Raw genomic sequence first — 57,671 nt, 5'->3', positions numbered from 1 at the left:
GCGCTACCCCGCTGGTTACGATCGACGGGGAGGACGCGCGCGACTTCGACGATGCGGTGTACTGTAAAAAGACGACCAAAGGCTGGAAGCTCCTGGTCGCGATCGCGGACGTCTCGCATTACGTTCAAGTGAATACCGCACTCGATCAGGAAGCGAAAAACCGCAGTACTTCGGTCTATTTTCCGGAAAAGGTCATTCCGATGCTGCCGGAGATCCTGTCCAACGGCCTGTGCTCGCTCAATCCGCATGTCGATCGCTTATGTATGGTCTGCGAGATGCTGATCGATTCCCAGGGGCAGATCGTACGTTCGAGTTTTTTCGAAGGCGTGATGCGTTCGCACGCGCGGCTGACTTATACCGAAGTCGCGAAGATGCTGGTCGACCATGACAAAACGCTTGCCAAAAAGCACAAGGATTTGCTGCCGCATCTGGAAGAATTGTATGCGCTGTACCGGGTGATGCGGCTCAGCCGCGAACAGCGCGGCGCGATGGATTTCGATACGCAGGAAACCCGGATCATTTTCGGCAAGGACCGCAAAATCGACCGGATCGTGCCGTTGGTCCGCAACGATGCGCATAAACTGATCGAAGAATTCATGATCGCGGCGAACATGGCGGCCGCGCGCTTTTTGAACAAGAAGAAAATTCCCAAACTGCTGCGCATCCACGAAGGCCCCAGCGCGGACAAACTGCTGGGGCTGCAGTCGTTTCTCGGCGAACTGGGCCTGAAACTGGGAGGCGGGTTCAAGCCGACGCCGCTCGATTACATGCACCTGATGCAGTCGATCAAGGGAAGGCCCGACGCGCATCTGATCCAGACCGTGCTGCTGCGCTCGATGTCGCAGGCCGTTTACAGTCCGGACCTGAAGGGACATTTCGGTCTGGCGCTCGATGAATACGCGCATTTCACCTCGCCCATCCGCCGCTATCCCGACCTGCTCGTGCATCGGGGTATCCGCCATACGCTGCAGGGCAAGAAGCCGGAAAGCTTTGTCTACAGCCATTCCGACATGGTGCTGCTCGGCGAGCATTGCTCCGCGAACGAAAGGCGTGCCGACGATGCGACCCGCGATGTGGTGCTCTGGCTCAAATGCGAGTACATGATGGACAAGATTGGCGAGGAGTTTGCCGGGCTGATTTCGGCGGTTACTTCCTTCGGTTTTTTCGTCGAGCTCGACGAGATTTATGTCGAAGGGCTGGTGCATATCAGCAATCTGGGCCAGGACTATTTCCATTTCGATCCGGTCAGCCGCCAACTGCGCGGCGAACGCACCAATACCGTCTTCCGGCTGGGCGACAGCGTCAGGGTTCAGGTGGTGCGCGTCGATCTGGACGAGAAGAAGATCGACTTCGAGCTGATCGGCAAACGGGCTGCCGCCGCTGCCAGATCCAGGAAGCGCAGCAGAGCCAAGGCGGATAATGCCTCGAAAAAGAAAAGAAAAAAGTAAGCCCTCAACTGGGTTAGAGGATATCTAAAGCTCGGCTACGCGGGTATCGTTCGGCGTATATTGTTTGAAATAATTGCGGATACCGTTGAAAATCGCCAGTGCGATTTTCGATTGATGTTCGGTATTGTTCAATTTGCGTTCTTCGCCGGGATTCGAGATAAAGGCCGTTTCGACCAGGATCGACGGAATGTCCGGCGACTTCAGGACCAGAAAACCGGCTTTCTGCACGGACGAAAAATGCAGTTCTCCGATGTTCTGAAAACTTTTTAGCACCTGGCCGGCGACATTGTTGCTGGCCTCCAGGGTCGCGGTTTGCGATAAATCCAGCAGCACCGAAGCCAGTACTTCTTCCTTGTCGTCGAGACGAACCCCGCCGACCAGATCGGCCGCGTTTTCGCTGTCGGCGAGCCAGCGCGCCGCTTCGCTCGAAGCGCCGCGGTTCGATAGTGTGAATACCGACGCGCCTTTCACATCGGATTTCTGGTAGGCGTCCGCATGCACCGAGACGAAAAGGTCGGCGTTCGCGGCGCGGGCGATTTCCATGCGTTTTCTGAGATCGACATAATAATCGCCCTTACGAACCAATACCGCCCGCATTCCGCGCTGTCGGTTGATCAGTGCGGCCAGTTTTTTTGCGATGGCCAGCACCACACGCTTTTCTTCTGTGCCGGCCGGACCGTGGGCGCCCGGATCTTCGCCGCCGTGTCCCGCATCGATTGCCACCACGATGTTTCTGCCGATTGGTCCGGCGGAGGTTGCCGCTCCCTTGGCCGATTTGGCCGGATTGTCGTTGCCGGCGGCCCGCTTGGCAAGTTTCTGCGGCGCTTGTGCTTTCGCTTTGGGCTTGGCGGCCTGGGCCGAAAATTTTTCGGACGCGTTAGGGCTGTCCGAAAGCGGTCCCTTGTCCGTCAGATCGACGACCAGGCGATGGCCGTACATCTTGTTCGGGTTCAGTGTGAAGCTTTCATAATCGATCTGCCTTTTCAGGTCGGCGACGATTCTCAACGTCTTCTGCTTCTGGTCCGTGCGGATACGGGAAAAAAAGGGATGCGAGGCAGGCGGCTGAGACAGTTCTCCCTTCAAGCGGGCGTTTTGAATGTCGATCACCAGGCGGCCGGGGTGTTCGGTCAGCGAAATGGAATGGGACGGAATGGCGGACACGTCGATCATCATCCGGCTTTGTTTGGCCGAACTCCAAAAGTGGAGCGAGTTGACGCTCACTTGTGCCGCAAAAGCCACGCTTGAGAAAAGTTGTAACGCCAGCAAAAAGAATGATTTAGCGAAATGTCTCATGGCCGCCGCTCAAAAAAACGATAATTTCGTTTAAATTATAACAATATGTAATTGTTTTTACATCGATGTATGTAAAATTTTTGAGAGATGCGGCAAGCGGAAAGGTATTCGGCGGCAGGTGCTGGAAATTTCGGAAAACGGCACTGGCCGGGAATGCGGTTAACTAAACGGAATTGGTCTGAACGAGGAAGTCTGAGCGCATGAAAAAGGCGCCTGAGGCGCCTTTTTGAACCGTTTCGGAGGAGATTATAAATTCCACCATTTGGATTCGGAACTTTCCATCACGACGACCGATTTCGGTTCGACCGTGTAAAACTTGCGTTTATGCCGTCTCTGCTCTGCGGGGCAGACCGCATCGTAGGGAGACGGTTTCGAGGTATCGACTGCGGTATGCCAGCTCAAGTTTTTTAGCGGCGGCAGTTCCATTTCGACCTTGCTGTCCGACATGTTCAGCATCACATGCAAATGCGTGCCGCCTTCGGTGGCCGCCGCCAGGGTGAACGCCAAAACCCGGGCTTCCGGGTCGTTCCAGTTCGGCTGGTCGATCTGCGCGCCGTGCCAGGAAATGTCGGGCAGGTGGGTGTCGTCGTGCTTCTGGCCGCTCAGGAAGCGGCGGCGCATCAGCGACGGGTTGCGCTTGCGCAACGCGATCATGGACTTTACGAAGCGCAAAATCTCGCGCTTGTCTTCGCTGAAGTTCCAGTCGAACCAGGTCAGTTCGTTGTTTTGGCACCAGGTGTTGTTATTGCCGTGCTGGGTTTTCAAGATTTCGTCCCCGGCCAGAAACATCGGCACGCCCTGGCTCAACAGTAAGATCGCGAACGCATTTTTGACCTGCTTGATCCGGAAAGCCTGAACCGCCGGATTGTCGGTCGGACCTTCGACGCCGCAGTTCCAGCTCAAATTGTGGTTGCAGCCGTCGCGATTGCTTTCGCCGTTGGCCAGGTTGTGCTTTTCGTTGTAGCTGAACAGGTCGATCAGCGTAAAACCGTCGTGGCAGGTGATGAAGTTGATGCTGTTGATCGGCAGGCGGCCCTCCGGATGGTAGAGATCGCTGCTGCCGCACAGGCGCGTCGCCAGATCGCCTATCAGGCCTTTTTCGCCGCGCAGGAAGCGGCGCACCGCATCCCGATAGATGCCGTTCCATTCGGCCCAGCGGTAGCCGGGAAAACAACCGACCTGGTACAGGCCGGCCGCATCCCAGGCCTCGGCGATCAGTTTCGTTCGAGCCAGTTTTTCGGACAGTTCGATCGCCCACAGCACCGGCGGATCGCGCAGCGGCATCCCGCCTTCGCCGCGCGCCATCGCGCTGGCGAGATCGAAGCGGAAGCCGTCGACATGCATGTGTTCGACCCAGTATTCGAGGCAGTCGACGATGAAATTGGATACGAAGGGATGATTGGCATTGACCGTATTGCCGCAGCCGGTATAGTCGCGGAACACGGTTTTGTTGAGCGCATCGATGTGATAATAAATTTCGCTGTCGATGCCTTTAAAATTGATGATCGGCCCGCCCGCGCCGCCTTCCGAGGTGTGATTGAACACTACGTCCAGAATCACGCCGATGCCGGCCTTGTGCAGGGCCTTGATCAGATCCTGGAATTCCTGTATGTGCGTGCCCTGTTCCGGGGTCACGCAATAGCCGGGATGCGGGCTGAAGAAACTGTGCGTGCTGTAGCCCCAGTAGTTTTGCAGGCCCAGGTCGGCGGTGCCGGACGGGACGTCCTGCTCGTCGAACGCCATCACCGGCAGCAGTTCGACATGCGTGATGCCGAGTTCCCGGAGATAAGAAATTTTCTCGATCAGGCCGGAAAACGTGCCGGGATGGCGCACGCCGGAACTGGGATGGCGGGTATAGCCGCCTACGTTCAATTCGTAAATGATCGCATTCTCGCTGCGGATCGCGAGCGGTACATCGCCTTCCCAGTCGTAATGGTCCTCGACCACCATGCTGCGCATCGAATGGCGGACGTTGTCGCCGGGCAGGCATGCCTGTTTTCTGTCCCAAAGCCTCGTGCTGACCGCGCGTGCGCACGGATCGAGCAGGTGTTTGTCCTTATCGAACATCTGGCCCGATTCGGGGGTATTGTTCGGGCCGTCCATGCGCCAAGTGTACCAGGTGCCGGCCGGCAGGTTCTCGACGAACGCATGCCAGGCGTAAAAAGTCCGGTTTACCTGCGACTGCAACTGAATGGTCTGGAACGGCTCCGGACTTTCGGCGGTTTCGAACAGCAGCAGCTCGACCGCGGTCGCATGGCGGCTGAAAATCGAAAAGTTGACGCCGTTCGGGTTCGCCGTCGCCCCGGCCGGGTAAGGATAACCGGTTTTGATACTATAAATTTCGGCCAATGGTTTTTTCCTAAATTGTGCAGTATTGGCGCAGCTTCGACCGGCGAAGGCGCGGCTGAATCAATACGGCTTGAAAATGAAGAAATCGGTTAGGGTATTCTCTTTGCTGACTGCGTCGTCAGGCACCGCGGATTTTACAGATATATAGTATAGGCAAAAATAAACCAGGGACTGAATTTGCTGAAAAGTATGAGTTAAAACCGTCAAATCTACACGGACTGCCAAGGTTTGGCAATGCCGGATTGTTTTGAGGGTTTGCGGCGGGGTGGAACCGCGCGCGGATGACGTGTCGGCGGCAATGCCGTTGAGGGAATTCCGAATAAGCTTTTTACCGGCGTGACAAAGCTCGCTTTGCCAGTCAGCTGCGTCATTGACAAAACCAGCTTTGCGGCGTCGATAGTCCGATATCCTTACCTAAAGGGCACAGGAGCCAGACTGGACTGTGCTCGGCGCCTGCCTAACGGCAAATTCCGAACCAATGGCGTGGCCGGCTTCGCCGCGGGCCGAAGCCGGCGGCGGTTTCGCCTGTCCTGTCTCTGGCTGCGAAGCCGGCTTCAGATTATACTGATCGAAGTCGTTTAGACTGTGGTTCTCGGTTGAAGGTCTTTGGCGTCATGGGCCAAAATCAGAATGCCGGTTTCAATTACACGCCGTTTGCACAAAAAATCATTTGAACTCTCTGAACTGGTCGCTTATGAGGCGCTTTAATGCGTTGCCTTGAGATACGGCATGAGCATGGCCGGCGCCGTAAGACGCCTTTACACGCTGCCTGGATTCTTTTCCTGCTCTTGATGGGAAATCTGCCCCTTCAGGCCCGCGCCGCCGATATGCCGCTGAAACGCGCGGCGTTGATGCCGCTATGGAGTCCCCAGGCCCAGTTTGCCGGCTATTATGTCGCCCTCGAAAAAGGCCTTTATGCCCAGCACGGAATCGACCTCAAAATCCTGAAATCCGGGCCGGGTTGCTCGCCGGTTCAGGCGTTGGCAGAAGGAAAGGCCGATTTTGCGGTCCTTTGGCTTTCGACCGCGCTACTGCATCGGGCGGACGGCAAAAAACTCGTCAATCTGGCGCAAATGAACCAGCGCTCGTCGCTGATGCTGATTTCCAAAAAAACGGCCGGCATTCATACGATCGAAGACATGAACGGCAGAAAAGTCGGGCTGTGGGAAGGCGACGTTTCGATACCGCTGCGCACCCTCTTCGCCAAACACCGGATCACGGTGAGGGAAGTGCGCCAGTCGCATACGGTCAATCTTTTTTTGCGCGGCGGGATCGATGTGTCGTCCGCGATGTGGTTCAACGAGTACCATACGATCCTGAATGCCGGGATCGACCCGGCAGAGCTGAATACCGTTTTCCTCAGCGACGAGGGGGTGAATTTTCTCGAAGACGGTATCTACGCCTTCGAGGAGACGCTCCGCCGCGATCCGGCGCTGGCCGGGGCGTTCGTTGCCGCGTCGCTGGAAGGTTGGCGCTATGCCTTCGATCATCCGGACGAAGCGCTGGACATCGTCATTCGCTCGATGCGCGAGGCGCAATTGCCGGCCAACAGGATGCACCAGAAATGGATGCTCGACCGGATGCGCGATCTGATGTTGCCGGAAGGCGCCAAGACCGTGCTCGGGCAATTACGGGAACAGGACTACGCAGCGGTGGCGCGGGCGATGCAAAAGGACGGTTCGATCAAGGATTATCCCGATTACGCCGCTTTTACCTGGAGCGCCGATGCCGCGAAAAAATAGCATCGTTACCCGGCTCGTGTCGGTGATCGTGTTTTTCAGCGTGGTGATCTTTGCGGCGGCGCTCGGTTACAATTACGAACGATCGCGCGCGATGCTGCAACAGGAACTGGAAAGCAATGCGCGCAGCCTGGCGTTGTCGCTGGTCAACCGGGTCGAGATCCAACTGAAGGCCGTCTCCAAAGTCGCGGAAGGCGTGGCCCGCGCCCTGGAGACAGGGAATTATAGCGAAGAGGCGCTGCATGCCTTGCTCAGAACCACGGTCGAAAACAATCCCGAAGTTTACGGCGCCAGCATCTCTTTCGAGCCTTTTGCCTTCAGCCCGAAAACGCGGCTGTACGCGCCTTATTATTATCGGAAAAACGGGAAAATCGCGTACGACCGTCTGGAAAGATCGTACCAGCAGGTGCCCTACCTGTTTTGGGACTGGTATCAGATTCCGCGCGAGCTGGGCAGTCCCGAATGGAGCGAGCCTTACTATGACGAAGGTGCGGGAAATGTGCTGATGACGACCTATTCGGCGCCTTTCTACCGGGAAGCCAATGGCAGCCAACGGCTCCGGGGAATCGTGAGCGCGGATATCGCTCTCGACGCGCTGACCGACCTGATCGCTTCGGTCAAAATCCTCAAAACCGGCTACACCGCGGTGCTGTCCCGAAATGGGATGATACTGGCCCATCCGCTGAAGGATGCGATCATGAACGAAACGTTTTTCAGCATCGCGGAGGCGCGCAACGATCCGGCCCTCAGGTCGCTCGGCCAGAAAATGATCAGGGGCGAAAGCGGCTTCGTGCATTATACGAGTCTGGTCGGCATTACGAGCTGGATGTATTACGCGCCGATTCCTTCGGCGGGATGGACGCTCGCGGTCGTCTTTCCGGAGGCCGAGCTGCTGGAGAACATCGGCAAGCTGAGCATGACGATGGCCGCCATCGGGCTGGTCGGGATCGTGCTGTTGATGCTGGCCGTGGTCCTGATCGCCCGGGCCATCATCGGCCCGCTGCAGTCCTTGACCGAGGCGACCGGCCGGATCGCTTCCGGCAACTTCGATGCGCTGCTGCCGAAGGTAAACTCGCATGACGAAGTCGGCCAGCTCACGCGCGATTTCCAGGCCATGCAGACATCGCTGAAGGCTTACATCAAGAATCTGACCGAAACGACCGCCGCCAAGGAGCGCATCCAAAGCGAGCTGAAGGTGGCGACCCAGATTCAGGCGAGCCTATTGCCGCGCCTGTTTCCGCCTTTTCCGGATCATTCGGAATTCGACATCTACGCGTCGATGGTACCTGCCAAAGAGGTGGGCGGAGACTTCTACGACTTCTTTTTCGTCGACGAAAAGAATCTCTGCTTCCTGATTGCGGACGTTTCCGACAAAGGGGTGCCGGCCGCGCTGTATATGATGGTCGCCAAGACCCTGCTGAAGACCGAAGGCCAGCGGCTGGGCGAGCCCGATAAAATTCTTTTCTCGGTCAACAATATCCTTGCCGCGGATAACGAAAACTGCATGTTTACCACGGTGTTCTGCGCGATCCTGGACATTACGACCGGCGAGGTGCGTTTCGCCAATGCCGGTCATAATCCTCCGCTGATCGCCGATGCGCGGGGAGTACGCTATCTCGCGCCGAAACCGGGATTGATGCTGGGCGCGCTGGCCGATACCGTGTTTGTGACCGAGCGGCTCACCCTGGATCAGGACGGCGTTCTTTTTCTATACACCGACGGCGTGACCGAGGCAAAGAGTTCCGAAGAGAGGCTGTACGGCGAAGAGCGGCTGCTGAAAGCGTTACAGTCGGCGCCCCGGCAGCCGGTGGCGGACATGATCCGTTACATTAGCGCCGACGTTGCCGGTCATGTCCACGGCGCTTCGCAATCGGACGATATCACCATGCTGGCGGTAAAAATGGCAAAGAAGAAACCCGCCCAGCCTGATCAATGAGAGAGTTATGAAAAAGCTGATTCCGTTTTCGCTGATCTTATTGACCGCCGCCGTTTTGCTGGCCGGCTGCAAAAAAAGCGAAACGCTTATCCGCAGCCTCGAGGATGCCCGGCGCGCAAAAATCGGCGTGATGACCGGCTCGACCGGCGAAGCGATCACGCTTGCCCGCTTTCCGGAGGCACAGGTCAAAAGTTTCGACGACATCATGGACGCGGTCGCCGCCATGAAATCGGGGCAACTGGATGCGATCGTCACCGCTTTTCCGGCGGCGCTGCAGGTCTCCAAAAAAAACCGGGAATTGGACCTGTTGCCGGAGACGTTGGCGTACGAGGACACCGCGATTGCGGTCAGAAAAGGCAATCGGGAATTACGGGAGGCCGTGAACCGGATCATCGCCGGGCTGAAGGGCGACGGAACCCTCGCGGCGATGAAGCAACGCTGGTTCAAGCCGGAGCTGACCCCTTACGAAGAATTGAACCTTACCCTTCCGAAGGAAGGAACGCCGCTGAAAATAGGCGTCAGCGCCACGCGCGAGCCGTTCAGTTTCGTGGACCGGAACGGCCGGGTCACCGGCCATGACGGGGAGCTGGCGCGGATTATCGCCGTCAAACTCCAGCGGCCGGTCGAATTTTTCAACATGAAGTTCATGGCGCTGATTCCGGCGCTGCAATCGGGCAAGGTGGACCTGATCGTGACCGGGATGACCGCGACCGAAGAACGCAAAAAATTCGTCGATTTCACGCAATCCTATTATGCGAATGCCCAGGTGATGCTGGTCAGGAAAAGCGCCGATGCCGCTCCGGCATCGGCCGCAGCGACTGTAGACGGCAACTCTGACGAAATTTCGGCGCTGGCGCATCTCGACGGCAGACGCATCGGCGTCCTCGGCGGTTCCGCCGGCGATCTGGCCGCGCGCAAACACTTTCCGAACGCGGCCTTTCAGGTCTTTACCGCGTCGGCCGATGCCGCCCTGGCGGTGAAGAGCCGCAAGACGGATGCGTTTGTGTACGACAAGAGCGTGCTGCTGAATTTGGCCGAAAGAAATCCGGAGCTGGTCATTCTGGAGCAGCCGGTCGACAAACTGGAAGTGGCTGCCGCGCTCAAAAAAGGCAAGGGCGCCTTGCTGGCCGATATCGACAGCGCGTTGTCCGAGCTGAAGCGGGAAGGCACGCTGCAGCGGCTCAGAGCCAAGTGGATTGATTCGAAATATCAGGTCGCGCCGCCGATCGCGCCAACCGATAGCCCGTCCGACAAAGGCGTTCTGCGCATGGGGACCTGTGCGACGATCGAGCCTTTTTCGTTTTTGGCGAACGGCAAGCCGACCGGTCTGGACATCGAACTCGGCCGGTTGATCGGCGCGCGCCTCGGCAAGAAAATCGAGATTGTCGATATGAACTTCGAAGCCCTGATTCCGGCGCTGCAGGCGGGCAAGATCGATTTCGCGCTGTCCAATTTCAATGTCACCGACGAGCGTAAACAACTGATCGATTTTTCCTTGCCGTATGTCGAAAACGACATTTCGGCGCTGGTCAGGCGCGTTTCGCCCGGCGGGCGTCAAACGGGCGGCTGGCTTGTCTCCGTGGCCGATTTGAAGAATAAACGCATCGGCGTGCTGATGGGGTCGGCTCACGACACTTACGCGACGAAAAATTATCCGGATGCGGAGATTTTTCAGTACAAGTCGCCGGCCGATGTCGCCCTGGCCGTAAAGACGGGCAAGGTCGATGCCGCGCTGTTCGACGCCGAACCTTTGCGCGAGATCCTGCGCCGGGACGGCAGTTTCGGCCTGCTCGGCGATCCTTTGTTTTCGTTTTCGGTCGGCGCCGGTTTCGACAAAAACAATCAGGCCCTGAAGAACCGGTTCACCCCATTCCTGGCCGAGATCCGGAAAAACGGCGTCTATGCCGACATGATCCGGCGCTGGATGGAGCAGGGCGATACCCGGATGCCGGTCATTGCAAACGCCGGAGCGAACGGTACGATGGCGGTCGGGGTCAGCGATGCCGGCCTGCCGTTTACCGCGGTCCAGGATAACCGTCTGGTCGGTTTCGATATTGAACTTGCCGAGAGATTTGCCGCTTATCTCGGCAAAAACGCCCGGTTCGCCAACATGGAATTCGGCAGCCTGATTGCGGCCGTCTCTACCGGCAAGGTCGATATGATTGCCAGCGCCATTTATGTGACCGAAGAAAGGAAAAAACAGATCGATTTTTCCGAGCCCTATTTCGAGATGGACACTCGGGTTTTCGCCCTGAAAAAAAATATCGCGGCTTCCGGCGCCCCGCCGGAGGCCGAAACCCGGCCGCCGTCCTTCCTGAGCCGGGCAGCGGACAGTTTTTACAGCAACATCCTCCAGGAAAACCGTTACCTTTTGATTTGGGACGGATTGAAAACGACCGTGATCATTTCAATTTTTTCGACTTTGTTCGGTACGCTGCTGGGCGCGCTGATCTGCTTCATGCGCATGTCGAGGCGCCCTCTGCTTCGCCTGCCCGCGAAGTTGTACATCACGCTGCTGCGCGGCACGCCGGTGCTGGTGCTGTTGATGCTGATTTTCTATGTCGTATTCGCTTCGGTCGACATCAGCCCGCTGCTGGTCGCGATCATCGCGTTCGGGATGAATTTTGCGGCTTACGTGTCCGAGATTTTCAGAACCGGCATCGAAGGCGTCGATAAAGGCCAGGCCGAGGCCGGAATCGCGATGGGCTTCACCAAACTGGAGACCTTTCTGTTCATCGTGCTGCCGCAGACCGTGCAGCGTATTTTGCCGGTGTACAAGGGCGAATTTCTTTCTCTGGTCAAGATGACTTCGATCGTGGGCTACATCGCGGTGCAGGATCTGACGAAAGCCAGCGACATCATCCGCAGCCGCACCTTCGATGCGTTCTTTCCGCTGATCATGGTCGCGATCCTGTATTTCACGATCGCGTGGATTCTGATGCAGTCGTTGGATTATCTCGAGCGGATCACCGACCCGAAATACAGGCGGCGCCGTCCGGAGGGCAAGGCATGATCAAGGTCGAGCATTTGTCGAAACAGTTCGACGGTGTCGCGGTATTGAAAGACGTGACCACCGAAATCAAAACCGGGGAGGTCGTCTCGATCATCGGCCCTTCCGGCACCGGCAAAAGCACTTTTCTGCGCTGCCTCAATCTGCTCGAAACGCCGAGTGGCGGGTCGATCCTTATCGACGGTGTGGATATTCTGGATAAAAAGACCGACGTGGCGGGGATACGCCAGAAAATGAACATGGTGTTCCAGTCCTTCAATCTCTTTTCCCACCTGTCCGTGCTCGACAACCTGACCATCGGGCCGGTCAGGCTGAAAGGGACGAACAAAGCGGCGGCGCGGCAAAAGGCGATGGACCTGTTGCGGCTGGTCGGGCTGGCCGAGAAGGCCGGCAACTTTCCGGACGAGCTTTCCGGCGGCCAGAAACAGCGGGTGGCGATCGCCCGTTGCCTGGCGATGGAGCCGCAGATCATTCTGTTCGACGAGCCGACTTCGGCGCTGGACCCGACCATGGTCAGCGAAGTGCTGTCGGTGATACGCCGCCTCGCCCGCGAAGGCATGACGATGGCGATCGTGACCCACGAAATGGATTTTGCCCGCGACGTATCGAATCGGGTCTTGTATATGGACGAAGGGATCATCTACGAAGAAGGCCCGCCGGAGCAGATTTTCGAGAATCCGCAGCGGGAAAAGACCCGGGCCTTCATTCATCGGATACGCAGTTACAGCTGCCGGATCGCCTCGCCCGATTACGACCTGTATGCGATGAATGCGGAAATCGAGGCGTTCTGCGAAAAACAGATTTTGCCGAAGAAAACCCGGGACAGTTTGCTGTTGCTGATCGAAGAATTACTGCAACTCTACACCCCGTATCTGTCCGGAATAACCCTGGATTTGAGCATCGCCTATTCGGAAAAGAGCGGACGCCTGGAGGTGGTTTCCGAAAGCGCCGGTGAAAAAATCAATCCGCTTGCCGGAGAGCGCCTGGCCGACGACGATTTCAGCCTGGCGATCATCCGCAATTTGACCGAATCGATGGACTACCAATGGCAGGGCGGCAAAAACAGGTTACAATTCGCGCTCAAAAAATAACCTTATGAAGCTAAGCGCCATGGATTTGCAAACCCGAAAAGAAAACAATGCGATCGTCGTCACGCTGAGCGGCCGGCTGGACGCGGTGACGGCGCCGGAGTTCGAAAAAGCCGTCCGGGAACTTATCGAAGGCGGAAATCATTTCATCGTGCTGGACTTCGGGCCGCTCGACTATATCAGCAGTGCCGGCCTGCGCGGCCTCCTGCTGATGTCCAAGCTGCTGAACGCGAAAGGCGGCCGGGTGTGCTTTGCGGACGTACAGGGAAACGTCCGCTCGGTGTTCGATATGTGCGGTTTTACCGCCCTGTTCAAAATGGAAAATTCGGTGGCCGAAGCGCTGGCGGCGCTCGGTTGAATAGAATCGAGCCTTATGGCGAAGCCCGGCCGCGCAAGCGCTTGCGCAACACGATCCGATTGCCGGCGCCTTCGTAGTACGCATGGGTTTCGTCCATCAGCTGCTTGACCATGTGCACGCCGAGACCGCCGATCGGGCGTTCGTCGATATCGAGGCCGATGTCGGGCCGAGGCGCCTGTACGAATGGATCGAAGCGGGGAGCGTCGTCTTTGAGGAGGATTTCCAGCCACTCGTCCGACCGGCTGATCCGGACATCGATGAAACGATCGGCGGCGCCCTTGATTCCGTGCAGAATGGTGTTCGTTATCAGTTCTTCCAGGCACAGGTTGGCGGCGAAAGCCAGGTCGCGGTCGGGCAGCGCCCGGTTGACCGCCTCCGCGAGTTTTTCGATTTCTTCGAGGCGGGTAGGCAGCCGGTAATCCAGCACGACTTTCTTGTCGCGGCCGCGCAGCCGGGATGCCCCGGATTGGGTTTCCGCAGATGGCGCAGGTTTGTCGGATTCCGCCATATCAACACCCGAGTCTCAAAATTGTATTTTAACGGCTGCCCATCCGTATTCCTATGTTTTATACTCAGGCTGGATCGCCGCTGACCGGAAGAAACCCATGACTCAAACACATCGCTTAATACCGTTCTTGATGGGGCTATTGGTCCTCTTGCCGATGAGCCCGCTCGTTAACCCGGCCGATTTGCCGGCTGGATTCGATTATGCCGACAAGCATATTCCGCGGTTGATGACCGAACTGAAATATTTTTCGAGCGCCAATTTCGTCGGCCGGCCCATCGACGGCTATCGCGCCAACCGCGCGATTCTGACTTTGCCGGCGATCGAGGCGCTGGCCGAAGTGCAAAAAGAACTGAATGCGTTCGGGCTCGGGGTCAAGATTTACGACGCCTACCGCCCCCAGCGCAGCGTGGACCATTTCATCCGCTGGAGTACGGACGAGACCGCGACCGATACCCAACCGAGCTACTATCCCAACGTGCCCAAAAGCGAGCTGTTCGCGCTGGAATATCTCGCGAGGCAATCCAGCCATTCGCGCGGCAGCACGGTGGACCTCACCCTTGTCGACCTCGGAACGGGCAAAGAACTGGACATGGGGTCCGCCTTCGATCTTTTCGATCCGGTTTCCTGGCCGGCTGCCGCCGCCCTGGCATCGGAACAACGGGCGCATCGTTTGCTGTTGTCCGTGGTGATGCGCCAGCACGGATTTAAACCCTACCCGAAAGAATGGTGGCACTTTACCCTCGCGAACGAGCCTTTTCCCGCGACCTATTTCGATTTTCCGGTTGAATAATTCGCCTGACAGGTAATCTTCTTCCAGCGAGAAGCAAAAAGCCGAATTTGCCCGAGAATGGCCCGGACCGACCTCGACCGGATCGTCGTCGAAGATCAAAATTCCGCTTTTGGCTTTCGTTCAGCTGCGTCGGGCACAACGCCGGATGGGCGGCGATGAGCCGTCCTGCAGAATCATTCCTATCGGGAAAAACAGGGCCGGCGAATCCCATCTTTTCTATCCCCTCTTAAAATTTTGTTTTATTATCGAGTCTATTACGCTAGACTTTAGTTTCGAATCGCTATCATAAGATCTAAAACCGGCCAGAGAGGGGGCGTTATGAGATACAAGATGCTTGATTTGCTGAGGGTAGGGCTGCTATTTACCCTGATCGGGTTCAGCGGCATCGGGGTTGCCGGCACGGACAACCCCGATTTTGAACAACTCAAGAAGAATTACTATGATTCACATCCGGGCAAGGGATCGCACGGCGCCTATTGGGCGCCGATCCCGATCCAGAAATACTGGAATCCCAAGGACTTCTATAAACCGCCCAAAACCGTGCAGGGCGAATTCGGCCGCAACGACTGCATTAGCTGCCATGAAGCGGCTACGCCGGGCGCGTTCCATGCCTGGAAAAATAGCGTGCACGGCGATCTGGCCGCGATCCGGAACCTGCCCGACAGCGATGTGCGCGCCTACAAGAAGCAAAAGCTGGCCGAGGTAGAGGCCAACCTTGCCAAGCAGGGCCTTTTAAAGCAAGGCCAGCGGCTCGACCAGGTCGGCTGTATCGATTGCCACGGCGGCGTCGGCAAGGAAACCGTCAATCATGCAGAGAATCTGGTGATGCCGGACCGTGCCGCCTGCGGCACCTGCCATGTGGGCGAGTTTGCCGAAGCGGAATCCGAAAAAAACCAGGAATGGCCGCAGAAGCAGTGGGGCAAGGGTCATCCTTCCCATGCGGTCGACTGGGAGGCGAACGTCGAGAACACGGTTTGGGCAGCCATGCCTCAGCGCGAGGTCGCGCAAGGCTGCGACATGTGCCATTACCAGCAAAACAAGTGCGACGGCTGCCATACCCGGCATTCCTTTTCCGCCGCCGAAGCCCGGCAGCCGGAAGCCTGCTCCACCTGCCACAACGGAGTGGACCACAACGAGTTCGAAAATTTCATGATGTCCAAGCACGGTACTCAGTACCAAACGTTGGGCAAAGCCAAGTGGAATTTCGAAGTGCCCTTGAAAGACGCGATCGCCAAGGGTGGCTATACCGCGCCGACCTGCCAACTCTGCCATTTCGAATACCAGGGCGACTATTCGCATAATCTGGTGCGCAAAGTGCGCTGGGCTTTCAACCCGACCCCGGCGATTGCCGACAACCTGGGCCATTCCTGGTTCGAAGACCGCAAGACAGCCTGGGTCGATACCTGCAGCCTGTGCCATTCGGCCAGCTTCGCGAAGGCGTATCTGGATGCGGCCGACAAGGGGACGATTCAAGGTCTGCAAGTCGAGCAGGAAGCCAAAAAAGTGGTCACCCAGCTCTACGAGGACGGCCTTCTGGTCGGCCAGAAAACCAACCGGCCTGCGCCGCCTCTGCCTGAAAAAGACGCTCCGGCCGGATTCTTCCAACTGTTCTGGGCGAAGGGCAACAATCCGAGCCACATTGAACGCATCCATGCCGATATGTGGGAGCATGACGTGATCAAGCACTACAAAGGCATCTTCCACGCCAATCCGGGCGGCTTCACTTACACCGAAGGCTGGTCGAATCTGATGAAGGACTATAGCGAGATCATGGACGAAAATACCCGTCTGCGCGAATCTGCCGCTCAAGCGAAAATTGCGAAAGCCAGTGTGAACAGTACCGCCACTGTGCCTGCGAGCGAATCGGGCGGCAGCGGGCTGGGCCTGACGGGGCTGCTGCTGATCGCGTTGGGCCTGGGCGTAGCGTATAAAATCTTCGGTCCTTTCGGCAAAAAATCCGAAGCCGACGAAGCGAGCGAAGAAGCGAAGTGATGCGGCGAACACTCCGGAAGGGATTTCTGTCGGCATTGAGCGTCGCGTTGCTGGCAACGGGCGGCGCGCTGCTTTCCCGGCAATGGATCGGACCTGTCGAGCTCAAGGCGGAGAGCGGCCAAAGCGAAACGCCGCTCTCCGTCCGGCGCGCCCAGGAATCCGCTAACGCGGTGCAGGGACATTTTTCGGCGCAATCGGTGGAGCGTCATGCCTTCAGCCAGGACGGCAAGGCGCTGTTCGACCTGCTGGTCGCCCGGTACGCGGACCGCGACGGCGCTCGACAGAGCGCTGTCCTGTTTCCCAAGGAGGCGCAGGCCCTGGCTTCCACTCCGACCGGTATGCGTTACGAACTGTGGCAGGCTGCGGCCGAGGTGATCGCCCGCAAGGCGCCGGATGACGCCTTATTTCTGAGCTGGTGGGACGACGGCCAGCGTCTCCACTTTCTGGCCGGCAAGGAGGCCTGGCTGCGGAAGCCCGGCATGAAGACTTTTACGAACCCGGTCTGGAAGGCGCTAAAAGGCACTCTGCCTTTGGCCTCTGACGAAGAAAGCAGGCACTTGGCGCAGATGGCGCGCTGGCTGACTATGGACAGCGACAAGGCGATTGCCGAGATCGCCGCGCATTTCGGCCCGTCGCGGCCCGTTTATCTGCTGGTCGACAATGATCTGCTGCTGCATCTAGCCGAATTCGGCGCTTACGGCGGCGCGCCGTTGAAGTTCGAAGCGCAAAACATTCCCGTCGGCGACGACCTGCATGGAGACATTGCCCGGGTCAAGCGTTGGGCCGGCGAAACCGGAGACGGCAATTACCTGGCGCAGAAAGAGGGCACTTATTACCGCGTCTGGTCTACGCCCGATCCGAAAGTCAGAAATACGCTGCTGGTCCGGCTGCTTCCTTTCGTCGATTCGCTGAAACAACTGCCCGAGGGCGTCAGCCTGGTTTACCAGAGCCATTGGGGCGGTTTTCTGTCCGTTTATAAAATCGACGGCCTCCGCCCGCCGCCTTAGGCATTTCCGGTTCGGGTGCTCGCCATGCCGCCATGCCGTCATGCCGTCATAAGGTATCGTTATACATATCTCGGGCGCTTGGGTTGGAGCGACAGCGGAAACCCGACACAACCCTATCAAAAACAAAGTCAAGCGGAATTAGCGTAAGCCGTAACCCAACCTGCCCGGGGCGTTCTGGGCGGAATTTGGCTGTTTGCATATAACCGCAAGACGGGTTAAAGAATAGGGCAAAAACTCAATCGCCATAATGCGCGTAGATAGGGTTATCCGTGTCAAGCGTTATGAAAAGCAGCGTTGTAGGGCGTTTTCGCGATAGCAAAACGCCAACAGGCTTCAAAGTAGTGATGGCGGATTGCTTGGCGGCGAATCCGCCCTACAACGACAGCCGTAGAATGAGCGAATGTACCCGCTTCTACTGTACGAGTTTTAAAGATCTGAATAAGCCGTCGTTTTGCGGTTTTCTTTGGGGTTCAATCTCCAGGACTTCCACTTTGCAATAATTTTTGATGGATTTCAGTCCCAGTTCTTCCCGTGCGTGTATCTGATGAGTGACCGTGGCTCTCAGAGCCTCCAGGGCTTTTTCCGCCGTTGCTTCATGGGCTATGCAGCCGGGAATATCCGGACAATAAGCCGAAAAACGTTTGGTCAAGCCTTTATACGTCGGTTGTACGACTGCTACTAATCTCATTTTCAGGTTCTCTTCTTAATGTTGACAGTTACGGATCCCTTGTCCAAAGGGTATGGCGAGATGCTGCATTAAAAGCTAAAAGTCTACATTTATGAGATAGACGCTGTAAATGTCGGATAAATGATAATAAAAACGTAGAAAATGGTTAACATCCCTATCCATTCAAGGACTGACGTATCGGCATTTTTCCGGACGCACGATTACGCCGCCTTTAGCGGCAATTCATCATTCATAGAAAACCTGTCACCGTTGGCGGAATGAATCTCGCGGTTGTAAAACACTTCTCGACTCCGAAAGGCCGGCTGTGAACCTCCTCGGTTCAAGGTACGGAAGCAGCTTTCTGAAACCCTATGATCCCGGCTATTGCCCTTACGGCTTATGGGTAGAGACAGAGGCGATTCGGAGCCGAAACGTCCCGCCAGGCTCCATGAAGAAGCCAGCCGATGGGTTACGGCGTTACCGTGCAGGAGCCTGCGGCCGTCCGCGGGCCTCTATCCGGCAGCCGCCTTCCGAAATGGAAGTGAAGCAAGGTCAAAAAACTGCGTTACCGGTCGGGTAGCCTCCTGCCGAATCCCGACCCGGCTCCACTCGACCAGGCTACGGCCTGGCAGCGGCACCTTCTGTGGGTCAACGACCGGCTGTTGTCCGAATTGCTCGAAAAATTGGGCCGTTACCGCAGCGGGCGTATTTTTCTGCGCGATGACGGACTGGAAAAACTGCGTATTACCGGCGTGTTTGCACTGGATAATCCGGACAAAGTACCGGATTCGGTCTGCCGGGCGTTGGATCTGCGGCAAACCCGCGTCGGCCCGTGATGGGTGTGGCTGCAGCGTTAGAATGGGCTGACTCAGGCAGCCCATCGTTCGCGATCGGTACCTTGAGGGGGCCGCAGAGCGGTGGCGGATTGCCTTCGGAGAATCCATTCTACAAGTTGAAGGAAATGACTCTAGACCCGTCAACATTGCGAACCCGGGCCATTCCGGTCCCCCATCCTCTCGCAATGGAGAATTTAATGGTAAACCGCAAGCTCCGTAACTGTTTTTCAGCTGTAGGGTACTCTGTGCGTACCTTTTCAACCCTCATGGCACGCACAGCGTACCCTACAGCGAGGGATTACCCGACGCGCAACGCGTGTAGCGTTGTGTAGATAGGATGATTGCGCCATCAAATAGTGATGGAGTTCTGCCGTCTATGGTCATTCGGGTATCGACCCGGTATTTTCGCTGTAGCCAAACCTCAAACGATGTAATCGGCAGCCCGGCCAATACGGTGGTTGCCGTATAGGCCCACAGCAGAAGCAAACCGATACGCATGCCGGACAAGATAACGCCGCCTTACGAGATAACGGATATGGGTCGAAACCGGACGATTGTCGGCGAGAAACGGCCTATTGATGGCTATTTTCTTCCTTCGTCGCGGTTTTCGGGAGAATTGCCGGCCGATGACGACTCTAATCCGGCACATCAGCCAGTCATGGGAACTTACCGGATGAGGGGATCATGAGCAGAAAGTCAGAAGTGTTTAAACGCCACAACGGCATTATCGAGCTCAGCCGTAAAATTTCCACACGCATATCCGATGCGGAAGGCATTAAAGACCCGAAGGCCATCGCCGCGCTGGCGGAAGAAATCGAGAAGGAGACCCGGGCCGCGCTGGAACTCACAAGAGAGATTCTGGAAGAATACGAATTCGATGATTTCGGTCCTACCGAATAAACGGCATCAAAATCGATTTATCCACTTGAGGTCGTCTGATACGGTTTTATTCCGGTTGATAGCGGGCTTTTCGTTGCCGGGGAAATGGCATTGAGCGGAATAATCGCCTGGATTGGGTTTCTTTACCTCGCGGACTCGATCTGGAATGCGGTTTCGCTTCATGCCTGGCTTTATCTTTCTACCGCCATTGCGGCATTTTATAGTCGGCGAGGGATCAGGGAGGGTGTTTCTATGCAGCGTACCTTGAAATGGGTCGGGATTGTTTTTCTGGTCATCGTCGCCGCGGCCGCGCTGCTGCTGGCTTTCCTCGACTGGAACTGGCTGCGCGAGCCGATATCGTCCAGGATCGGCACTGCATTGAACCGGCGCTTTGCCATTCAGGGCGACCTGGACGTCGACATGGGCTGGGCGCCGCGCATTACCGTCGACAAAATCGATCTGGAGAATGCCGACTGGGGCAGTCAGCCGGAGATGCTGAGCGTGGACCGCCTGCAATTCAGCATCAGCCTGCCGGATTTATTGAAAGGCGATGTGGTACTGCCGGAGATCAGTGTATCCAGGCCCCGCGTGCTGCTGGAAAAGAACGCGAAGGGCCAAGGCAATTGGGAATTTGATACGGACAACAAAGAAGCCACCGACCGCACCGAATTTCCCAGAATCGGCCGCCTGACGCTCGAAGACTGCCAGCTCGATTACCGCGATCCGAACACCAGGACGGAGCTGGCAGTAAAGGCCTCGGCGGCGGGTGCCGCGAAAGAGCAGGGCGTGAACCTGCAAGGCCGGGGGCGCTTCCAGGGTGATCCTTTCAGCTTGAAGATGGAAGGCGGCTCGCTGCTGGAACTGTGGGAAAAGCACAAGCCTTATCCTGTCGATCTGAGGATGGTGGCCGGCGAGACTCGGGTAACGATCGAGGGGACCTTCGCCGACCCGGTGCAACTGAAGGAGCCCAATCTTCAGCTCGATCTGCAAGGCGGCAGTCTCGCCAAATTGACGCCTTTTATCGGTGTGCCGCTGGCCGAAACGCCGCCTTATCGATTCAGCGGCCGGGTGACGCGCGCCGGCGAGCGCTGGCTCATCCATGATCTGAAGGGAAAAATGGGCAGCAGCGATATGGCTGGCGACGTTGAATACAGCGCACCCGAAAAGCGGCCTTTTCTGAAAGCCGATATCAAGTCGCATCGGCTCGACTTCAAGGATCTGGCGGGTTTCATCGGCGTCGATCCAAAGGAAAAAAAAGAACAGGAACGCATCTTTCCCGATAATCCCTACGACCCGAAAGCGATCCGTTCCGCCGATGCGGACGTAAACTTTTATAGCGACAATATCATCACGCCGCATCTGCCGATAGACGCGTTCAAGACGCATCTGAAAATGGACCACGGCCGGATCGCGCTGGAACCGTTGAATTTCACGATCGATATCGGCCAGATCGCGTCCGTGATCAGGCTCGACGCGCGCAAGGACCTCATCGCCACGAAAGCGGACATCAAGATTCGCAAAGTGCCCCTGAAACGGCTTCTGGCCGAGACGCGGTTCGAGCCGGAAAGCGACGGCATGTTCTTCGGGCAGATTCTGCTCGACACGACCGGCAACTCGGTGGCGGACATGCTCGGACGCGGCAACGGCGACATCACTCTGCTGATGGATCAGGGGCGCGTCAGCAATCTGCTGATCGAGCTGGTGGGCCTGGATGTGGCCGAATCGCTGGGTTTTCTGCTGACCAAGGATAAAAGCACCCGGATACGCTGCATCATCGGCAATTTCAAGGTCACTGACGGTCGGATGAAAACCGCGCCGTTCGTGATCGACACCGTCGACACGAATATCAAGATCACAGGCCGGATCGACCTGGGCGAAGAGAACGCCGACCTGCGGCTGGATGCAAGCCCAAAAGATGTCAGTGTCTTGAGTGCTCGCGTACCCCTCTATGTGAAAGGGCGGCTTAAATCTCCGGATGTCTCGCCGGATAAGACCCGCCTGGCTGCCAAAGGCGCGGCTTCGGCCGTTTTGGGGGTATTGCTGACGCCGGTCGCCGCGATCATTCCCTGGATCGATTGGGGACTGGGTAAGGACAGTGCCTGTTATGCGATGATTAATCAGGCGATGGCCGACGACGCGGCGGCAAAGAAAAAAATGTCTCAGAGCACAACCGGCAGGAAATTGCCGGTAAAGCGCAAAGCCAAATGAGCGGTTGTTATGTGTCATTCAAAATGCCCGAACTGGAGCATTTTCATATCGTGTGCAAGGGGCGAATTTGTTCGCCTTCAAATCCGGTCCACGAGGCAATTCAGCTCTCATCCCTGTAGGAGCGGCTTCAGCCGCGATCAAAGTCTTATCGCGGCTGAAGCCGCTCCTACACAGGTTGCACGGCAAGGATGTTACGGCACAAGCGGACGATTAAGCTCGGTCCGCCAGGTGGCGGGATCGGGATTCGATTCCGGGCCTGAAACATAACGTTCCCATAAACAATCCTGCGGGTTCAGCCCCTCGGCGTCTATCCACGCGCAGAACTGGCCCCAGGCGGTGCCCAGCCCTTCATAACCGCCGCGGTACACCGTGCGGGCGACCTTGGCGGCCGGCAGTTTGCCCATCCTGACGCGGCCGGCCGGATTTAGGGGGCGGTCGACCGGAAAGCCTACCTCGAAGTCGAACGTATCGGTCGGTCTTCTCCTGTGGAACGAAAAACAGGGGCCGGCGGGAGAGAGGCCCTGAGCGGCGAGCGTGGACAGCACTTCGGCGATGGCGGAATCCATCGCCTCGACGATTTCCGCGCAGGAGACGACCAGATGAATCACTGCGGCGGGCTGTTCGTCCGTTTGTACGATTTGGGGAGTGTCGATCATGGTAAAGTCTCCGAGAAGTCAGGTTATATGGAATGTTTTATAAGCTTGCCATCAGCGCGTCAAGCCGATCGTCGCTTTTGACCGGCCTTTATGGAACTCCTTTGTTCGCGGGTTTCGCGATCAGTGTCGTAGAGTACGCACCGCGTACCCTACGCGGCTGTGCACAGTAGGCAACATCAATTGTTGGCTATACACTGGAACATAGCCCGTAAGGCGGAACACGATAGTGGTTCCGCCGGATGACATTTATATAATCAGAAAATAAGTTCGTTTATGGCAAATGTCAGAAGGTATTGGCCTAACCCGACACTCCAGCGGGTTCCGCTAACGCTCCTCCGCTGACGTTACAGGAGACAAAAAATGAATAGCGCACTCCGTTTTCGCGAAGCCTCGAAGCCGGATTTACCCGAGGTGCTGCAGCTCTATGCTCAGCCTGACCTTGACGATGGAAAAGTGCTTACCCCATTTGAAGCGGAACGCATCTTCGAGCGCATGGCGCGCTATCCCGATTACAAAATTTATGTCGCAGTCCAAGATACCCGCATCGTGGGCACATTCGCGCTGCTCATGATGGACAACCTGGGACACCTCGGCGCTCCATCGGCAATCATCGAAGATGTTGCGGTCCACCCTTCTTTTCAGGGGCAAGGCATCGGGAAGAACATGATGCGCCATGCAATCCGGCTTGCCGCCGAAAAGGGTTGTTACAAGGCGGTGCTGTCGTCAAATCTAAAACGCAATCGCGCGCATGCTTTCTACGAGTCACTGGATTTCGAGCGTCATGGCTTTAGTTTTCGCATCGCCCCCCGGCAAGACGCTCAAGAAGGACGCGCGATAGAACGGTAAAATCGCGCGCCTCTTGGCTTTATCATTAACAGAGTAAAGCCATGTCATTTTTCGTTCAACTCGATCAAATCGCCGCTTCGGTTCGCCTGTAGACGCCGCAGATGGAAGGCGACCAGCGCATCGTCCGGATAGGCGGCGCTCAGGCGTTGAAAGGCGGTAAGCGCATCCGGGCATTCCGAGCTCAACAGGCGATAAGCGGCTTCGTAGTCTTGCCGCGGCGCGCGAGGGGGCCGTCCGTCCGTTAACGGCTCGTAAACCTGTAACGGGATGGATTTTCCTTTCACGCGCAAGCATCCGATCGGGCGGGCGGGAATGTCGCGGCAGCCGGACCAGGTGGCTTCCGATACGCAGATCGTCGTGCCCAGGTATTTGTTGGCGCCTTCGAGCCGGGAGGCGGTGTTGACGGGGTCGCCGAGCGCGCGGTAATCGAAGATCGTGCTGCCGCCGAAATTGCCGACGATCACTTCGCCCGTATGCACGCCGAAGCGGGTTTGGCCGAACGCTATGTTTTGGGCGTTGAGCGCTTTCCGGTAATGTTCGGCGAAGCGCTGCATCGCGAGCGCGCAGTGCAGGGCGCGGCGTTGGTGGTCCGGTTGCTCTATGGGCGCGGAAAACATGATCGCGACCGCGTCGCCCACGATACGGTCCAGGGTGCCGTGGTGAGCAAACGCGATCGCGATCATCTCGTCCAGATAGCGGTTCAACGCACTTACCGCCGCTTCGGGGTCCATGCTTTCCATCAAGCCCGTAAAATCGGCCAGGTCGCTGAACACGAAGCTGCATGTCCGGCGGCGGCCGCCGAGTTCGAGTGCTTCCGGATGCGCGAGCAGATGTTCGACCCGGTTCGGTGAAATGTAGCGCGCGAAGGCCGCTTTGATCCAGCGCTGCCGGCGCTCGCTGTAAAGATGCCGGCAAATGCCGGCGGTCATGAATGTCCACAGTATAACCGCGCTGGGCAGCATCGGGTCGATCAGCAGGCGGTGAGCGGCATAAGCCTGCCAGGCGCCGGTCCACAGCGCGGCGAGGGCGAGCAAAAACAGGCCGAACGCGCGCAATGGGCCGGTATTCAAGGTGAACAGGCCGATGCCCAGGCTGCAGGCGATTGCGATCACCAGTTCCAATGCGCCGGACCAGGACGGCCGCAGCAAATAGTGGCCGCTCAACATTTGTTCGAGCGCTTGCGCATGGATGTCGATGCCGGGCAGGATATGGCCGAGCGGGCTGAAGCGCAAATCCATCAGGCCTTGCGCGGACGTGCCGACCAACAGGATCGCGTTTTGCAAGTCGGCAGGCGGCGCGCGGCCGGTCAAAACTTTCCAGGCCGGAAGATAGCGCATTGGTTCCGGCGGCGTGTAATGCAGCCAGATTTCTCCCCGCGCCGTGGTCGGCAGGACGAGCTTGCCGATCCGGATGGCGCCGATGCCGCCGCTGTTTTCGCTTTCGGCAACGAGCGTGATGTTTTGCGTTCGTTGCGCAATGCGCAGCGTTTCGGCGACGAGGGTCGGTACGATTTGGCCGCGATTATTCAAGAGCAGCGGAATTTTGCGGATGACTCCGTCGGCGTCGGGGGTGAAGTTCAAGGCGCCGTTGCCGGCGGCTGCCGCGGCGAGCGGCGGCAGGGGCGCCAGGATGCCGTCGATGTACGACAAACGTTCGGTTGCGAGCGGGTTGCCCAGTTCGATGAAGCGGGCCCGGATCGGCAGCGGATGCGCGTCGGCAGGGTTGGGGCCGGCCGCGGTAAAGCCGAGCACGACGCCGCTGCCTTTGAGGGCATCGGCCAATACCCGGTCATGGTCGGGCAAGTGCGCGAGGGTTTGGCGAAGGCTCTCGGAAACCGGCCAGAACTTCAGCATCGCTTGCGGGGAAGTACGGTCCGCTTCCGCGAACAGGATGTCGAAGGCGATCGCTTGCGGTTTGGCCGCTTTCAACAGGCCGATCAATTCGGCGATGCGCGTGCGCGGCCAAGGCCATTGGCCGAGCCTGGTCAGGCTGGCATCGTCGATATCGATGATTTTGACCGGCGAGATTTGGTAGTCGCGCGGTTTGAGGCGTTGAAACTGGTCGAACGTGGCGTTGCGCACGATTTGCGCAGGGACGGGGTCGGCCGCTTGCAAAGCCGCTGCGCATGAGACGGTCAGCAGCGTCGCCCAAACGCCGGCGCGCGTGTTAATGGGCGTTCCCGCCATGGCGGCTGCTCGATAAATGGCTTTTGAGACGTATCACGTTGGGGATGAAGCGGTCGCGGAGCATAAAAAGGGGTTGCGTATGTTCGATGAAGCGCACTTTGTCTTCGATACCCAACGGTTTGCCCATTCTTGCGCGAGTTTCTCCTGTAAATACAAGGCATGCTCGATCGTGAGGCCAAGCGAAGGCAACACGTCGGCCAGGCAAAGGGTCAATGCCGGCGTGGCGTTGTCGATGTTGTCCAATTCGGCCAGTTCCGGCGCATAGGCAGGGGCTTCGGGATGCGGTTCTTGCCGACGATGGTGGCGGCATTGCATTGGGTCAAGGCCGGCGGCCAGTAAATACGGTCGCGCCAGGTTAATCGAATGGCGTTCGAGCCGGAAGGGAATAGGGCTGCGGTTGTTGCCGTCGTGCCGGTAGTCATGGAACAGGGCGGCCAGGATGATTTCGATCGTGGTCTGCGGGGCGAGGTCGAGCGCCAGGCCGAGGTAACGGCAGCACCACATGACCTCGCAAACATGCTGCCTGTTATGGTAGGGCAGATCGAAGCGCGGGCCGTCGCGGTCGATGGCTTCGGCGAGGCGCAAACCGACTTGCCTGTGGACATTGTTGGGCGCGAGGGCGAGACAGTCGACGAGCGTCCGGAGAACCAAGCCGACTTTATTCGGCAAAGGGTCGATCGACCGGAAAAAATGCACGATTTCGACCGCGGCCGCATCGGTGCTTTGGCTGGAGTCGATGCGGAAAGGGGCGTGCGCGGTGTCCAAAAATTTTCCTTACTCAGTCGGTCGCCGGACGCAAAAAAACCGGGATGTCGATTTCATCGATTTGTTCGGGCGCCAGAAATTGTTCGGCAAATTTACGGTACGTGCCGGAGCGTAAAAATAATTCGAACAAGTCGGAGTCGATCTGCCGTTTCTGCTTCATGTTGTACAGAATATGCACGGCTTCAGACAGTTTGTAGGGCTTTTTATAGGGACGGTCGGCCGAAGTTAGCGCCTCGAAAATGTCGGCGATGGCCATGATGCGGGCCGGAATCGACAGCTCGGCGGCGGTGAGTTTACGAGGATAACCGCATCCGTCCAGGGTTTCGTGATGAGTGGTCGCATATTCCGGAACGCGTTTCAACGTGTCCGGAAACGGCATTTGTCCGAGCATTTTGATCGTTTCGATACTGTGTTCGTTGATTTTGTAACGATCTTCGGGGGTCAAGGTGCCTTTTCGAATACTCAGGTTATAGATTTCGCCGAAATTATACAAGTGTTCGGGGACGTCCATTTTGATGCCGAACCGGCTTTCGTCCTGTTTCGGGAAGGGCCTCGGGATGACATGATGGGGTTTGTCGCTCAGCAAACGCTCCTCGACCGGCAACGAGAGCGCGGCTTCGTCTTGCCGGCGCAGTTGTTCTTCGCGCGACAGGCCCAGGCAATCGTCGAAATGGCGTAGCCATGTTTTTTGTGCAATCCGGTTAATCCGTTCGATGTGGGCATCGTCCATCGTTTCTTTGCCGACGTTGCAGTCGGCGAGAAAGGCGAAATCGTCGAGCAATTCGGCCTTTTGTCGCGCGAAGCGAGTTTGCGCGCTTTCAGGGTCTTCACCCTGAAGGCATGCCTTCAGGCTTGCGATTTCGGCATCGCGCAGCAACACTTCGAAACGTAAGCGGATTTCGTGGATGCGGTTATAGAGCATGTCCAATTTGGTGGCTTTTTCGATCCTTAGCGTTCATGATAACTCCTAGAGTTTGCTAGTGTTATAGAGCATGTCCAATTTGGTGGCTTTTTCGATCACATATTCCGGCGTGGTGATCTTGCCGCAATCGTGCAGCCATGCGCCGACCCGGAACTCGAACCATTCGTCGTCGGAAGCAAAATTGAATTCGGCCAGGGGGCCTTCCGTTTCGAGACAGGCGGCTTCGGCGAGCATGAACGCCAGTTTCGGGACGCGCACGCAATGATGGCCGGTATGCGGGCTTTTGCTGTCCAAGGCGTTGGCAATGATGCGAATGATGTTTTCGGTGGCGTCTTTCTGGCTTTTTACCAACTGCAAATTATCCAGTGCGACGGCGGCTTGCGCTGCCAATGCTTCGACCAGTTCGACCGTATCGGCCGCAAAAGGTACGAATTCGCCGGTTGCGGCCGATTTGACGTTGAAAAATTGCAGGATGCCGATCACTTTGCCGCCGCGCGGCGCCATCGGTACGGTCAGTAAAGAAGTCGTGTGGTAACCGCTGCGCGCATCGAAATCGCGCGTGCCGCTGCAATCGAAGCGTCGCTCGCGATAGACGTCGTCGATGACGACCGTTTTATTGTACAGGGCGGCATAAGTGGACGCATAGGTGTCGTTCGGGCGGCCGGTCGCGGCGTCATAGAGCGCGATTTCGGTTAACGGCAGGTAATCGGCGCGGGTTCTTTCGGCAAAACGTAAAGTTTTGGTTTCGGTCATCAAATACATCGTGCCGCCGTCGCAGTTCAGCAAGCGTTGGCCTTCGACCAGAATGTGCCGCAATAATTCGGAGCGGTTCTTTTCCATCGCCATCATCAAACCGCTTTCGATCAGCATGTCCAGTTTCGAAGTGCGTTTCCGGATTTCCGCTTCCAAAAGATTTTGCAGATGGTTGTTGGTGTGCAGTATGTGGCCCAGGCGCAGGCAGTGTTGGATTCTCTGCGCGATGTCTTCATCGTCGCTTGCGGTGCAGAACCAATCGGTCGCGCCCGCGGCGAGTGCGGCATTGCGTTGCGCACGCGCGGCCGGGCCGTGTCCGATCAATATCGGCAAGGTGCTGGCCGGAAAGTGCTCTCTGATCGAGACGATCAGGTCTACGGCGGCATTCGGCATGCCGTCGGCCTCGATCAAGACCAGGTCGTAATGTTTGTCCAATAAGGCCGTGAAGATTTGCTCGGGCTGGCCGAGCACGGTGAAGTCGAGAGCGAGCGCGGCGATGGAGGGTGTTTGCTGCAGGCGAAGCGCGCGGCCGGCCTCGGCGCAATGCAGGACCGCAGGGCGTTTGGAAGAGGGGGTGCGATTGGGTTGAAGGTTCGAGTGCATCGATGACGGCATAGAACAAGGCGTGTCGAATTATCTGGCCGTGATTTCTACGCGCCGATTGCGCGGTTCGGCGGTGTTGTCGGGGGTGGGGACCAATAAGTTTTTTTCGCCGTGCGAATCGATGGTGATGTTGATGACCTGCGGCAGATTTTTTTTCAACAGCTCGGCGGTCGCTTTGGCTCTGCCCAGGCTCAACCGCTCGTTGTCTTGGGCGCTGCCTACGGTGTCGGTATGTCCGATGACCGAAATGTCGGGGGCCGGACGTTGCTTGATTTCGGTAAAAAATTTCGGAATTTCCGCCGCAGAGGCGGCAGTGAGTTCGGTTCCGCCTTGGTTGAAATACAGATTGAACGATACGGGTTTTTGGGGCGCCGAAGCCAGGGCGGCGCCGAAATCGCGCTCGATCCGCTGCGGATCGGCGACGAATGTTTTACCGGGCTGACCGCTGATTTCGATGCCTTCCGAGGCTTTGTCGAGCAAGGTCGTGCCGGCGGGCGTGGTTACCGAAACTTGGCCGACGCGGCCGTCGTCTTCGGCGAGCAGTACGACGTACGATTGCGAACAAGCCGCCAGAAAGAGGCTGAGCACGAGAGGGAGCGTCGAACGGAGCGGGGGCGCTGAGTACGTGGTCATCTGTTTCAGTCCTCGACTTTGACGGCAAAGCGCGTGCCTCTAACGCCGATAATACCGGTTGGCGTGTTGATCGATACCGCTTCCGGTTTGAGTTTGGCGATGATGCCGGAGAGGTAATGCAAAGTGCCTTTGGCAATGCGGGCGGCGAGCTTTAAACGATCCTGCGCCGGTTTGTAGAGATAGTCGTCGATGCTGACTTCGGTGTCGGGCCCGAACGACATGACCGTATTGTCTTTCAAGGTAATGCCCAGGCTGCCGTCGCTTCCGGTCGTTAGCGTGCTGCCTTGGTAAATGGGGGTTCCGGGTTGCGCGTCGACGGCGATTTGCCGGGTCGATACGAAAGCCTTGCCATGCGCGATTTTGACGTAGCCGATGGCGTCCGAATCTGCGCTCCAGCTTCTGAATGCGCACGACGACAGTAACAGGATAAGGACTAAAACCCGGCAAGAGGGTAATGGCATGCTCATTTCCTGAAGTATTTTTGAGAGTGACGCAACTCGAAAGCAGGTTGGATTCGACGCTATCTACCGGCGTCATTCGACCCGGCCGAAAATGCAGATTCAACCGAAATGCAACTCAAGTGATAATTTAATCATAATCAACATGACGATTCAAATCAGTGAACTGCATCTATCTTTCAAGGTAACGTCCCGGATGAGTCCTATCTCCGGGTGAAAATCCCGTACCTGCGTTATCCAGGGCGACGCGGAGGCGTGCTTTTTCGACGGCGAGCCGCCGTTCTTTATCGCGCCGCGCCAGCTCATTGGCCAGATCCAGCCATCCGGCCCCACTGCCCAGGCGTTCGCCGCTGGGGTCGATGATTGGGGCGGTCACCTGCAGGATGCGGCCGCCGAGTTTATTAAAATTGACGCAAAGAATACGGATCTAAAGTGAAAACGTCCTCGATGATTCCATAGGTTGACCGGCCACGAGGGCCGATGGCTTTACCGATCCGGCCGGGTGGTGCTTTAGCTCCGCATGGGCCGAGCCCTTTTTTGCAGATTGACCTTTCGAAATGTGCAAGCGGGCTGTTTCGAATATCCGGAGCCGGAATCGATCCTATCGGTGGAAACGGGATTGGGCATTTGAATCAGTAATGTTTCGGCCACGATCCCGTTGCGTTTTAGCGGAAGAAAGCCCGCCTTATTGTTCTACCGTCACGAATGCCAACTTGGTAATGCCGGCATGCTGAGCGGCGGCCATCACTTCCGCGACTTTCGAGTAGATCACGCCCTGGTCGGCGTAGAGATGGACGGCCGTCTCCGGGTTGTGCTGAAGTTCGGCGGTCAGTTCGGCTTCGAGCGTGGCGAGGTCGGCGAGCGGCTTCTTGTTCAGCGTGACCAGTCCCAGCGCGTCGATGCCGAGTTGCAGCGGCTGGTCCTTCACGTCCGGCGTCGTTTCGGCCGTTTTCGGCAGATTGACTTTGACCGATTGGGTCAGCAAGGGGGCGGTGACCAGCAAGATAATCACCAGCACCAGCATCACGTCGACCAGCGGCGTGACGTTGATTTCGCTGATCGCGTCCTGTTCTTCGGAAGATTGCGTATTGAAGGCCATGACGAATTATCCTTGTTTGGCTTCGGTGTTGAACACCAGATGCAGAAAGCTGCCGGCGAAATTGTCCAGCGCTTGCCGATGCTGTTTGGCGCGCCGTCCGAAAAAGTTATAGGCCAGTACCGCCGGCACTGCGACCGCAATGCCGATCGCGGTGGCGATCAACGCGTCGCCGATCGGCCCCGCCACTACGTCCAGGCTCGCCGAGCCGCTTTGGCTGATTTCGTGCAAGGCGTGCATGATGCCGAGTACGGTGCCGAACAGGCCGACGAACGGCGCCGTGCTGCCGATGCTGGCGAGCAGCGTCAGGCCGCTTTCGAGCGCGTGTTGTTCTTTCTGGGTTTGGATGCGCAGGGCCTGGCCGAGCAGTGCTTCCGGCGAGCCGTGGAATTTGAGCATCCGGCCGGAAGTCGCCTGCATTTCGTTGAGCCAGCCGAACCCGCGCTGGGCGATGCGTGCCTGCGGTCCGCGGGCTGTCATGATCGGCAGCGCTTTCGCGCTTTCGACGTCGGATGCTTCCCAGAACGCGTCGGTGAAGCGCCGGTTCTGATAGCCGTGGCGGGCGAACTGCCAGATTTTGAATACGATCAGCGACCAGGTGGCGATCGAAAACGCCAACAAAGTGTAAAGGGTGCCGTCGACGATGACGGTCGGGGCGATATGATTGGGCATTGAATCTCCTGCTATCAATTGTTTAACGTAAAAATGATCGGCACGATTACTGAGCTGGCGACCGGCGTGCTGCCGCGCATCGCCGGAACGAATTTCCACTTTTTGACTGCGGTGGCCGCCGATTCGTCGAGGATGTCATGGCCGCTGCTGCGGTAAACGTCGACACTGTCGCTGAGGCCTTCGGCGGATACCTGCACCTTCAGCAAGACTTGGCCTTCCCAGCCGCGGCTGCGGGCCAGGCGCGGATATTCCGGTTTCGGGTTGAAGCCGTAGTTGGCGCGGAAATTCGCGTCGGTAAAGGTTTCCGCGGGCGGTGCGGTGGATTTTGTCGGCGCAGGCGGAGCAGGCGGAGCCGGCGGCGCTGGCGGCGCTGGCGGGGTTTCGGCTGCCTCGGCTTCGGCTTCCGCCTGCTTGGATAAAGCCACCGCATCTTTCGGCAACGGTTTCTTCATGACCGGCTTTTTCTTTGCAACGGTTTTTTTCTTCGGCTTCGGTTTAGGCGGCTCCGGCGGTTTCGGCGGCGCGGGCGGAGCGGCATGGGGCTCCTGTTTCGGCGCGGCGACCAGCGAGACTTCCATCATCAACGGTTTGGCCTGGGCGATCGGTTCGGCCGGCGCGAACAGCCAATGCAGCGCCAACACGTGCAGCAGAAAAACCGCCAGCACGATTTCGCCGAACAGATAGCCGGGACGTTTTTCGCGGCGCAGGCGATCGAGCAGCGCTTGCCAGGAAGACAACGGATGGGAACTCGTCCCGCCCGGATACACGAAATCCGGTGTTGACGGTCCGCCATCCCGGCTATTGAAGAGTTGCATGAGAATTTTTTCCGTAGCGTGTGAAGTTGTTTTTGAGTTTGGCTTGTCCGAAATAAGACGTTTCAGAGCGCAAAATTCCCCACCTCTGCGTGCAAAAAATGCGGTATTTGCCACATCAGCCTCCGATTCGAGAAGGAAGCCCGATGGTTTTCGGTCTCAGGATGGGGCCAGAATGACTTTTGTTTATTGCCCAAAGCAAGCTTCGGACTTTTGGGTGCCACAGAAAAACCCAAGCCCTGGCGTTCAAAACTTGCTTTGGATCCCTCCTTTTTTCAAGGAAGTGGTTTATGGCGAAATCCTTATTTTTTTTCGAGTTTCTTTTTGGCGGCTTCGGCTTGCTGGCCGATGCTTTCGACCGTGGAGCGGTATTCGGCTTGCGCCGCGTTGGCGGTATCGGCGATGACCGAGTTGTCCGCGTTCGCTTCCTTGACCAGGCATTCGTAATACACCTTGGCCTGCTGTTGCCAGGCGTTGATTTTAGCGACGCTTTGGTTGAAGGCTTCGACGTTGGTTTGATTTATCGCCGGCACTTCGGGCTTGTTGCCGCAGTCGGCGAGCGACCATTTGCCGTTCGCGAGGGTGCCGGCGTTGACGTACAAAGGTGCCGCCAGGGCAAGGGTCAGAAAGCGAAAGGTGTTTTTTGTCATAGTTTTTTCCTGTTTTCAAGTTTTGCAGGTACGTTATGCGCACCATTTTTTAAGAAATCGTAGGATCGTAGGTTGGGCTGAGCGAAGCGAAGCCCAACGATGATCTTTGGCCACGCTGTTGGGCTTCCTGACGTCAGCCCAACCTACCGAGGGCAGATTTTTGATCGCCTGCGCCCGGGAACGGATCGGATCGCGCCGGCAGTTCGTGCAACATAAAGCATTACGGTTTAAAATCCGCCGCCCAGCGCCAGATACAGGTCGATCCGGTTGTTCAGCAATTGCCGGCGCGCGGTCAGGTGCGCGCTTTGCGCATTCAATGTGCTGCGGTAGCTGTCCAGCAGCGTCAGAATTTCGATCAGGCCGTGCTGATAGGAATAGATGGCGAGCTTGCGGCTGGCGTCGGTTTGCCGGACCGCTTCCTCCAGGGCTTGTTCCTGTTCGCGCAAGCGGTCTTCGGCGGCCAGGGTCTGTTCGACTTCGCGAAACGCGTTCAATGCGGCGCTCCGGTAGCCGTTCAGCAATTCCTCGACGCGCGCTTGCTGCAACTGAATTTCGCCGCGCAGCCGCCCGCCGGTGAAAATCGGCTGCACGAGGCCGAGCGCCAAATGCCAGGCCGCCGCGCGCGGATCGATCAATTCACTCAACGCGGCGCTGCCGGCGCCGCCGCTTGCGGTCAGCGCAAAGCGAGGCAGTAAAGCCTTGCGGGCGCTTTCCAGGCGTTTATCGACCGCGCAAAGGCGTTCAAAGGCGGCATTGAGGTCCGGCCGCCGTTCGACGAGAGCCGAAGGCATGCCGGCCGGCACCGCTTTCGGCAGCGCAGGCAGCGCTTCGCCAACGGCGAAGTGTCCGTCCGGATAGCGGCCCAATAAGACTTGCAACGCGCGGGTCAGGTTCTGCACGCGGGTGCGTTGTTCGGCAAGCTGGGCTTCGGCGTTTGCCAGATCGGTCAGGGCCAGGCGCAGGTCCAGGGCATGGGTCAGGCCGCGCTGAAAGCGCCCGCGTAACAATTCGACCAGAGTGCGGCGGTCGTGCATCGATTGTTCTGCGACACGGACTTGCGCGTGGGCTTCGGTCAGTTCGATAAAGTTCTGCGCGGTGCGCGCGGCCAGTGACAGGCGTGCGGCTTGCCAATCGGAGACTGCGGCTTCGGCTTCCTGTCCCGATGCCAACTGCGCGGCGCGAATGCGGCCCCAGACGTCCAGTTCCCACGACAGATCGAAAAATGCCTCGAATGCGCCGGTTTCGGGTACCCCCCTGCCGGGGTCGTCGCGCCCGTAGCCTGTCTGGAAGGCCAGTTGCGGCCAGCGTCCGGCACCGTCGATGCGCATTTGCGCACGCGCCGCCTCGATGCGCGCCGCGGCCGCGCGCAGATCGAAGTTGCCGGCGAGTGCGGCGTTCACCGCTTGCGTGAGCCGGGGATCCGCAAATGTCTCCAACCAATGGTTCGAAGCGGCGCCCTGCCGTTGCCGTTCGGCAGACCATTGGGCGGGCAGCGGCGGCAGCGAAGCCAGCCGTTCGCGTTCGGGCGGCGTCATGCAGCCCGGCAGCAGCAAGCCGCAGAGCGCGGCAAGGGCGGATTTCAAACGATGTAAACGGCGTTCGCGTCGAGCGACTTCCTTTTCGAGAATCATGGTAAAAATTAACAGGAGGATTGGCTTTGTCTCATTGCCGGTCTTCAATTACCGGCGCTCGAAATAATTTTCCGTTTCTTTACCGTAATCGTTTTGCGAGGGCTCGTAGGCGGATTGTTGAAGGTGTAACTGGACCTGTAATTCGGCAATTTGCCGATTGGCTTTTTCCACTTGAACGCGTAAATCGCCGATGATTTCCTGCAGATATTGAAAATGAATCTGAAAATAGCGGGCCGACGGAAACGGCGAATCGGGCGGAGGCGAATTTTTTGCGGCTGTACTCCTTTTCGTCTTCATAAAAAATACCTGAAAATACAAAGTGCTGTGACCTGAAAAGTCTTTTTTCCTAAAGCCTAAGCTGCGTCGGCACAGCGACACGAGAACTCATTATCCTTAGTAAGACGTTTGAGCAGTGAAAAAACCCCACCTTCAGGACAAAAAAATCGGGCCTGACGGTTCTGTAGTGGCCTAATAAAAACAGACACGCCGATAGGTTGATAAACGCTATCAACCAAAAACACGGAAACAAGACCATGATAAAAAAACGTCGGGTATTCGACAGCGGTTGCAAATGGCAAGGGGTGCGGATGATCAAAGACCAGGGGCTGAGCGTCAGCCAGGTCTGTGAGGATATGAACCGCGGTGAAACCGCAGTCCGGCGCAGGGTAAAGCAGTTCGAATCCGAGCAAGCCACAGCCCGGTCCAGGAAAGCCGCTGACAGCAGAGCAACAGCGGATTCGTCAACGGGAAGCCGAAGTGCGCCAATTACGGATGGATAACGATATCTTAAAAAAAGCCTCCGTGGGTTCAGCAGTTGCAACAGAAGGCCATCCCTGTGCGGCACAGTTGCCGGGTTTTAGCCGTCAGCCGTTCAGGCTACTATACCGCCAAGCAAAGGAGCCAACGTCCCGTGACGGTTTGCACGATGGCAGTCCATCTAAAAAGCGCCTTCGCCGCCGGGGGGAGTTATGGCAGCCGACGGCTCTGCCGGGCACTGAGGGATCGTGGCATGCGGATGGGTCGTTATCGGGTGCGTCGCCTGATGCGGGATCATCAGCTCAAGCCGGTATGGAAACGCAAGTTCGTGCATACCACCGACAGCCAACATAACCTGCCGGTGTTTGAGAACGTGCTGGATCGCCAGTTCACCCCGTCTGCGGCCAATCGAGCGTGGGTGTCGGATATCACCTACATCCGCACGGGGAGCGGCTGGCTCTACTTGGCCGCCGTGCTGGACTTGTACTCGCGCAAGGTCGTCGGCTGGGCGATGGCGCCTTCCATGCCGGCCGAGCCGGGGTGTGCGGCCTTGCAAATGGCCATTTGCCAACGCCGGCCGCCACCCGGCCTGATTGTCCATTCCGACCGCGGCAGCCAGTATGCCAGCCAGGACTATAGGGACTTACTCGACCGCCATGGCTTGATCGGCAGCATGAGCCGTCAGGGCAATTGTGGGATAATGCCGTAATGGAGCGGTTCTTTCTGAATCTCAAAATGGAACGGGTTTGGCGACAGGACTATGTCAATCACTCGGAAGCCATTCACGATGTGACCGACCATATCGTGGGCTTCTATAACAGCCAACGCTTGCTTCCACATTGGGCTATCGGCCTCCCAATGCCTTTGAACGGGAAATGGCCGCATCACAACCTACTGTTGTGTCTGAAGAAACTTGACCACTACCGTTGACCTTTACGGGCGATTAAGCCCGCCCGGCCCAATTGGCGGTTGAATTCGTTGAACAATGCCTCAGTCCATTTCTTTACCTCTACCTCGAATTTTTAGCGGTTCCCTTGAAAATATTAATTCGACCCGGCCCGCTGCATGTGCAGCCGTAAGCTCAGCGGGCGCATGTCTGTCCAGACTTCTTTGATATAGTCCAAACATTCCTGTTTAGGCGCTTTTGGGCCTACAGCCCGCCAGCCACCGGGAATCTCCTTATAGTCCGGCCAGATGGAATATTGCTCTTCGTCATTTACAACGACCTGATAAATCGTAGTGTTTTCATCATCCCAACTCATCTTTTTCTCCGGGGGTCAGGTGCAAAAGAAGTGAAGCGGATTGCTTCACCGGTTAAAGTCTTCAATCAGGAGGACGAGCTGAGCCGTCTTTGCCCTCAGTCGTTGCTAAAATCGGCCTGATGTATTTTAAATTGTTTGCGGCAATGCAATAGCGCCCGGGCGAGAAGCTTTTCAACGGCGCTGTCAGTAATATTCATCTCGATGGCAATTTCGGCATAGGTCATGCCGTAAACACGATTCAAAATAAATGCTTCTCTGGCTCGTTCAGGTAGGCTATCCACAATATTGGAAAAAATCGAAAGTTTTTCATTGACGATTGCCAGGTGCTCGGCCGAAGGCAGTTCATCCGAGACGGTCAAAGTGGGGTCGGCGTTATTTAGATGTTTCTCAACGACTTTGCGGTGTTTGATATGGTCATAAGCCAAGTTTTTAGCTGTTTGAAAGAGAAAGCCTCGGGGATGTTCGATAATCTGCTTGCGAGCTTCCCTGGAAAATATGATGAAGCATTCCTGCACGAGTTCTGCGGCGATATCCGGGCAATCAACAATACGTGATAAATGAAGTTGTAGTTCAGATCGATGATTGATGTACACAGAGTCAAAATTCATGCTCAATTTCCTAATGATTGTTATGCTGGTTTGGTCGGCTGCATTGACATGGGTTGCAAAGTGCTATAAGGCTGGATTGTGTGGCCAGTGGTATGCAAATTTCATAATTTTACAGGGGTAAAAACGGGTATCGTTCAAACAGAGGCTTTGCATCAAGGTTAAATCAATGATTGATAACGCAAAAACCAAGCCAATTATTAATATTTTTTAATATCAATGAGTTGTATTCTCATTGGCGAGAGATCTGGATGTCGAACAGGTGTAATGCCATATCGGAGTGCGCCATATGACACAGTTTAATTGTCGTGATTGACTTGCCCTTCTGGGTTTGAATTGCATAAAAGTCGTTGTTATTCCGATGGCATCGGGTACTCTGCCGAATTAAAAAAGGTAGACTTTCAACGCGCGGGTGCGGCCAACGAATATGCTGAGGTTATTGTGCATTCAAAGCGTCTTCTATGTGACATGAATGTCAAACTTAATCATGAATGCATGTTCGGGTTTGTCTCCTTAGGTGCCGCAATCATAAAGAATGGTCGGAACCTCCCGTTTCTTCTTTAAACTGAACGTTCGTTTTCGATAATGCAAAAATACTGGGTAGTTCGGCGCAATCACTATGAGGAGCAATGTCGTTAAGTTAAGCCGGTGCCTGGCCGCGGAATAAGGGGGGAATGTACGGCTTATCAGTGGGAAGGTGCCTTCGTCGCGATTGCAGGCACTCGAATCGCGACGAGGACGTCGCTCCTACAATACTTAGGATTTGGCTCCAAATAATTTCCCGAAATCGGTAGGCTCCAGATAAGCTGAAGTAAACGTTCGCTTCCCCCTTTGAAAAGGGGGGATAGAGGGGGATTTATTAAAAAATCTCCCCTAACCCCTCGGTAACTGCTTCCGGCGTTACTCTCGATCGCTTGTTCCCGACGCGATCTACCTTCCCCATCCGTGGGGTCGTACCTCCTGCATGAACGCCAGGGATGGCGTGAATGCAGAGATTGCACGACTGCATGGATGCAGGAGGTAGGACAACGCAAGGAGCGGTTGTCGAGGAGCAAATCTCTGCCCATGCAGTCGTCTTTTTCAAAGCGGGAGACTGAACGCGTACGCGCTAAAAAGCGACGCAATGCGAATCGGTTGAAACCGGGAAGTTATTTCCGCCCAAATCCTTAAGTTAACGACATTGCTATGAGGGCGGTGTTTTTGTCTACAACGATTACTGTTTATCAACTGGTTTAGCTATATGACGGAGTCACTATGCTGCTATTTTTATGGCGCTCATCATGGATCACTATTGCGGGGGTGTTGCTGACGGGTGTTATCAGCGGCCTGAGTAATGCGGCGTTGATTGCATTTATCAATACCCGTCTGGTTGGCCAAATGAATATCCCATACGCCATTGGGTGGTTTGCCGGATTGGCATTGACTGTATTGGTCAGTCGAACGGCATCTCTTTATTTGTTGAATCGATTCAGCACGCAATTGGTCCGGGATCTGCGGCTCCGTATCAGCCGGCTGATTTTGCATGCGCCGTATCCAAACTTACAAAAGATGGGAAAATCGGCGCTGCTGAGTCATCTGACTGAAGATGTCACCGCCATAGCAAGCGCCAGCGAGCTTTTTCCGGTGCTCTGCATCAACTTTGCGATTTTGGTTGGCTGCATGGCTTATTTGAGTTGGCTGTCCTGGCAATTGGCTCTCGTGCTTGCCGGCATCATTTTGTTTGGCGTGACGACTTTCAATTTTTTCAAAGAGATACCCCTCAGATCCGTCCGAATCGCACGCGGCGAATATGATGTGCTTGGCAGAGGTTTTACTGCGTTGACCGAAGGCGTTCGCGAATTGAAACTTCATCGCCGGAGAAGTGAAGCGTTTGTTTCCCAATCGCTTTCCAACAGCGCCGAAGCCTATCGGCGGCATTCATTTCGCGCGGCTGCCGCTTACTTGTGGCTGAACCAATGGGTTCAATTACTCTATTATCTGACCATCGGCGCGATTTTGTATGCCTTCCCCCTTTGGCAAACACTGAATCAGGAAATCATCAGCGGTTATGTTTTAGTGTTTTTATTCATGATGTCCCCTCTCACCATCGTAACGAACAGCTTACCGGCTTTCAGCCGTGCGAAAGTTTCGCTGGATAAGATTTTGCAACTCGACGAGAAGCTTGTTGAACGAAGCCTTGCCGAACGTCCGGCCGGATTAGCGGTACAGGAAAGCTTTACCTCATTGACCCTTACCGGCGTTACCCATAGCTTTCACCGGGAAAAGGAAAACCGGAATTTCACATTGGGGCCGATAGATCTTGAGTTTCATCCCGGCGAGCTCGTTTTTCTGGTAGGCGGCAACGGCAGCGGCAAGACGACATTGGCCATGCTGTCGATCGGCCTGTACCATCCCGCAAGCGGCATGATTTCATGGAACGGTTGCCCGGTCGATGGGGGCAACCGGGATGCTTATATGCAGAACTTTTCGGTGATTTTCTCCGACTTTTATCTATTTGACGAGTTGTACGGCGTTGACGCGGAACAGCATCGAGGCGCCGTGGAGGATTATTTACAGCGTTTACATCTCAATCATAAGGTAGAAATCATCGATGGCCGGTTTTCTTCGGTGAGCCTGTCCCAAGGGCAACGTAAGCGTCTGGCATTGTTGGTGGCTTATTTAGAGGACCGGCCCTTCTATGTGTTTGACGAATGGGCTGCCGATCAAGACCCGGAATTTAAACATGTGTTCTATACCGAGCTGTTGCCGGCACTGAAGGCGCGCGGCAAAACGGTTTTGGCGATCACGCACGATGAAAAGTATTTCTATCTGGCCGATCGATGCATCAAGCTCGATGAAGGCAATATTGCCGCAATTGAATATCCCCAGGGATACGCCGGGCAGGTCGCGGTAAACGCTGAATGGCCGCGTCCGGCTCAAACAGAAACTTCGATTTCGTGATGCAGGCGGGCGGCAATGGCTAAACCGAGAAAATGGCTGAGTATTGGGCTTGGCTTAATTGGATTACTCGTTATTGCAGGCGGATTGGGCTATCGCGGGTGGCTGCAATCGCTGCCTATTCTGGACGGTGAATTTAAATTAGCCGGCCTGTCTTCGCCGGCAAGCGTGGGTACGGATGCTTACGGCATTCCGCTCATCAATGCCAATAACCGCATCGATGCGGCGCGCGTACTGGGTTATGTGACGGCCCGCGATCGTTTGTTTCAAATGGACTTGATGCGGCGCAAGAGCGCCGGGCGATTGGCGGAGATATTCGGCGAAATGGCGCTAAAAAGCGATATACAGTCAAGAATCTACGGTTTCAATGGCAAAGCGCGGCAAATTTTATCCAAGCAGCCGGCAAGACATCGCCAATATTTAGAAGCTTATGCGGAGGGCGTCAACAGTTATCTCCGGCAAAATCCTGCTTTACCCTTTGAGTTCAAAGTACTCGGCTACCGGCCGGAGCCTTGGCAGGCTGAAGATTGCCTGCTGGTCGTGTTGGGGATGTTTGAAAACTTGACGGCCTGGGTTGAGCGCAGCGAACGGATGCTCAGCATCATGGAGCGGACCCTGCCGCCCGAAGTGCTGGCGTTTTTGACGCCGGACAGCGACCGGTTTACCGACGATTTGATGAAATTCACCAAATCCCTTAGACCCCCGCAAGGCATCCCCGCAGCCGCTATGCAAACCTTGCTGGCAGGCGGTGCGCCTGATTCGAAAAGCCTGGCCAAGGCTCCGGAGGAAACCCTGGCCGGCTCCAATGCCTGGGCGGTGAGCGGCGGCAAAACAAGTGACGGACGCGCAATACTGGCGAATGATATGCATCTGGGGATCAGTGTCCCGAACATTTGGTACCGCGTTGAACTTCAATATCCCGAGGTGCGGGCAGCGGGCCTGAATTTGCCGGGCACTCCTTTTCTTATTTCAGGCAGTAACCGGCATGTTGCCTGGGGGATAACCAACCTCGGCGGCGACTTTTTGGATTTGGTCAAACTCGAAATCAATCCCGGCAACGCTCAGCAATACCGGATCGGCGATCGTTGGCAAAATTTTGACGAACGGCATGAAACGATCCCTATCAAAGGCTCGGAGCCCAAGGCATTGACGGTGAGAGAAACGCAATGGGGGCCGGTCGCGGAACAACCGTTATTGGAGCAGCCGGTTGCCATTCATTGGGTGGCTTTGGATGCGGATGCGGTTAATGTTGGCATTATGGATTTGGAAGAGAGTAAAACCCTGGAAGCGTCTTTGGCTATTGTAAAGCGTGCAGGCGGACCGCAATTGAACGTTTTATTGGCGGATGAAAATGGCCATATTGCCTGGACATTGACCGGCAGGATTCCCCGGCGTTTTGGCGGAGACGGGGTAATCAGCCGTTCGTGGGCCGATGGTAAAACGGGATGGCAAGGCTATATCCAACCCGATGAAATGCCGCAATCCATCGATCCTGCCGAAGGTTTTTTGGTATCCGCCAATGATCGGCGATTTGCGGCCGATTTTCCTTATGTCATTGGCCATCAATACGCTAACGGCTACCGGGCATACCGAATCAAGCAACGGCTCAAGCAAGCGGCGACCCATAGCGAATGGTCGTTGTTCACTCTTCAGCAAGATACGCAAACCGAATTTTATGACTATTACCAGCAGCTTGCATTAAAAGCCTTGTCACCGGACGTTTTAGCGCAAAAGCCCGAATTAACCGCGCTACGGGATTATTTGACAAGTTGGAACGGCAGGGCCGATATTGCAAGTTTGGGATTGCCGGTATTGGTGGAATTCCGCAAGCAACTGATTGATTCGGTTTTCACGCCATTCTTAAATGCCTGCAGGCAAGCCGACAAAAATTTTGCGTATCACTGGAATTATGTCGATACCCCCTTACAAACTTTGTTAAACGAAAAACCGGCGCTATTGTTGCCGGATGCTGCGCATCATAAGACGTGGGAGCAATTTATTCTGGCGCAATTGGAAACCGGTGCGGCCGCGGTGATGTCTCGTCATCCCGATGTCGGCCTGGCTGGTCTGACGTGGGGCAAGCAGAACATCGCCGATCACGCTCACCCTTTCTCCAAAGCGCTGCCTTTGCTTTCCCCCGTCTTGGATATGCCTCATCAGCCGTTAGCGGGATGCGGCGGGTTTTGTGTGCGAGTAACAGGCGCCGATTTCGGGGCGAGTGAGCGATTGGTCGTCTCCCCGAATCATTTATCGGAAGGCATTTTACATATGCCGGGCGGACAATCCGGGCATCCGCTCTCAAGCCATTACAAGGATCAACAGGCTTTTTGGGTAGAGGGATTGCCCATGTCCTTGTTGACCGGCCCATCCCGACATAAACTGGTGTTAAGGCCGGAATGATCGGATTTGGAAAAGATAAAATGAGCTAACGAACGCAGACTTCGATAGAATAACCCGTTGTTTTTTAAATAAGTCAAGTAGTAGAGTATTTTGGAATCCGAGCTGAATGACAATATAGACGAACAGGCTGTGGCGTGGTTTATCCGGTTACGGGCTGATAACGTAAGTAACGAAGATAGGAAGTCTTTCGATCGGTGGCTTGAACAAGCCGCCGATCACCGTCGTGCGTTTGATGAAGTTTGCGCCATGTGGGGCGATACTGCATTGTTGAACAGTCTGAGAATCAATGCAAAATTACATCGCATTACTCCCAAACCGCCTAAAAAGCGTTACCTCAATCCGAAAATAGCATTGGCCCTTGCCGCTTGTTTGGTACTCGCTGTGCCGCTTGCCGGCCGAATGCGGATTCTATTGAGAGCGGACTATACGTCGGCAATGGGGGAGCGTAAAACCGTTCTATTAGAGGATGGGTCCACCGCGATGCTGAACACGGACAGTGCCATTGCCGTCAATATGAAAGACGGCAAGCGTTCCGTCGAGCTATTCAAGGGAGAAGTTTTTTTCGATGTTAAGCCCGACCCCAGCCGCCCGTTTTTGGTTCGCGCGGATCATTCGACGACGCGCGTATTGGGCACGCGGTTTTTTGTTAATCATCGCAAAGAAAGTGACGAGATTAAGGTACTCTCCGGCCGTGTCGAAGTATCCGATAGTCAAATTTGGAAAGATCCTGTCGTTTTAGGCGAGGACGAGGCGGTCACCGTTTACGAGGCCTCATTGGGGCATCCGAGAAAATTGGATTCGAAACTCTCCACGTCATGGATTAACGGGTTTTTGGTGTACGAAAATGAAACGCTGGAGGCATTGGTTGAGGCCATCAATCGGTATCGTCCGGGAATGGTTTTCTTTAAAGATGCTTCATTACGGCAACTGAAAATCAACGGTCGCCTCAGCATCAGAGAGTCCCACGATATGCTGAAAGTGTTGCAAAGAACCATGGGCATCAAGATGACCTATGTAACCGACTGGGTCGTTATTATCGGATAGGCCATTGATACGAGGCCGGCCTGGGAAGAATGAAGTGATGATCGGCAAAATCCAAATCCTAACCGCTTAGGATTTGGCTCCAAATTATTTCCCGAAATCGGTAGGCTATAGATAGGCTGAAATAAAGGTTCGCTTCCCCCTTTGAAAAAGGGGGATTGAGGGGGATTTATTTTAGAAAATCCCCCCTAACCCCCCTTTTTCAAAGGGGGGAACTGAACATATACGCGCTGAAAAGCTACGCAATGCGAACAGGTTAAAACCGAGAAGTTATTTCCGTCCAAATTCTTAGTGAGGTATTTGCGCGGCTCAATCGTCTTCTTTAATACACGTTATTAAAAGATGAAGATTTTGGAGTCGTTATGAAAATCCGCCCGTTTTGGGTGCTGGTTCATCGCTATACCGGTTTAGGGATGACCCTTTTCTTAGTCGTTGTAGGACTGACCGGCAGTTTACTGGCGTTTTACAAAGAGCTGGACGGCGCCATCAATCCCCGTTTGTATGTTGAAGCGCATGGCCGTACGCCGCTCGATTTCGATACGCTCATTGAAAGTGCCGAGAGCCGCATCGCGCCGCAGGCGAGTGTGCAATCGCTATGGATGAGTTCCGAGTCCGTACAATTTTCGGTATCTCCACGCCAAAATGAGCAAACCGGCCAATCGTTCGAGTTGAATTACGATCAACTGCTCCTTGATCCTTATACCGGCGCCGAATTGGGCCGGCGCCGTTGGGGCGCTATTTCCGAAGGCATGACCAATCTCATGCCTTTTATCTACAATCTGCATTTCAACCTGGCATTGGATGATGCCGGCATGTGGATTTTAGGCATCACCGCCTTGATCTGGACTCTCGACTGTTTCGTCGGTTTCTACTTAACCTTGCCGGCCAAGGTGTTTGCCGCTCAACATAATCAATCGACCGCCTCGCCGTTTTGGCAACGCTGGCGTCGCGCCTGGCTGATCAAATGGCGCGGCTCGCCTTTTCGAATCAACTACGATTTACACCGGGCCGGCGGACTGTGGGTATGGTTGGCTTTATTGGTGTTCGCCTGGTCAAGCGTCTACATGAATCTGGGCGATACGGTTTATCAGAAAGTAATGCAATCCGTCAGCGACTATCATCAGCCCTGGACGGATATCGAAGATTTACCTGAACCCTTGATTCATCCGGCAATCGATTTACGCGCGGCGTATCGCTTGGGTCATCGAGCCATGACCCGTGCCGCGGCCGAACACGGTTTCCAAATCGAAGCGCCCGTGGCAATTTGGATCAATCGCGCCAAAGGATTCTACGTCTATTGTGTCCGCAGCAGCCTGGATATTCAGGATCATGAAGGTCAAACGCGCGTTGTAATCGATGCCAATAGCGGACAGCAAAAAATGTTGCTGCTGCCTGCCGGCCAATATAACGGTAATACCGTGACCTCCTGGTTAACGGCCTTGCACATGGCTAACGTTTTCGGCTTGCCGTACAGGCTGTTCGTTTGTGTATTGGGCTTGGTCATTGTGATGTTGTCCGTGACAGGCATCGTAATCTGGTTAAAGAAGCGCCGTTGATGTCGATTCCACGATTACCCTGCATGAATCCGGTAAAGAGCCTTCAGTAGCTGTAGGGTACGCTGTGCGTACCATTGGAGGGCGAAAAGGTACGCACAGCGGTACCCTACAACTGAAAATAGCTGTTTTTTGCCATGTCCTTAATAACCGAATCAGTTTATGTCTGGCATGAGGTGGTGCCGTTTGAACGATAAACAACGCTTTATAAAAACACTTTTACCGGCGGCGGTGTTGCTGACGGCCGTGGGAGCGTCATGGGCAATGATCGAATTGCGCCCCAGCACGCTGCCCAAAGCAGCAGCGCCTGTCGTGCCGGCTGTGCAAATCGTTCGCGCGGAACCGCAAACGCTGAAGCTGAATGTGATATCGCAAGGCGTGGTGGCGCCGCGCGAGGAGATCGATTTGATCGCCGAAGTGGGCGGTAAAGTGTTGCAGGTGCATCCGGCGCTGGTCTCCGGCGGTTTTTTCGACGTCAACGACGTTTTATTGATGATCGATCCGCGCGATTACGACTACGCCCTCGTCACGGCCCAAGCCAAAATAGCCGAAGCCAGGCGTGTATTGACCAACGAACGTGCGCAAGTCGAACAAGCCGAGAGCGAATGGCAGGCGCTGGGCCAAGGCGAAGCCAGCGATTTGGCATTGCATAAACCCCAATTAGCCGAAGCCGAAGCAAAACTGCAGGCGGCCGAAGCGGATTTGGCCAAAGCAAAACTGGACCGCAGCCGTTGCGAGGTGCGCGCTCCTTTTGCCGGGCGCGTGTTGAGCAAACAAGTCGGGCGTGGCCAATTCTTGCCGGCGGGCAGCGTGATTGCCCGTATTTTTGCCAACGATGTCGCCGAAATCCGTTTGCCCATCGGCATCGATCAGCTGGCGTTTCTGGATTTGCCCCAGGGGAATAAAACAACCAAAAGCCGCTGGCCGAACGTGGTGCTCCATGCGGAAATCGGGGGCCGGTTACAGCATTGGCCGGGCCGTATCGTGCGCAGTGAAGCGGCCCTGGACAAGAGCAGCGGCCAATTATTTTTAATCGCGCAGGTCGAACAGCCCGATCAAAGCGCGGCGGGCCGTGTTCCGCTGCTCAGCGGCTTATTCGTCCAGGCCGAGATTGAAGGCGCGACGCGCGACAAGGTATTTGCGTTACCGCGTACCGCCTTAAATACGCTGCAGCAAGTCAGATTGGTCGACAACGAACAGCGCCTGGAGCTCCGCCAGGTGGAGGTGCTGCGTACCGAAGCGGATAGAGTGATTATCAAATCCGGCCTTAATGCCGGCGAACGGGTGGTGATTTCGGAAATGCCGATGCTGGTGGCCGGTATGCGTGTCGTCATTACCGAGCCTCAAGCGGCTAATACGCCATGAACAAACCGCTCACCACACTGCAGGCGCATGAGCGGGTTTCAGGTTTGCTGGCCTGGTTTGCCGGCAATCCTGTGGCTGCCAATTTGCTGATGCTGTTGATTCTCACAGGCGGCGTTCTCGGCATGATTGAAGTCGACAAGGAAGTCTTTCCGCGCTTCAGCCCGCATCAGATCGAGGTAATGGCGATTTTTCCCGGCGCGGGCCCGTCGGAAGTCGAAGAGTCCGTCTGCATCCCGATCGAAGAAGCGGTGCATGACTTGTCGGGCATCAAACATCTGCACGGGGAAATCTACGGCGACACCTGTACCTTGGGCGTCGAGATTCTGCCGGATCGCGAGCGGGAGCAGATGATGGCGCTGTTGCGCGGGCGGGTCCAGTCGATTCAACGTTTGCCGAAACAATTGGAAAAAATCGACGTGTTGCCCGCCGACCGCAAAGACGATGACGGCGTGATTTGGGTGGCTCTGCACGGTGAAACCGACGCATTCACGCTGCAGCAATTCGGCGACCGCATTCAACAGCAGCTGGCCACCATTCCGGGGGTCAGCCGTGTCCGTAATTACGGTGAAATCGCTTATGAAATCGGTATTGAAGTGGCGCATGAACAACTGCGCAAATACCGGCTGACCTTGGATGATGTCGCCCAGGCCATCCGCAAGGCTTCCGTCGAGTTGCCGGGAGGCTTGGTCAAAAGTCCGGAGGGTGAATTGTTATTACGCGTGCATAGCCGGGCCAAAGATGCCGAGGCCGTCGGCAGTTTGGTGATCAAGACGCTGCCCGATGGAAATCGCCTGAGACTGGATCAGATTGCTGCGATCAAGGATGGGCTCGAAGAGCGCCTGTACACCTGGCGGCACAATGGGCAAACCGCGCAAGGCTGGGAAATACATACCGAACAGGACAGTGTCGCGGTGGCCAGGCAAGTCAAAGCCACGGTTGAAACTCTACGTGCCGGTCTGCCTGAGGGGTTACGCTTGATTACCTGGTGGGACGATTCGCAAGCGTATGACGAACGGATCGGCACGTTGTTGGAAGACGGCTTGAGCGGTTTTTTACTGGTCTGCCTGGTGTTGACGCTATTCTTGCGCTTGCGCGTGGCCTTATGGGCCGGCGTCGGTATTTTTACTTCGGTACTCGGCGCTTTTTGGCTGATGCCGGCATTGGACATTTCGTTGAATATGCTGTCGTTGTTCGGCTTCCTTTTGGCGATGGGGGTTTTGGTCGATGATGCCATCATCATCGGCGAAAGCGTGCATAGCCGGCAGGTCGAGGGCGGCGAAACGCCTTTGCAGGCGGCCATCAACGGCGTCAAGGCCGTTGCGTTACCGGTCACGTTGTCGGTATTGATCGTGCTGGTGGCGTTTTTGCCCGGCTTATATCTGCCGGGTTGGGCAGGCCAGATGATGCGGCCGATTTGTCTGATCATGATTCTGACCTTGGTTTTTTCCCTGGTCGAAGCTTTATTGATATTGCCCTCGCATCTGGTGGCGGTTGCCGAGTCGGCTACCGAAACGACGCGTTTGCAACGTTTGCGCAGACGGCTCAATCAGGGCCTGGATCGTTTTGTCGAGTCGGTTTATCGGCCGTTACTGCATACGGTTCTGAACTGGCGTTATTTGACTGTCGCTTTATTTGCCGCCTTGTTGATTTTGTGCGCCGGTTTGGTGGCAAGCGACCGCGTGCGGCAATCCATCAATCCCGATGTCACCAAAGACAGTTTCTGGGTATCGATTCAACTGCCGCAGAGCGCGCCGTATAGCGAAGCTCAAGCACTGGCTGCCCGCGTTGAAAACGCTTTGTTTGCGTTGCGGGATGAATTGGACGGTGTTCCCCAGGATAGCCAAAGCCGAAGCGCGGGCGTGAACGCCGCTCACGCCCATGACCGCAGCGTCATTGTCGGAGTCGAAACCATTATTTGGGAACATGGCGCAGGCATCTGGCTGGAATTGTCGGCGGAAGGCCGGCAACGCATCAAAGTGGAAGATTTTATCCGTGATTGGCGGCAACGCATCGGCGATATCGGGCGCGGTAAAGTGGATTTCATTTTCAAGGAAGGCGACGAGCCCTACGACATTGAATTGATGCTGGGAGCCGATCAATCGAACATCTTGGGGCCGGCCGTCGAACAGCTCAAGCAGCAAATCAAGGCCTTTCCAGGCGTATACGATGTCATCGATTCCGCGGAACCCGGCAAACCGGAAATCCATTTGACGCTGAAACCCGATGCGGAACGGCTGGGATTGCGCTTGGAATTATTGGCCGAACAAGTTCGCCAGGGTTATTACGGCGAGGAAGTGCATCGATTCATGCGCGGGCGAAAAGAAGTCAAGGTCATGGTGCGTTACCCGTTGAACGAACGGCGTTCGCTGGATCAATTAAAAGACCAGCCGATCCGCTTGCCGAACGGTATGAGTGCGCCTTTGTCCAATTTAGCCGATGTCGAGCTGGTTCAAGGGTATTCCCGTATTCACCGGGAAGACCGGCAGCGCGTGTTGAAAGTCCAGGCGCGCGTCGATCCGACGCAGGCCGATGCCAACGAACTCTATGCCGTGCTGGAAAAGGATGTTTTTCAAGCATTGGAAAATCGGTTTCCGGGGCTGAACATCGAAATCGGCCAACAACGCCAGGAACAAAAAGCGTTGTTGGCGGCGTTCAGCAAAAACACCGTCATTGCGCTGTTAGTCATTTATGCGCTGATCGCGGTGCCGTTTCGTTCCTACAGCAAACCCGTCATCTTTCTACTCGCGGCTCCCGTGGCCTGGAGCGGTGCGGTGCTGGCGCACTGGGCAACCGGTTTGCCGCTATCGATGGAGTCGCTGGTGGGCATGATCGCGGCCAGCGGCGTCGTGGTGAACGATAGCCTGGTGCTGTTGGATTACATCCGTCAACACGATGGTGACGAGCGCCCCGTCGAAGTTTTGATTACCGAAGCGTGTACCTCGCGTTTTCGACCCATTTTGTTGGCCTTTCTGACTAATTTTGCCGGTTTCCTACCCACCCTGCTGGAAACCAGTCCGCAGGCACAATTTCTGATCCCGATGACCTTGTCGTTATCGGCGGGCCTATTGATCGGCATGGCGGCCAGCCTGATTCTGACTCCCGCTTGCTATGCGATTTTGGGAGACTCGCCGAGGGAAAAATATCGATCCGCATGAAGTCTGAATGATGAGGGGATCGAATATACGACAAAAATATAGGAGAAAGCCGCATGCATAGTTCGTCCGAGGGAATCCGCAACGGAGAGCTTGCCACGTGCGGCGCATTATCGAGCGCTGAACAAGCTGTTCGGCGGCACGCTGAAGCCCTACGAGGAACTGCAAGCGGAATATCAAGCCGTCCAACGGCAAAACCGTTATTTTGGCTGATCAAGCACGTGCTTTATACCAACGTCTGGGACTTCAAGCTGGTGCCCTGGTATCCGCCAACCATCCCTGCGAAAGGCCGCTGGATTTGATGCGGCATATCGTCGAGGCCAGTTCCCGGCCCGGAGATATGGTGCTCGACACCTTCGACGGCAGCGGCTCGATGGCGATCGCTTGCCGGGCGTTGGGAAGGGGATTTGTGGGGTGTGAAAATGGGGAAAGAAGAGTTTGAGAGGGCGATGAGCAGATTGGCTACAAGGTAATTTGATGAACAAATAAGCGCCATTTGCTATCGAAAGATAAAATATTCTTTGTCATTTCCTGGTTTTAGATTACCATTAGCAGCGAATCCAGCCCTTAGCAGTAAGCATATTTAAATCATCTTTAATATGCCGACCCTCTGGGCTTTTTTTTGCCTTCTATTTTTATCAAGCCCATGAAGACAGCTATTTTAATTGACGGGGCATATTTTATTAAGCGGTTTCGCACCCTATTTCCGGAGCATGCTGCTGATGCTAAGAGGGCAGCCGATTTAGCCTTTCGGTGCGCATTGCTGCATTTGCGAGAGCGTAATAAAGAAAAGCATATAAACGCCCTTTACCGTATTTTTTTCTATGATTGCCCTCCGCTTGAGAAGAAAATGCATAATCCGATTAGCAAGAAATGCATTGATTTTGCTAAATCGAACGAGGCTGTATTTAGGCATGCGTTGCATCACGAACTGCGAAGAAAACGCAAAATGGCCTTGCGTCTTGGAAGGATTGGACCTGATGTTACCTGGGGCTTTAAGCCTGGAATTACTGAACGGTTGCTAAAACGCGAGATCACGATAGAGCAATTGACCGAGGATAATTTAATTCCCAACTTCCGGCAGAAAGGAGTCGATATGCGAATCGGATTGGACATCACCTCTATAGCCCTTAAGGAAACTCTGAATAAGTCCTACGCCTGGGATAAAATATCCGCAGCTTGCCATTTTCGATAGGTGCCCGCCATGAAGCAACTCGGACTCAGTGCCCCACTGTTTGTGAAGAAACCGAAACAGACTCGGCGGCAGCAATTTCTCCAAGAGATGGAGCAGGTAGTGCCTTGGAGTTTGTGGACGAGCCGGATAGCGCCGCACTACCCGACAGCGGGCCGAGGCCGCCGCCCCTTTCCCTTGGCGACGATGTTGCGCATTCACCTGATGCAGCAGTGGTTCGGCTATTCCGATCCGGCGATGGAGGAAGTATTGCACGACATGCCGCTGCTGCGCGAGTTTGCCGGGCTCGATGCGGGCGAGGACGCCCTGCCGGATGAAACCACGATCCTCAAGTTCCGGCATCTGCTGGAACGCCATCAGTTGGCACAAACCCTATTTGATGAAACGGCGGCGCTGTTGGCCGAAAAAGGCCTGTTGCTACGGCAAGGCACGATCGTCGATGCGACATTAATCGCTGCCCCGCCGTCCACCAAGAACCGGGCGCGCAAACGGGATGCCGAGATGAGTTCGACCAAGAAAGGGAACAATTACCACTTTGGGATGAAGGCGCACATTGGGGTCGATGCCGAGTCGGGGTTAGTGCATACTGTGGAGATGACCACCGCCAAGGTGGCGGATGGGGTCATGACGGAGGCGTTGCTGCACGGCGAGGAACGGGTCGTGCTGGGCGATCGGGCCTATACCCGCAAGGACCGGAATCTGGCGGCGGATCGCCTGGAAGGTGAGCCGGTTTGGGCCTTTCCGTTCAAGCGGGGGAAGGGTGAGGAGTTGCCGGTAGAGCAAGCCCTTCACAACCACATGCTGGCGCCGTTACGCGCCATGGTCGAACATCCGTTCCGGATCGTCAAGCGCCAGTTCGGCTATACCAAAGTGCGTTACCGGGGGCTGTTCAAGAATGCCCAACAACTCTACTTGCTGTTTGCCCTGGGCAATCTTTATCACGTTCGGCAGGCGCTGCAGCCGACCTAGGGAGACCTTTGTCCTTCGCCCTGGAAAACCGAGAACACTGAGTGAAATCACCCCGATAGCGGGCGCTGCCGGGAAGGATTTGCCCATTTTCGGCGAGGTGCCACGGATGTCGCACGGTGTCGCTTATAAAAACCACTTATTCAGAGCTTCCTTAAAAAACAGGCTGAACGGATCGTTCTGGTATCCGGCGATGCCGATTTTGTTCCCGCAGCCAAATTTGCCCGTCGGGAAGGGATTGACTTTATTTTGGACCCCATGTGGCAAAGCATCCCGGACGATTTATTCGAACACATCGATGGATTGCATTCGACTTGCCCGAGGCCTAAGAAAAAATCGGTCAATCAAGGTAGAATGCCTAACGCTTAAGGCGAATTCGTCGATAGGTAACCCGCTATGATTCAGGAGAATGGCGGTTTACTGCACGAAACCGTCCTACGCTCTACGGCTCTGCCCCCCCAGCCAGCCAGCTACTTAAAATTTTCCAAACCCCAAACCGACGGACGGAAGCTTCTGGGATTATGCTGTGATTGCCTGCCTGTTCCAGAAAGTTGGTGCTTCTGTCCGCGGCATATTCGGCCGGCCGTTAAATTTAAACCCAGAAGGTTCAACTTTTATGAATTATTGTGGGGTTTTATACTGTTCCGATCAGTTCATAACTAAGTAGATGCTATTGCGTTATAAAACTCAGGATAAAAAATGATGATCAGCTTTTAATACGTGTGAATGGGTAAATCGTTGAAAACTAATAATACTGATAACCAGAAAGATATTCAGCCACGCTTAGCAATCTGTACGGCATTACCGAAGGAATTAGCTGCTTGCCTAGCAATATTCGATTCGACAACTCCCTTGAATTCAGATTGTCCAGATGATGCTAATCAGTATTGGTGGGGGAGTTTACCGAGCCGTGGCGGTGGAAAACCTCATCAGGTTTTGGTGACATCGCTTGTAAAAATGGGCAACAATGTTGCTGCCACGGCGATAGCGAATCTTATACGTAGTTTCCCGACTGTTGAATGTATTTTGATGGTCGGTATTGCTGGAGGAGTGCCAGACCCTAAGAAAGTTGAAAGCCATGTTCGTCTCGGCGATGTGGTTGTTACCAACGAAAAAGGCATTCTCCAGTATGACAATAATAAACGAGATTCAAACCTAATTGAGGTCCGCGATAACTCTCCTAAACCTGGCGCTTTTTTAATAGCAGCGGCTAAAGCATTGGAAGCTGAAAGATTGTTAGGGAAACATCCTTGGCAGGATCATATTGCCCGATGCAATCACCTAGAAGATTATCAACGACCGTCTTCAAATACAGATGTATTACGTGACTCAAGTGATAAGAAAAAACGTATCAAACATCCAATTGATCCGTGGCGTAATAGACATCCAAACAGTCCCAAGATTCATCTAGCAGCTATCGGTTCTGCAAATACCCTACTGAAGGACGCAATTTTTCGCGATCAATTACGGGATAAACATGGTGTTCGCGCTATAGAGATGGAAGGATCGGGAACGGCAGATGCATCTTGGAGCGCAGGACGTGAATACATCGTAATACGAGGTATTTGTGATTATTGTGATGAGCAGAAAAACGATATTTGGCAAAACCATGCAGCATTGGTAGCCGCAGCTTATGCTAGGTCATTGATCGAAAATTTATCCTATCATCCACCAAGGCAGCGCGCCGATAGAAATCCGTTTGTGGCATCAGAAGGAGCCAGCTCGTCTGTTGAAAGAACAATTATTGTTTCTTCCAATTTATCGGATGATATTGAGCAATTGCTTGTCGATTTAGGAGAAGCCAAGGCAGAAAAAACTGGAATCAATTCGCTCAATGCGAGGGCGTGGCGATGCCGAAGAGGCCTGGCAAGCATTGTCAGCCGAGCTTGCTGCTTTGGCTGGCACTCGAATACCACAGGAAATACAAGCGAATTATTATTATCATGCGGCCCGTTGGGCACAAGAAGACGAAAAACCTCCTGAAGAATGCCGCCGCTACTATCAAACTGCTCGCCGCCTAAATCCAGAATTGGACGATCGGACCTATCGGGCATTTGAAGCGGTTTCTGAAAATCGATTTGATGATGCCATTGCTATCCTTTCCCCGCTGGATTCGGAGCCAGTGGCAATTAATCTTCTTAAATGTCTATTAGATTTCAATCGTGGAGCCGAAGCAGACGAGTTTATAAAGAAGCTCGAAATACCCATCACCGACGAAATACGGCGTTTTCAAGCGCTTTGCCGTTTAGCGGCTGGCAACATTGATGGTGCCTGGCTGGTTCTCGAACCTACTCTGCCCAGGCAGGAAAATAGTACCCTTTTCCAATTGACTGCTGCTTACATTGCGTTTTGGCAAGCAGTGCCTGCTGGATTTCATAATCTTGGCGATCTTCCTCCGCACTTTTTCCAACCAAGAATGTTTTCGCTTGACGCTAACCAGAAGCGACGCATGCAAGATGCTTTAAATTTTTTGGAACATGCTTTAACGCTGGTAACTTCCAGTACAAAGAAAGAAATAGGTCGAGCTGTTATAGATGCGTATCTTGCGGTTTGCGTTAATTTGTCGGAAAAACATAATGATGCTATTGAAAAGGCGAAACTGGCTCTTATAGAAAATTCAGTTGCTCCTTCTCCTATTTTATGTCTTATTTGGTTGGCTGCCGATTACCAATGGATTCATACCCTTGAAGCCCTTTCCACCGCTTGTACAAAGCCCTATCCACCAATCTGGCAGATCGAACTACTTGTAGAGATACTATTGCATACAAACCAAGCCGAATCTGCTTGGCAATATCTTTCGCGGTATGAACATCGCTTTTCAACACTTGATGAAAAAGTGCGCTGGTTTGATCAAGCGGTTCATTCTCACGGTATATTAGGTCGTCTATCCGAATTGGAGAACCGAATAAAAAGTTTAGATGGAAGTGTTGTGCAGCGTAGGATTGCCGCTGGGTACTGGATACAACGAGGGGAAGTAGACAAGGCGCTTATGATCGCAGAAGGTTTGGCTAAATCTCCAGGCACAATGCTAGATCATCTTAATCTTGTCAGACTTCAACGCCAGAAACGTATGTGGCAGGAATTGACTATTTCTGCTAACTGCTGTTTAAGCCTGTTCAAGGAAACTCCGGCAGATATTGTTATTGCGCTTGCACAAGCATGGCTGGCGCTGGAATCACCGACCGATGCGTTAAATGTTTTGGAGAAAAACAAGCATATTTTCGAAAGCGATAACAAAATCAACGATTACTATGGCGGCTGTTTGGCAGCCTATTTAGCTACTGAGCAGCATGAGCAAGCTTGGGAAACGAGTGAATATCTTTGGACACAGAATCCTGATGAATCTTTATTGATGCAGCGTGCCCAGCTTCAGATAAAGATGGCGAATATCCCATCAGCGTTAGAAATTTTAAAGCGTGGCGTTGAACAGGGATATGAGACACCGCAGATATTGATAAACCTTGCACATTACTCCTTAACTCAAAACCGAGAAGAAGCATTCGATTGGGCAAAGCGGGCTGTTGAGCGTTTTCCCAATGATCCACAACTACTCCTCAATGCTATGCATATCGGCTTTAATGCCGGTCATAGCGATTGGGCGTCAATGCAAATGGCCGTTCTGCAACGTGATTATTCCGACACGGGCTTATTTTGGAAAGCAAAGCTGCCGAACTTGTTGGAGTACATGCATGAACAACAAGAACGAAGTGCTGAAAACTGGAATAAATTCATTGAAGGGGGCTTACCTATCCATCTTTTGCTGGATATGGAACGACGTACATTAGGAGCCGAGTTTTATTTGCACTGGCATCACAATCGTGACATACCTGTTGGCAAGCATGTTCCTTTTCCACTTGCTTATGGCGGTAGGCCTTACGAACCTTTACCTCGAAATTGGGAAGGCCGAAATTTAACGATGGATTATTCGGCCTGTTTGATGGCTCATTTGCTTAAACTCTTTCCCTCTCTCGAAAGCGCCTTTGAGCACATCTATGTTCCTCCTTCTCTGTTCACTGTGATATTGGATGAAATTCAACGTCTGGAGCAAATACAGCCGGATAGGATCGAACGGTCAGAAACCTTGCTTGATCGCTTAGGATCACTGCCAATCACTCTCTTGCCTCAACCTGTATTGGAAACAGGAGACTTCGAAGGTTTGCAGCTTATGGATCGGGTTAATTGGTGCCTAGCCGAAAAAAATGATTTGTGGATTGTAGATGATCAGTTTGCAACTGAAACCTTTGAGTCTGGGATTATCCCCGATAAATTAGAAGCTCTGAGGTTAAGGGAGGCAGAAGTTTTAACAATTTTGCGCGATAAGGGCGAATTGCTATTAGAAGAAAACCTGCTTAAGCAATTAACTAAGCATCCTGTTGATCCTCGAAAAATAGAGCAATTAAGAATTAAAACCGGTTTGCTGGTAGACCGGCCTTTCCTTGAATTGCTGATTGAATTAGATGGATTAGAAGCTGCCAGCAAAGTTTTTAATTTGTATTGTATTGAAGGTATCCGTGAACAGCTAAACCGCGATATTGAGAGCTATCGTTATCGGAAAAAAGTAAAGGACTGGTTAGATTCTTTGCTTACCGAATTTAAACGTTTTAAATCGAAAAACAAAATAAAATTACTGCCGCTTTATAAAAGACCTTCGAAACAGCATAGTGGCCAGCCGTTAAGCTACGAACTGGAAGAAATTTTCCTAGGTATGGAAGATATAGATTGGCCTGTTTGGATCGACGACCGCATGCTGAGCAGTTATCCTTCGGTTTCCCGGCAAGCACCTATTGTCGGTGTCCATGACGTATTAGGTGCGCTTCATTCACGTAAGAAAATCAGTGATGGCAAATTCCTTGAGTGTTTTCGGAATTTATATCGTGCAGGCGTAAGTTGCCGCCTTCCGTCTGTTTCTTATCTGTTGGAAGAATTAGCACAACTTAAGCTTGCCCCGAACTCAAACGAGCTATTCGAAAATTCCTCTTTGGCAATCCTTCGTCAAACGCTTTCATCATTATTCAGGACTAATTCCATACTGAGTAAGACGCCATTTCGTGCTGAGTTAATGCCAGAAGAAAACGAATTCCGGTTTCAACTCCATCGCTTTATCGATGCTGCAATGGTAGCGGTATGGACTTCCGATAAATTTGATGCGACCCAACGTATCGCAATCGCAGATTGGCTTTATTATCAGTTTTTGCCGCAACGTGGGCGCGCAGTGTCGTGGGAAGCCTGTATAACTGATCCGATACAGGGTTTGGCAACAGAACAAAGCTTCAGGATGAGCCTTGCATGGCAGTTTTTAGCTCAACCGCAGACAATTAGTGCGTATTATCGCTGGCTTTTTGCGCATATAGAGCCCACCTGGAGAAATTGCCCACAACTGCGCGAAACTGCATTATCCCGCTTTGCGGAATTGGTTATCAAATTGTTGAATGATTTTCATAAACATGAGAGAGAAGCAAGGCTGATTGATATATTTGTGAGTCCACTGAAGTTTCTTCCAAGTGATGTTCTGAATCAATTGCTCGACCATCCTAATCTGGAACCTCGTTTAAAAAAACATTTCATCGATGTCGTTCATATTGATTCGCTCAATTTATCCTTTTCGGTAGATGATTGGAGAAAATTAGCAGAAGATTGTATTAAACTCGGTC

General features: G+C 54.8%; 44 protein-coding genes and 1 pseudogene (2 of these 45 cut by a window edge). 25 read left to right on the top strand and 20 right to left on the bottom strand.

Translation table 11 applies throughout. The annotated features are described in order from the left end of the window. On the top strand, positions 1 to 1,448 hold the 3' portion of the coding sequence (gene rnr, locus METAL_RS13325) for a ribonuclease R (RefSeq protein WP_005373075.1). Its footprint begins 823 nt before the window's first position; the window shows 1,448 of its 2,271 coding nt (coding positions 824–2,271); the start codon falls outside the window, past its left edge; its stop codon occupies positions 1,446 to 1,448. A 24-nt stretch (positions 1,449 to 1,472) separates the two neighbouring features. Here rnr and METAL_RS13320 read toward each other — a convergent pair whose 3' ends face one another. Together METAL_RS13320 and glgX are read right to left on the bottom strand one after the other, a co-directional pair. Beyond that, positions 1,473 to 2,741 (bottom strand): N-acetylmuramoyl-L-alanine amidase, encoded by a 1,269-nt coding sequence (locus METAL_RS13320; protein WP_005373074.1) that lies wholly within the window; start codon positions 2,739 to 2,741, stop codon positions 1,473 to 1,475. A 246-nt stretch (positions 2,742 to 2,987) separates the two neighbouring features. Beyond that, entirely contained in the window at positions 2,988 to 5,090 is a 2,103-nt protein-coding gene (glgX, locus tag METAL_RS13315) for a glycogen debranching protein GlgX (protein ID WP_005373073.1), read from the bottom strand. A 791-nt stretch (positions 5,091 to 5,881) separates the two neighbouring features. On the opposite strand from glgX, the gene METAL_RS13310 reads away from it, so the two are divergent. From METAL_RS13310 to METAL_RS13290, 5 genes are read left to right on the top strand one after another with little or no spacing between them, the layout of a single operon-like run. After that, a complete protein-coding gene (locus tag METAL_RS13310) occupies positions 5,882 to 6,832 on the top strand; it encodes an ABC transporter substrate-binding protein (RefSeq protein ID WP_245549372.1) in 951 nt (316 codons plus the stop codon). After that, positions 6,816 to 8,765 carry a SpoIIE family protein phosphatase gene (locus tag METAL_RS13305; protein ID WP_005373071.1) on the top strand — a complete coding sequence of 650 codons (1,950 nt, stop codon included), beginning with the start codon at positions 6,816 to 6,818 and terminating at the stop codon, positions 8,763 to 8,765. The genes METAL_RS13310 and METAL_RS13305 overlap by 17 nt, the downstream gene beginning before the upstream one ends. Before the next feature lie 7 nt (positions 8,766 to 8,772). Then, positions 8,773 to 11,778: an ABC transporter permease subunit gene (locus METAL_RS13300; protein ID WP_005373070.1), complete on the top strand. Its 3,006-nt coding sequence runs from the start codon at positions 8,773 to 8,775 to the stop codon at positions 11,776 to 11,778. Next, positions 11,775 to 12,866, top strand: a complete 1,092-nt coding sequence (locus METAL_RS13295; RefSeq protein ID WP_005373069.1) for an amino acid ABC transporter ATP-binding protein — start codon at positions 11,775 to 11,777, stop codon at positions 12,864 to 12,866. Before METAL_RS13300 ends, METAL_RS13295 begins: the two co-directional genes overlap by 4 nt. A 4-nt stretch (positions 12,867 to 12,870) precedes the next feature. Next, entirely contained in the window at positions 12,871 to 13,221 is a 351-nt protein-coding gene (locus METAL_RS13290) for an STAS domain-containing protein (protein ID WP_245549371.1), read from the top strand. 13 nt (positions 13,222 to 13,234) lie between these two features. On the opposite strand, the gene METAL_RS13285 is transcribed toward METAL_RS13290, so the two are convergent. Continuing rightward, entirely contained in the window at positions 13,235 to 13,729 is a 495-nt protein-coding gene (locus tag METAL_RS13285) for an ATP-binding protein (RefSeq protein WP_005373067.1), read from the bottom strand. 97 nt (positions 13,730 to 13,826) lie between these two features. Here METAL_RS13285 and METAL_RS13280 point away from each other — a divergent pair, with 97 nt between their 5' ends. The 3 genes from METAL_RS13280 (at position 13,827) to haoB (ending at position 17,518) form a co-directional block, all read left to right on the top strand. Then, complete coding sequence (locus tag METAL_RS13280) at positions 13,827 to 14,519, top strand: M15 family metallopeptidase (RefSeq protein WP_005373066.1); 693 nt, start codon at positions 13,827 to 13,829, stop codon at positions 14,517 to 14,519. A gap of 330 nt (positions 14,520 to 14,849) precedes the next feature. Then, the gene (locus METAL_RS13275) at positions 14,850 to 16,511 is read left to right on the top strand and encodes a multiheme c-type cytochrome (RefSeq protein WP_245549370.1); all 1,662 of its coding nucleotides are present in this window, start codon (positions 14,850 to 14,852) and stop codon (positions 16,509 to 16,511) included. Beyond that, positions 16,511 to 17,518 (top strand): hydroxylamine oxidation protein HaoB, encoded by a 1,008-nt coding sequence (gene haoB, locus METAL_RS13270; protein WP_005373064.1) that lies wholly within the window; start codon positions 16,511 to 16,513, stop codon positions 17,516 to 17,518. Before METAL_RS13275 ends, haoB begins: the two co-directional genes overlap by 1 nt. Positions 17,519 to 17,930: 412 nt before the next feature. Here the strand turns inward: haoB and METAL_RS13265 are convergent, their stop codons facing one another. Then, on the bottom strand, positions 17,931 to 18,206 hold the full coding sequence (locus tag METAL_RS13265) for a type II toxin-antitoxin system HicB family antitoxin (RefSeq protein ID WP_005373063.1): 276 nt from the start codon (positions 18,204 to 18,206) through the stop codon (positions 17,931 to 17,933). Between the two features lie 641 nt (positions 18,207 to 18,847). Here METAL_RS13265 and METAL_RS21035 point away from each other — a divergent pair. The 3 genes from METAL_RS21035 (at position 18,848) to METAL_RS13255 (ending at position 22,108) form a co-directional block, all read left to right on the top strand. Beyond that, the gene (locus tag METAL_RS21035) at positions 18,848 to 19,021 is read left to right on the top strand and encodes a FecR family protein (RefSeq protein ID WP_157203339.1); all 174 of its coding nucleotides are present in this window, start codon (positions 18,848 to 18,850) and stop codon (positions 19,019 to 19,021) included. Positions 19,022 to 19,705: 684 nt separating this feature from the next. Then, on the top strand, positions 19,706 to 19,921 hold the full coding sequence (locus METAL_RS13260; RefSeq protein ID WP_005373060.1) for a hypothetical protein: 216 nt from the start codon (positions 19,706 to 19,708) through the stop codon (positions 19,919 to 19,921). Between the two features lie 231 nt (positions 19,922 to 20,152). Beyond that, positions 20,153 to 22,108, top strand: coding sequence for an AsmA family protein (locus tag METAL_RS13255; protein ID WP_005373059.1), 1,956 nt, complete (start codon positions 20,153 to 20,155; stop codon positions 22,106 to 22,108). A gap of 191 nt (positions 22,109 to 22,299) precedes the next feature. On the opposite strand, the gene METAL_RS13250 is transcribed toward METAL_RS13255, so the two are convergent. Next, a complete protein-coding gene (locus METAL_RS13250; protein ID WP_005373058.1) occupies positions 22,300 to 22,764 on the bottom strand; it encodes a GyrI-like domain-containing protein in 465 nt (154 codons plus the stop codon). 360 nt (positions 22,765 to 23,124) lie between these two features. On the opposite strand from METAL_RS13250, the gene METAL_RS13245 reads away from it, so the two are divergent. Then, positions 23,125 to 23,610, top strand: a complete 486-nt coding sequence (locus METAL_RS13245) for a GNAT family N-acetyltransferase (RefSeq protein WP_005373057.1) — start codon at positions 23,125 to 23,127, stop codon at positions 23,608 to 23,610. 44 nt (positions 23,611 to 23,654) lie between these two features. Here METAL_RS13245 and METAL_RS13240 read toward each other — a convergent pair whose 3' ends face one another. The 13 genes from METAL_RS13240 to METAL_RS13190 form a co-directional block, all read right to left on the bottom strand. Continuing rightward, entirely contained in the window at positions 23,655 to 25,796 is a 2,142-nt protein-coding gene (locus tag METAL_RS13240; RefSeq protein ID WP_005373055.1) for a CHASE2 domain-containing protein, read from the bottom strand. 33 nt (positions 25,797 to 25,829) lie between these two features. After that, positions 25,830 to 26,561, bottom strand: coding sequence for an HD domain-containing protein (locus METAL_RS13235; RefSeq protein ID WP_005373052.1), 732 nt, complete (start codon positions 26,559 to 26,561; stop codon positions 25,830 to 25,832). A 13-nt stretch (positions 26,562 to 26,574) separates the two neighbouring features. Beyond that, on the bottom strand, positions 26,575 to 27,483 hold the full coding sequence (locus METAL_RS21640) for an HD-GYP domain-containing protein (protein WP_051040385.1): 909 nt from the start codon (positions 27,481 to 27,483) through the stop codon (positions 26,575 to 26,577). 45 nt (positions 27,484 to 27,528) lie between these two features. Beyond that, on the bottom strand, positions 27,529 to 28,839 hold the full coding sequence (locus METAL_RS21635) for a GAF domain-containing protein (protein ID WP_051040384.1): 1,311 nt from the start codon (positions 28,837 to 28,839) through the stop codon (positions 27,529 to 27,531). A gap of 30 nt (positions 28,840 to 28,869) precedes the next feature. After that, a complete protein-coding gene (locus tag METAL_RS13225; RefSeq protein ID WP_005373051.1) occupies positions 28,870 to 29,472 on the bottom strand; it encodes an OmpA family protein in 603 nt (200 codons plus the stop codon). A 5-nt stretch (positions 29,473 to 29,477) separates the two neighbouring features. Beyond that, entirely contained in the window at positions 29,478 to 29,933 is a 456-nt protein-coding gene (locus METAL_RS13220; RefSeq protein ID WP_005373049.1) for a FecR family protein, read from the bottom strand. 169 nt (positions 29,934 to 30,102) lie between these two features. Next, a complete protein-coding gene (locus tag METAL_RS21025) occupies positions 30,103 to 30,306 on the bottom strand; it encodes a hypothetical protein (protein ID WP_157203338.1) in 204 nt (67 codons plus the stop codon). Positions 30,307 to 30,615: 309 nt separating this feature from the next. Continuing rightward, on the bottom strand, positions 30,616 to 31,029 hold the full coding sequence (locus tag METAL_RS13215; protein WP_005373048.1) for an ExbD/TolR family protein: 414 nt from the start codon (positions 31,027 to 31,029) through the stop codon (positions 30,616 to 30,618). A gap of 6 nt (positions 31,030 to 31,035) precedes the next feature. After that, positions 31,036 to 31,698: a MotA/TolQ/ExbB proton channel family protein gene (locus METAL_RS13210; protein ID WP_005373046.1), complete on the bottom strand. Its 663-nt coding sequence runs from the start codon at positions 31,696 to 31,698 to the stop codon at positions 31,036 to 31,038. Positions 31,699 to 31,712: 14 nt separating this feature from the next. Then, positions 31,713 to 32,513, bottom strand: coding sequence for an energy transducer TonB (locus METAL_RS13205; protein WP_005373045.1), 801 nt, complete (start codon positions 32,511 to 32,513; stop codon positions 31,713 to 31,715). A 299-nt stretch (positions 32,514 to 32,812) separates the two neighbouring features. Further along, a complete protein-coding gene (locus METAL_RS13200; RefSeq protein ID WP_005373044.1) occupies positions 32,813 to 33,160 on the bottom strand; it encodes a hypothetical protein in 348 nt (115 codons plus the stop codon). A 227-nt stretch (positions 33,161 to 33,387) separates the two neighbouring features. Next, complete coding sequence (locus METAL_RS13195; RefSeq protein ID WP_213069393.1) at positions 33,388 to 34,791, bottom strand: efflux transporter outer membrane subunit; 1,404 nt, start codon at positions 34,789 to 34,791, stop codon at positions 33,388 to 33,390. Between the two features lie 48 nt (positions 34,792 to 34,839). Further along, positions 34,840 to 35,088, bottom strand: a complete 249-nt coding sequence (locus METAL_RS13190; protein WP_005373042.1) for a hypothetical protein — start codon at positions 35,086 to 35,088, stop codon at positions 34,840 to 34,842. A 236-nt stretch (positions 35,089 to 35,324) separates the two neighbouring features. On the opposite strand from METAL_RS13190, the pseudogene METAL_RS13180 reads away from it, so the two are divergent. Next, positions 35,325 to 36,464 (top strand): annotated as a pseudogene (locus tag METAL_RS13180) (IS3 family transposase). A gap of 126 nt (positions 36,465 to 36,590) precedes the next feature. Here METAL_RS13180 and METAL_RS13175 read toward each other — a convergent pair. Continuing rightward, positions 36,591 to 36,809, bottom strand: a complete 219-nt coding sequence (locus METAL_RS13175; RefSeq protein ID WP_005373041.1) for an MbtH family protein — start codon at positions 36,807 to 36,809, stop codon at positions 36,591 to 36,593. A 95-nt stretch (positions 36,810 to 36,904) separates the two neighbouring features. Beyond that, entirely contained in the window at positions 36,905 to 37,417 is a 513-nt protein-coding gene (locus METAL_RS13170) for an RNA polymerase sigma factor (protein WP_005373040.1), read from the bottom strand. A 1,251-nt stretch (positions 37,418 to 38,668) separates the two neighbouring features. On the opposite strand from METAL_RS13170, the gene METAL_RS13165 reads away from it, so the two are divergent. From METAL_RS13165 to METAL_RS13125, 11 genes are all read left to right on the top strand, one after another. Beyond that, positions 38,669 to 40,354 (top strand): cyclic peptide export ABC transporter, encoded by a 1,686-nt coding sequence (locus METAL_RS13165; RefSeq protein ID WP_005373037.1) that lies wholly within the window; start codon positions 38,669 to 38,671, stop codon positions 40,352 to 40,354. 15 nt (positions 40,355 to 40,369) lie between these two features. Next, complete coding sequence (locus tag METAL_RS13160) at positions 40,370 to 42,751, top strand: penicillin acylase family protein (RefSeq protein ID WP_005373036.1); 2,382 nt, start codon at positions 40,370 to 40,372, stop codon at positions 42,749 to 42,751. Between the two features lie 90 nt (positions 42,752 to 42,841). Next, complete coding sequence (locus METAL_RS13155) at positions 42,842 to 43,795, top strand: FecR family protein (protein WP_005373035.1); 954 nt, start codon at positions 42,842 to 42,844, stop codon at positions 43,793 to 43,795. A 359-nt stretch (positions 43,796 to 44,154) separates the two neighbouring features. Then, complete coding sequence (locus METAL_RS13150) at positions 44,155 to 45,348, top strand: PepSY-associated TM helix domain-containing protein (protein ID WP_005373034.1); 1,194 nt, start codon at positions 44,155 to 44,157, stop codon at positions 45,346 to 45,348. A gap of 159 nt (positions 45,349 to 45,507) precedes the next feature. After that, positions 45,508 to 46,710: an efflux RND transporter periplasmic adaptor subunit gene (locus METAL_RS13145; RefSeq protein WP_005373032.1), complete on the top strand. Its 1,203-nt coding sequence runs from the start codon at positions 45,508 to 45,510 to the stop codon at positions 46,708 to 46,710. Further along, positions 46,707 to 49,865 (top strand): efflux RND transporter permease subunit, encoded by a 3,159-nt coding sequence (locus METAL_RS13140; protein ID WP_005373031.1) that lies wholly within the window; start codon positions 46,707 to 46,709, stop codon positions 49,863 to 49,865. Before METAL_RS13145 ends, METAL_RS13140 begins: the two co-directional genes overlap by 4 nt. A 202-nt stretch (positions 49,866 to 50,067) precedes the next feature. After that, positions 50,068 to 50,304: a DNA methyltransferase gene (locus tag METAL_RS21020; protein WP_169740935.1), complete on the top strand. Its 237-nt coding sequence runs from the start codon at positions 50,068 to 50,070 to the stop codon at positions 50,302 to 50,304. A gap of 204 nt (positions 50,305 to 50,508) precedes the next feature. Continuing rightward, on the top strand, positions 50,509 to 51,057 hold the full coding sequence (locus tag METAL_RS13135; RefSeq protein ID WP_005373028.1) for a PIN domain-containing protein: 549 nt from the start codon (positions 50,509 to 50,511) through the stop codon (positions 51,055 to 51,057). A 9-nt stretch (positions 51,058 to 51,066) separates the two neighbouring features. Continuing rightward, complete coding sequence (locus METAL_RS13130) at positions 51,067 to 52,023, top strand: IS5 family transposase (RefSeq protein ID WP_005369238.1); 957 nt, start codon at positions 51,067 to 51,069, stop codon at positions 52,021 to 52,023. A gap of 723 nt (positions 52,024 to 52,746) precedes the next feature. After that, complete coding sequence (locus METAL_RS22180; protein WP_005373025.1) at positions 52,747 to 54,003, top strand: 5'-methylthioadenosine/S-adenosylhomocysteine nucleosidase family protein; 1,257 nt, start codon at positions 52,747 to 52,749, stop codon at positions 54,001 to 54,003. A gap of 433 nt (positions 54,004 to 54,436) precedes the next feature. Beyond that, a protein-coding gene (locus METAL_RS13125) for a tetratricopeptide repeat protein (protein WP_425357671.1) crosses the window boundary here: on the top strand, positions 54,437 to 57,671 show its 5' portion. 1,802 nt of this gene lie beyond the right edge of the window; only the first 3,235 of its 5,037 coding nucleotides appear in the window; its start codon is at positions 54,437 to 54,439; its stop codon lies beyond the right edge, outside the window.

The sequence above is a fragment of the Methylomicrobium album BG8 genome (assembly GCF_000214275.2).
GTDB lineage: Bacteria > Pseudomonadota > Gammaproteobacteria > Methylococcales > Methylomonadaceae > Methylomicrobium > Methylomicrobium agile.
Note: the sequence above shows the minus strand (reverse complement) of the source record. Positions and strands in the feature narration are given on the sequence as shown.

Bases quoted from the DNA above. Each gene is read 5' to 3' on its own strand.
- METAL_RS13145 (WP_005373032.1), top strand. From the start codon at position 45,508: ATGTCTGGCATGAGGTGGTGCCGTTTGAACGATAAACAACGCTTTATA.
- haoB (WP_005373064.1), top strand. From the start codon at position 16,511: ATGCGGCGAACACTCCGGAAGGGATTTCTGTCGGCATTGAGCGTCGCG.
- METAL_RS13290 (WP_245549371.1), top strand. From the start codon at position 12,871: ATGAAGCTAAGCGCCATGGATTTGCAAACCCGAAAAGAAAACAATGCG.
- METAL_RS22180 (WP_005373025.1), top strand. From the start codon at position 52,747: ATGGGTAAATCGTTGAAAACTAATAATACTGATAACCAGAAAGATATT.
- METAL_RS13265 (WP_005373063.1), bottom strand. From the start codon at position 18,206: ATGAGATTAGTAGCAGTCGTACAACCGACGTATAAAGGCTTGACCAAA.
- METAL_RS13225 (WP_005373051.1), bottom strand. From the start codon at position 29,472: ATGACCACGTACTCAGCGCCCCCGCTCCGTTCGACGCTCCCTCTCGTG.
- METAL_RS13130 (WP_005369238.1), top strand. From the start codon at position 51,067: ATGAAGCAACTCGGACTCAGTGCCCCACTGTTTGTGAAGAAACCGAAA.
- METAL_RS13160 (WP_005373036.1), top strand. From the start codon at position 40,370: ATGGCTAAACCGAGAAAATGGCTGAGTATTGGGCTTGGCTTAATTGGA.
- METAL_RS21640 (WP_051040385.1), bottom strand. From the start codon at position 27,483: ATGCTCTATAACCGCATCCACGAAATCCGCTTACGTTTCGAAGTGTTG.
- METAL_RS13205 (WP_005373045.1), bottom strand. From the start codon at position 32,513: ATGCAACTCTTCAATAGCCGGGATGGCGGACCGTCAACACCGGATTTC.
- METAL_RS13320 (WP_005373074.1), bottom strand. From the start codon at position 2,741: ATGAGACATTTCGCTAAATCATTCTTTTTGCTGGCGTTACAACTTTTC.
- METAL_RS13245 (WP_005373057.1), top strand. From the start codon at position 23,125: ATGAATAGCGCACTCCGTTTTCGCGAAGCCTCGAAGCCGGATTTACCC.
- METAL_RS13175 (WP_005373041.1), bottom strand. From the start codon at position 36,809: ATGAGTTGGGATGATGAAAACACTACGATTTATCAGGTCGTTGTAAAT.
- METAL_RS13300 (WP_005373070.1), top strand. From the start codon at position 8,773: ATGAAAAAGCTGATTCCGTTTTCGCTGATCTTATTGACCGCCGCCGTT.
- METAL_RS21635 (WP_051040384.1), bottom strand. From the start codon at position 28,839: ATGCACTCGAACCTTCAACCCAATCGCACCCCCTCTTCCAAACGCCCT.
- METAL_RS13140 (WP_005373031.1), top strand. From the start codon at position 46,707: ATGAACAAACCGCTCACCACACTGCAGGCGCATGAGCGGGTTTCAGGT.
- METAL_RS13310 (WP_245549372.1), top strand. From the start codon at position 5,882: ATGGGAAATCTGCCCCTTCAGGCCCGCGCCGCCGATATGCCGCTGAAA.
- METAL_RS13195 (WP_213069393.1), bottom strand. From the start codon at position 34,791: ATGATTCTCGAAAAGGAAGTCGCTCGACGCGAACGCCGTTTACATCGT.
- METAL_RS13280 (WP_005373066.1), top strand. From the start codon at position 13,827: ATGACTCAAACACATCGCTTAATACCGTTCTTGATGGGGCTATTGGTC.
- METAL_RS13260 (WP_005373060.1), top strand. From the start codon at position 19,706: ATGAGCAGAAAGTCAGAAGTGTTTAAACGCCACAACGGCATTATCGAG.
- METAL_RS13165 (WP_005373037.1), top strand. From the start codon at position 38,669: ATGCTGCTATTTTTATGGCGCTCATCATGGATCACTATTGCGGGGGTG.
- METAL_RS13200 (WP_005373044.1), bottom strand. From the start codon at position 33,160: ATGACAAAAAACACCTTTCGCTTTCTGACCCTTGCCCTGGCGGCACCT.
- METAL_RS13135 (WP_005373028.1), top strand. From the start codon at position 50,509: ATGAAGACAGCTATTTTAATTGACGGGGCATATTTTATTAAGCGGTTT.
- METAL_RS13275 (WP_245549370.1), top strand. From the start codon at position 14,850: ATGCTTGATTTGCTGAGGGTAGGGCTGCTATTTACCCTGATCGGGTTC.
- METAL_RS13170 (WP_005373040.1), bottom strand. From the start codon at position 37,417: ATGAATTTTGACTCTGTGTACATCAATCATCGATCTGAACTACAACTT.
- METAL_RS13220 (WP_005373049.1), bottom strand. From the start codon at position 29,933: ATGCCATTACCCTCTTGCCGGGTTTTAGTCCTTATCCTGTTACTGTCG.
- METAL_RS13240 (WP_005373055.1), bottom strand. From the start codon at position 25,796: ATGGCGGGAACGCCCATTAACACGCGCGCCGGCGTTTGGGCGACGCTG.
- METAL_RS13210 (WP_005373046.1), bottom strand. From the start codon at position 31,698: ATGCCCAATCATATCGCCCCGACCGTCATCGTCGACGGCACCCTTTAC.
- METAL_RS13285 (WP_005373067.1), bottom strand. From the start codon at position 13,729: ATGGCGGAATCCGACAAACCTGCGCCATCTGCGGAAACCCAATCCGGG.
- METAL_RS13150 (WP_005373034.1), top strand. From the start codon at position 44,155: ATGAAAATCCGCCCGTTTTGGGTGCTGGTTCATCGCTATACCGGTTTA.
- METAL_RS13295 (WP_005373069.1), top strand. From the start codon at position 11,775: ATGATCAAGGTCGAGCATTTGTCGAAACAGTTCGACGGTGTCGCGGTA.
- METAL_RS13255 (WP_005373059.1), top strand. From the start codon at position 20,153: ATGCAGCGTACCTTGAAATGGGTCGGGATTGTTTTTCTGGTCATCGTC.
- METAL_RS13250 (WP_005373058.1), bottom strand. From the start codon at position 22,764: ATGATCGACACTCCCCAAATCGTACAAACGGACGAACAGCCCGCCGCA.
- METAL_RS13215 (WP_005373048.1), bottom strand. From the start codon at position 31,029: ATGGCCTTCAATACGCAATCTTCCGAAGAACAGGACGCGATCAGCGAA.
- METAL_RS13305 (WP_005373071.1), top strand. From the start codon at position 6,816: ATGCCGCGAAAAAATAGCATCGTTACCCGGCTCGTGTCGGTGATCGTG.
- METAL_RS13190 (WP_005373042.1), bottom strand. From the start codon at position 35,088: ATGAAGACGAAAAGGAGTACAGCCGCAAAAAATTCGCCTCCGCCCGAT.